We start from the raw sequence: 57,440 nt of genomic DNA, 5'->3' as shown, positions 1-57,440 counted from the left end.
CTGTCCGTTGTCGTATCCATTGCCAGCCACACATCGACGGTACCCGGTGGCACTGACTGGGTGTCGGTTGATCAACAGGTCGGGGAGGGATTGCAGCATCGCTGTGACACGCCGGTGCATGCGGCGGATCCTTACGCCCGATCCGTCCGCTTCTGTACGCCCGGCGCACCCTATGCACCCGGCTCCGCGAACGCCCGGTGCCGCACGCCCGGCGCGTCCGGATCCGCACACCCGCCGCGCGCTCACACGCTCACGCGCCCCGCGCACCCGTTGCGCACGCCCGAGCACCCGGGCGCTCACGCTTCCGCCCGCCCGGAGCGGCTAACGCTGCGCGCCGACCGCCGGTGCGTGCACCACGGCCGCCGAGGTCTCGCCGGCCGGGCAGCCGCCGGGGCCCGCGGTGGTACGGACCGCGCCGACCGGCAGCAGGGTGCCGCAGGCGATCCGGATGCCGTTCGGCAGCTCGTTGTCGGCCTCGACGATCGCGCCGTCGCCGATCACGGCCCCGTCGAGCGAGGTGCGGGCCCCGATCGTGGCGTAGGCGCCGACGATGGAGTCCTTGACGAAGGCGTCCGCGCTGATCACCGCGCCTGGCAGGATCACGCTGCCTTCGACGATCGCGCCGGGCTCGACCACCGCGCCGTCGGAGACCACCGTGCCGCAGCTGAGCACCGCGCCCGGCTGGACGTCGGCGTCGGGCAGCAGCAGGGCCTCACCGGTCGGTCCCGGCACCGCCGGGGAGTCGACCTTGCCGAGCACCAAGTCGGCCGAACCGCGGACGAAGGCGGCCGGGGTGCCCAGGTCGAGCCAGTACGAGGTGTCGACCACGCCGCGAAGCAGGGCGCCGCTGTTCAGCAGCTCGGGGAAGGTCTCGCGCTCGACGGAGACCTCGCGGCCGGTGGGGATCCGGTCGATCACCGATCGGGTGAAGACGTAGCACCCGGCGTTGATCTGGTCGGTGACGATCTGCTCGGGGGTCTCGGGCTTCTCCAGGAACTCCAGCACCCGCCCGTTCCCGTCGGTGGGCACCAGGCCGAAGGCACGCGGGTCCTCGACCCGGGTGAGGTGCAGGGTGACGTCGGCGCCGGTGGCGACGTGGCCGTCGCGCAGCGCGGCGATGTCCACGCCGGAGAGGATGTCGCCGTTGAAGACGAGCACCGGCTCGTCGGGGCCGCAGGTGAGGCCGGAGGCGGCGTTGCGGATCGCACCGCCGGTTCCGAGCGGCTCCTTCTCGGTGAGGTAGACCAGCTCGATGCCGTAGGGGCTGCCGTCCTTGAAGTGGTCGACGAAGACCTCGGCGAGGTACGAGGTGGCCAGCACGACGCGGGTCACCCCGGCCGCGGCGGCGCGGGCCAGCTGGTGCGCGATGAAGGGCACTCCGGCGACGGGGAGCATCGGCTTGGGAGTGTGGGTGGTCAGCGGGCGCAGTCGTGTGCCCTTTCCACCGACCAGCATGATCGCTTCGGTCATGGTCCGCGCTTCTCCCCTTGTTCCGGTGTGATGGCCGTTCCGGTACGGCGGCCCGGCCGGTCTGCTGGCTGGTGCCGTCGTTCGGAAGCCCGATGCGGGCCCGTAGGCGCCTACTGTATTTCCTTCCAAAGCAGGCACGTTCCAACGGCTGCTTGATCTTTATCACTGAATCATTGAAGAACCCCACGGACGATCGACCGGCTGCTTAAACGAACATTAACGGTCGACAAAGATCAAGAAGGCCGGAATGAGTTCGGCCCCCATCCCCGGGCAGGGGACGGGGGCCGAACATCGACGGCCACGCCGCAGGTCAGACCTCGACCGGTGCCGGATCCGGCACCGGCTGGGCCTTCACCGAGTCGAGCAGCAGCTGGGCCACATCGACCACCTTCAGGTGTTCCTTCGCGGCACCCTCGTTCTTCTTGCCGTTGACCGAGTCGGAGAGCATCACCAGGCAGAACGGGCAGGCGGTGGAGACGATGTCCGGGTTGAGCGACAACGCCTCGTCCACGCGCTCGGTGTTGATGCGCTTGCCGATCCGCTCCTCCATCCACATCCGGGCACCACCGGCGCCGCAGCAGAAACCGCGCTCCTTGTGGCGGTGCATCTCCTGCTGGCGCAGACCCGGGACCTTGTCCATGATCTCGCGCGGCGGGCTGTAGACCTTGTTGTGGCGGCCCAGGTAGCAGGGGTCGTGGTAGGTGATCAGGCCCTCGACCGGGTTGACCGGGATGAGCTTGCCCTCGTCGATCAGGTGCTGCAGCAGCTGGGTGTGGTGGATGACCTCGAAGTGGCCGCCCAGCTGCGGGTACTCGTTGGCGATGGTGTTGAAGCAGTGCGGGCAGGTGGCGACGATCCGCTTGACCGGAGCGTCCTCCAGCGCCGCGTTCAGCGTCTCGACGTTCTGCGCACCGAGCATCTGGAACAGGAACTCGTTGCCCAGACGGCGGGCGGAGTCACCGGTGCAGGACTCCTCCTTGCCGAGGATCGCGAACTTGACGCCCGCGGTGTGCAGCAGCTCCGCGAAGGCCTTGGTGGTCCTCTTCGCCCGGTCCTCCAGGGCGCCGGCGCAGCCGACCCAGTACAGGTACTCGACCTCGGCGGGCTCGATGTCCTCGCCGATGATCGGCACCTCGATGCCGGTCTCCTTCTTGAGTTCCTTGACCCAGTCCAGGCGGGCCTTGGTGGCCATGCCCCACGGGTTGCCCTTGTTCTCCAGGTTCTTGAGCATCGTCCCGGCCTCGGTCGGGAACGAGGACTCGATCATCACCTGGTAGCGGCGCATGTCGACGATGTGGTCGATGTGCTCGATGTCGACCGGGCACTGCTCGACGCAGGCACCGCAGGTGGTGCAGGACCACAGCACGTCCGGGTCGATGACGCCGCTCTCCTCGGCGGTGCCGATCAGCGGGCGCTCGGCCTCGGCCAGCGCGGCGGCCGGCACATCGGCCAGCTGCTCGGCGGTCGCCTTCTCCTCGCCCTCCATGTCCTTGCCGCCGCCGGCCAGCAGGTAGGGCGCCTTGGCGAAGGCGTGGTCGCGCAGCGACATGATCAGCAGCTTGGGCGACAGCGGCTTGCCCGTGTTCCAGGCCGGGCACTGCGACTGGCAACGCCCGCACTCGGTGCAGGTCGAGAAGTCGAGGATGCCCTTCCACGAGAAGTGCTCGACCTGGGAGACGCCGAAGACCGCGTCCTCGGCCGGGTCCTCGAAGTCGATCGGCTGGCCGCCGCTGGTCATCGGCTGCAGCGCGCCGAGCGCCACCGCGCCGTCGGCGTTCCGCTTGAACCAGATGTTCGGGAAGCCCAGGAAGCGGTGCCAGGCGACACCCATGTCGGTGTTCAGCGAGACCGTGATCATCCAGATGAAGGAGACCGAGATCTTGATCGTCGCAGTCAGCCAGAGCAGGTTGTGCAGGGTGCCGATGCTCAGCCCGGAGAACGCCTTCACCAGCGGGTACGAGACCACGTACGCGGCCGAGTAGTGGTCGACCCCGGCCTGCGCACCCTCCAGGCCGCGCAGGGTCAGGATCGCCGCACCGATGATCAGGATGACCGCTTCGATGAAGTAGGCGAAGCCCATGTTGGACCCCGCGAAGCGGGACTTGCGGCCCGCCTTGTTCGGCAGGCTCAGCTGGCGGATCACGGTCAGCACCGCGATGCCGAGGAAGGTCACCAGGCCGAGCAGCTCCTGGAACACCAGGTACGGCGTCCAGTCACCGACGACCGGGACCTCGAAGTCCGGGTCGAAGAGCTGACCGAACGCGCCGACCAGGGTGAGGATCAGCGCGTAGAAGCCGACGGCGACGCACCAGTGGGCGACACCGACGATGCCCCACTTGTTCATCCGGCTGTGCCCGAGGAACTCCCGGATCAGGGTCACCGTCCGGGCGGCCGGGTCGTTGATCCTCGATCCGGCCGGGACGGGCTGGCCGAGCCGGACGAACCGGTAGATCTGCGCGATGGCACGAGCGAACAGCGCCACGCCGACCACGGTCGTGCCCAGTGAGATGAGGATCGCTGCTAGCTGCATCCGGCTTCTCCGTACTCCAGTGGCGGTGAAGGTATAGGTCGGTCAAGTGTACTCGTGGGTAACTTAACCACCCACCGGCCGGACCTTATCGCCCATTAGCACTGATCCAGAAGGTGCTCAAGGTATGGCGGCAGTCACGTAAGGCCATACTCACTCATTCGGGCGAAAACGGAAGAGGCGGACGCCCGCCGCAGCAAACTTGAGCCGACTCGACTCATGGCTGTTGACTCGTTCGTGCCCCTCGTGCATGCTTGAGCCCGTAAAGCTCAACTTCTCGTCGGAGGTATCCACGATGGCACGTGCGGTCGGCATCGACCTCGGTACGACTAACTCGGTCGTCAGCGTTCTGGAGGGCGGCGAGCCCACCGTCATCACGAACGCCGAGGGCGCCCGGACCACGCCGTCCGTCGTCGCCTTCGCTAAGAACGGCGAAGTCCTGGTCGGCGAGGTCGCCAAGCGTCAGGCGGTCACCAACGTCGACCGCACCATCCGGTCGGTCAAGCGCCACATGGGCACCGACTGGAAGATCAACCTGGACGGCAAGGACTTCAACCCCCAGCAGATCTCCGCCTTCATCCTGCAGAAGCTGAAGCGCGACGCCGAGGCCTACCTGGGCGAGACCGTCACGGACGCGGTCATCACCGTCCCGGCGTACTTCAACGACTCCGAGCGCCAGGCCACCAAGGAGGCCGGTGAGATCGCGGGTCTGAACGTCCTGCGCATCGTCAACGAGCCGACCGCCGCCGCCCTGGCCTACGGCCTGGACAAGGACGACCAGACCATCCTGGTCTTCGACCTCGGTGGTGGCACCTTCGACGTCTCCCTGCTGGAGATCGGCGACGGCGTCGTCGAGGTGAAGGCCACCAACGGTGACAACCACCTCGGTGGTGACGACTGGGACCAGCGGGTCGTCGACCACCTGGTGAAGGTCTTCCAGGCCGGCCACGGAGTCGACCTGTCGAAGGACAAGATGGCCCTGCAGCGTCTGCGCGAGGCCGCCGAGAAGGCCAAGATCGAGCTGTCCTCGTCCTCCGAGACCTCGATCAACCTGCCCTACATCACCGCCTCGGCCGAGGGCCCGCTGCACCTGGACGAGAAGCTCACCCGGGCCCAGTTCCAGCAGCTGACCGCGGACCTGCTGGAGCGCTGCAAGGTTCCGTTCCACAACGTCATCAAGGACGCCGGCATCCAGCTGTCCGAGATCGACCACGTGGTCCTGGTCGGTGGCTCGACCCGTATGCCCGCCGTCTCCGAGCTGGTCAAGGAGCTGACCGGCGGCAAGGAGGCCAACAAGGGCGTCAACCCGGACGAGGTCGTCGCCATCGGCGCCTCGCTGCAGGCCGGTGTCCTCAAGGGCGAGGTCAAGGACGTCCTGCTGCTGGACGTCACCCCGCTGTCCCTCGGCATCGAGACCAAGGGCGGCATCATGACCAAGCTGATCGAGCGCAACACCACGATCCCGACCAAGCGCTCGGAGATCTTCACCACGGCCGAGGACAACCAGCCGTCCGTGCAGATCCAGGTCTACCAGGGCGAGCGCGAGATCGCGGCCTACAACAAGAAGCTCGGCATGTTCGAGCTGACCGGCCTGCCGCCGGCCCCGCGCGGCCTGCCGCAGATCGAGGTCACCTTCGACATCGACGCCAACGGCATCATGCACGTGGCCGCGAAGGACCTCGGCACCGGCAAGGAGCAGAAGATGACCGTCACCGGCGGCTCCTCGCTGCCGAAGGACGAGGTCGACCGGATGCGCCGCGAGGCCGAGCAGTACGCGGAGGAGGACACCAAGCGCCGCGAGGCCGTCGAGACCCGCAACCAGGGCGAGCAGCTCGTCTACTCGACCGAGAAGTTCATCGCCGACAACGCCGACAAGCTCCCGGCCGAGGTCAAGACCGAGGTCGAGACCGCGATCGCCGAGCTGAAGGAGAAGCTCAAGGGCGAGGACATCGCGGCGATCCGCGAGGCCACCGAGAAGGTCTCCACCACCGCGCAGAAGCTGGGCCAGGCCCTCTACGCGCAGAACGAGGCCGCCGGCGCCCCGGCCGGTGACGCCGCCGCCGGTGCCGCCCACGACGACGTCGTCGACGCCGAGATCGTCGACGAGGACAAGCCCAAGGGTGGTGCGGCATGACGGAGAAGCGCCAGGGCGGCAAGCCCGGCGACGACTCCGCCGCCGAGGAGGCCGTCCTCAAGGCCGCCGAGGAGGCCGTCGCGGACGCCTCCACCGACGAGCTCGCCGCTGCCAAGCGCGAGGCCACCGAGCGGACGGCCGACCTGCAGCGCCTCCAGGCCGAGTACCAGAACTACCGCAAGCGGGTCGAGCGCGACCGGCTGACGGTTCGCGAGATCGCGGTCTCCAACATCCTGGAGACCCTGATCCCGGTGCTGGACGACATCGGCCGGGCCCGCGAGCACGGCGAGGTGACGGGTGGCTTCAAGTCCGTCGCCGAGTCGCTGGAGATGGTCGTCGCCAAGCTGGGCCTGCAGCAGTTCGGCAAGGAGGGCGAGCCCTTCGACCCGACCATGCACGAGGCGCTGATGCACAGCTACTCCTCGGACGTCACCGAGGACACCTGCGTGCAGATCCTCCAGCCCGGCTACCGCATCGGCGAGCGGATCATCCGCCCGGCGATGGTCGCGGTGGCCGAGCCCCAGCCGGGGAGCCAGAGCACGTCCGCCCCGGAGGCCTCCGACAAGCCGGAGTCCGACAAGGGTGACGGTGCGGCCGAAAGCTGACACTCTGTGCGCTGCGGAGTCGTACGTCGTCCATCGTTGCGACGGACGGCTCCGCAGCGCCGTATCCGCGAGCATTGACCGTTATTTCTGGCCTGGGAGGTGGCGGCAGCCATGAGCACCAAGGACTACGTGGAGAAGGACTACTACAAGGTCCTCGGTGTGCCCAAGGACGCCACCGCCGCCGAGATCAAGAAGACGTACCGCAAGCTGGCCCGGGAGTTCCACCCCGACGCCAACAAGGGTGACGCCAAGGCCGAGGAGCGTTTCAAGGACATCTCCGAGGCGTACGACGTCCTCTCGGACGAGAAGCGCCGCAAGGAGTACGACGAGGCCAGGTCGCTGTTCGGCGCGGGCGGCTTCCGCGGTGGTGGGGCCGGCGGCGGCAGCTACAACTTCGACTTCGGCGACCTGTTCAGCGGCTCGCAGGGCGGCGGCGGGGGCATCGGCGACGTCTTCGGCGGGCTGTTCGGGGGCCGCGGCGGCCGGCAGGCCCAGCCGCGCCGGGGCGCCGACGTCGAGACCGAGGTGACGCTGAGCTTCGAGGAGGCCGTGGACGGCGCCACCGTCCCGCTCCGGATGACCAGCCAGGCCCCGTGCCGCAGCTGTTCCGGCACCGGTGCCAAGGCCGGCACCACGCCCAGGGTCTGCCCGACCTGTGTGGGCGCGGGCACCGTCAGCCGGGGCCAGGGCGCCTTCGCGCTCTCCGACCCCTGCCGGGACTGCAAGGGCCGCGGCATGCTGGTCGACGACCCGTGCACCGTCTGCCACGGCAGCGGCCGCGCCAGCTCCGCCCGAACCATGCAGGTCCGCATCCCCGCCGGGGTGCAGGACGCCCAGCGCATCCGGCTCAAGGGCAAGGGTGCCCAGGGCGAGCGCGGTGGCCAGCCCGGCGACCTCTATGTCACGGTCCACGTGGACTCGCACCCGGTCTTCGGCCGCAAGGGCGACAACCTCACCGTGACGGTCCCGGTCAGCTTCCCCGAGGCCGCGCTCGGCGGCACCATCGAGGTGCCGACGCTGAACGGCCCCGCCGTGAAGCTCAAGCTGCCGCCCGGCAGCGCCAACGGCCTCACCATGCGGGCCCGTGGCAAGGGTGCCACCCGCAAGGACGGCACCCGCGGCGACCTGCTGGTCACCGTGGAGGTCGTGGTCCCCAAGAACGTCACCGGCGACGCACTGAGCGCACTGGAGCACTATCGCGAGGCCACCGCCTCGGACGACCCGCGTGCCGCCCTCTTCAAGGCGGCGGAGGGAGCGTGACCAGATGAACCAGGACCAGACCGGCTCCGGCAACCCGATCGGCCCGGGCCTCGGGGAGGGGCTCCCGGGCGGTCCCCGCCCGGGCCGGGCCTCCTCGTCCCGTGCCAACCCCGCGGGTAGGACCAACTACGTGCTGACCGAGGACACCCCGGTCTACGTCATCTCGGTGGCCGCCGAGCTGTCCGGCCTGCACCCGCAGACCCTGCGTCAGTACGACCGCCTCGGCCTGGTCTGCCCCGACCGGACGGCGGGCCGCGGCCGGCGCTACTCCGCCCGCGACATCCAGCAGCTGCGCGAGGTCCAGCGCCTGTCCCAGGACGAGGGCATCAACCTGGCCGGCATCAAGCGCATCATCGAGCTGGAGAACCACGTCACCGCCCTCCAGTCCCGCATCGCCGAACTGGTCGGCTCCCTGGAGGACGCCGCCGCCACCCTCCAGCAGCGCGAGGCCGCCGTCCACGCCTCGTACCGCCGGGACCTCGTTCCGTACCAGCAGGTCCAGCAGTCGAGCGCTCTGGTGGTGTGGCGGCCGAAGCGGTAGAGATCGGCTCCTCCGCGAGCTGTTGGCGCCGCCTGCTGACGGGGTGCCAACAGCTCGCGCTCATGCGTAGAGTGCTCCCTGATAAGTCGGCTGCAACGGTCTGTCACAGGACCTGGTTCCCGGGACCTGGTTCCGGTCTGAGAACCCAACACGCGGTCGGCCTCGCCGGACGGAGCCAGAGGGATGGGAGGCCAGCAATGAGGGACCCAGGCATAGCCCAGTCCCAGGCTGATCCCCATGACGTGATTTCCCGATCCGCGAGATCCCTCTACCTTCGAGTAGTCGCTGAAGGAGGCCGGCTGAATGCGGCTGCAGAAGCCGATCCCGAGGCGAAAGCCGAGCTTCTGGAACTCGGGCTCCTGACTCCGGACAACGAAGATCCGACCGCGCTGATCGCCGCGGATCCCTCCCACATAGCAAGCCGTTTGGGCACGTACTGGCAGGAGCAGGCCCATTCGTTCCTGTCCCGGGCGGTCGCACTCCCCTCGGCCCTGCAAGAACTCACCCAGGCATACGGAGCGAGCAGCCCACCCACTGAGCAGGGCGGGCCGGTCGAATACGTCCACGGACTCGCCGAGATCAACCAGCGTCTGGAGATCCTCGTCGAGGGCGCCGCCAAAGAAGTACTGACGGCGCAGCCCGGCGGAAGTCGCCCTCAGGATCTGATCCGCAGGATCGGTGACCGCGACGTCATGCTGGTGCGCCGAGGAGTTTCCCGTCGGACGATCTATCAGCCCAGCGCACGTTACTCGGCACCGACCCGCCAATATGCCGAGCGCATGACCGATCAGGGTGCCGAGGTCAGGACCCTCGCCGAGCCGTTCACCCGGCTGATCATCGTCGACCGCGAGGTCGCCGTCATCCCGGTCCAGGGGGACTACGAACGCGCCGCGTTCGTCCACGATGCCGCAGTGGTGGCGCACCTGACAGCCACCTTCGAAGGTCTCTGGGACCGCGCAATTCCGTTTCCCGGCGCCACAGAGGTACCCCAGGAAGTGATCTCGAGGCTTCGCGCGGAAATCCTGCGGATGATGATCCAAGGCGTGGGCCACCGAGTCATCGCCAGAAGCCTCGGCATCAGCGAACGCACGCTGGCGCGGCACATAGCGGACATCCGCGAGGAGTACGAAGCGGAGACCTTGTTCCAACTGGGCTGGCGGATGGCCATGAGCTCACCACACCTGTTCAGCGCGAACGACGACCTCCTCCCGGAGGCATGACCGGCCGTTCGCCACCTTCAAGCGACGTCGGTCAGTTCCAGCCCCAGTCCTGGTCGACGGCAACCGCCTGCCCCCCGGCCACCGTTCGCGCGGAAGTCGGGTCAGCGACCACAACCGCGCGGTTCCAGCCCCAGTCGGCGAGGTACGCACTCTGCGGTACCGCGGTGCGGTCCTGAACGGAGGTAGTCGCAGGCGCTGCCTTGTTCCATCCCCAGTCGCTGGGGAGGGCCGACGGCACGGCGAGCAGCAGAGCGGTGATCGCTAGTCCATTGATCACGAACCGGGAAACGCGTCGCACGTCGCCACTCCTTGTCATGTATCCGCTATAACCGGCCGTATGCTAGTCGCCGGTTCGGAACGTCGGCAGCAGTACCCGAATGGCTGTTTGGCCCGAGCCATCAAAGCGCGACCAGCCGAGGTCACGCAAACAGTCGGCCCGCTGCAGAGGGTGTCATTCTTCCGCCTGGCAAAAAGATGACACCCCCGCTAATGGAAGCGCTTGATGTCCGTCCGTGAGTTGCGGCTGCCGACCGCTGTCATCTGACTGCCAGACATCGAGATGACACCCCGGGGCAGTGGACGGCGTCAACCGTCACCGGCGACGATCAGTGCACGCCCCACCCCGCGCACCAGTGCCCCGCCTCCCCCGTCGGAGCAAGGAACGCCGAAGACTGGTCAATAGCCAAGGGGCGTGTCCACACCAGCAGCATCACACTGCCCCTGCCAGACCGAACACCACACACCACACCCGCCCACCAGGACGTTTCTCTCCCCGGTAGGCCGTCCCCCGGAGTCGACATGAGTGAGCCCTACCTGCGCCAGCGCGCCGTCCAGACCCCTGAGGGTCGTCGCGCACGGGTGTTCCTGGCCGCGCCGCTGATGCGGTTGACCGGGCCGGCCGACAGCGTGGTGACCCTGGCCAGCCGGACCAGGCTGACCACCCTCCGCTCGACGCTGCTGCGCAGCGGCGCGGCCGTGTACAGCGCTCACCACAGCGACGCCTGGAGCGTGGAGGGCCGGGCGCCCGAGCCCCGGGTGCCGTCCGACTTCCGCGCGCTGCAGACCGCCGACCTGGTCTTCGCCTACGTCGGAGCCCCGCTCTCGGCCGGCGTGAGCCTGGAGCTCGGCTGGGCCTCCGCACTGCGCAAGCCGGTGGTGCTGCTGGTGGACGAGGCGATCACACACAACCCGCTGATCGCCACCATCGAGCAGGTCGCGCCGGTACTGCCGCTGGTCTTCGACGACACCTGGTCCCAGGAGGCGCTGCGCCACACCGTGGAGACCGCGCTCGACTGGGCGGGCATGGCCCTCTCCCTCCGCGAGGGCTTCTGGACCGCCCCCGGCGACACCTTCCCGACGCCCCGCCAGGAGCGTCCGGCCTCGGGCCCGTTCGACTACTGGGGCTCCGAGGTCGCGACCGGCTGACCGCCGCGCGTCACCCACCCGACGTCACCTCGCTTCCCCGCATCTGCCAGCCGAGTTGGAACAGCGTCTCGGCGTCGTACAGCTCACGCAGCCGGGAGATGTGCCCGGCCACCGTGCGCTCGCTCAGCCCCAGCCGGCTGGCGATCGCCCGCTGGGTCAGCCCCTGGGCGAGGAGGCGGCCGACCTGCTCATGGGCCGGGACCGCGCCGGCGTCCGGCTTGGCGCTGCGCCACTGGACCCGCTCGGCCCGCTCCCAGTCCCGCTCGAACACGCCCACCAGGAGGGCCACCACCGCCGGGTCCTCGATGAACGCCGCACTGCTGTTGTCCGCGGCGGCCGGGATCACCGCGATCCGCCGGTCGAAGACGAGCATGCGGGTGAACGGTTCGGCCAGGATCCTGATCTGCTCGCCCCATTCGCTGGTTACCGCCGCGTACTGGAGAGTTGACGGATCATCCCTGACCTCGGGCTGGTAGATCGTCCGGCTACTGCCGCCCCCGTCGAGGAAACGACGCAGACGCTCCATCGACTGGGCCAGATGTCCCGCCGGCCGTGGTCCGGGCTGCGCCGCCGATATCTCCTCCCGGCTGTCGGCCTCGATCTGGAGGATCCGATGCCGGATCTCCTCCATGTCGTCGACGTGCTGCACCTCGCTGGAGCGGTCCACCTTGCGCGGAGAGGCGTCGTAGGCCTCGGTCAACTCGCCGAGCAGCGAAGGCATCTGCTCCGCCTGCACCAGCATCCGGGTGCCGGCCGCCCGCAGCCCGGAACTGATCCGCTCGCCGACCGATCGCGGGTTCACCGCCGTCAGCGAAGCGTCCTCGGTGTGGTGGATCAGCAGCCCGAGTTCGAGCAGCCGCAGCACCGCTGGCGCATCGGCCTCCGCGACGTCGCGGAACAGCACCCGTCCGCCCTGCTCCAGCACCGCGAAGTACAGCGTCCGCTCGGCCTCGTCCGGCAGCGCGACCAGCCCGGCCTCACTCACCGCCACGCTCCTCACCCCGCATCAACCATCCGAGCTGGAAGAGCGTTTGGGCGCCGTAGCGGGCCCGCAGCCGGGCGATGTGTCCGGCGACCGTGCGCTCGCCGAGTCCCAGCCGGGTGGCGACGGCCCGCTGGGTGAGGCCGGCGGCGAGCAGGCGGCCGACCCGGTCGGGGGCGGAGCGGGTGGTGGGCCGCGCCTCGGGGGCGGACCAGCGGACGGCATCGGCGCGAGCCCAGTCCCGCTCGTAGACGGCGAGCAGGAAGGACAGGACGGCCGGGTCGGTGAGGAAGGCGGCCCGGCTGTGGTCGTCGGCCGCCGGGACGACGGCAACGGCGCGGTCGATGATGATCATCCGCTGGAACGGCTCGTCCAGCGCCCGGGCCTCGCCGCCGTGTTCGGCGATCGCGACCGCGTAGTCCACGGTGGCCGGTTCGCCCAGCACCACCGGCTGGTAGAGCGCGCGCAGCGACGCACCCCGGCGCACCAGCTCCAGATCCTGGCGCCGGGCCAGGGTCATGGTCTCGGGCCGCCTCGGTCCCGGCTGGGCGGTGAGCAGTTCGTGCCGGCACTCCGAGACCAGTTCGGCGATCCGGTGGCGGATCCGTTCGCCGCCTTCCAGGACCGCCGGTGCCGGCGGGTCCACGGGGGGCTTTCGGACCGAGTCGTACGCGCGGGCCAGTCCGTCGAGGACGGTCGGGAGTTCCTCCGCCTCCAGCAGCAGTCGGGTGGCCGACGAGCGCAGCCGGGCGCCGATCCGTTCGGCCACCGCGCGCGGGCTGACCGCGAAGTACGCGTCGTCGAGCGGGTTCTCCATCAGCAGGCCGATCCGGACCAGTTCGTCCCGGGCCGCCGAGTCGGCGGCGGAGATGCCCGCGGCCGGTATCCGGCCGCCTTCGGCGAGCACCGCCAGATATAGCCGGCGGGCGGCCCCACCCGGTACCCCGGTTCCCTGGTCGGCCACCGGATCCGCACCCAATTCGAGCACCCCTGCCGACTTCCCTCTGCCGTCCTCTGCCGTTCTGGATCATGATCTCAGCAGGCTCGGCCGTCGGAGTCGCTGGAGCCCCTGTAGCTGCGGGCCCCCCGCGGGCAGGCGCGGCTGCGCTCTGAAACCCGGGGGAAGCCCGCTGCGGCACGCCATTGCCGAGGCGCTTTCGGCGAGGCGGAGCAGCAACGCCTCGCCGACTCCGGTGCCGGGGGCCATCACCACACATGGCGTCCCGTCCGGCGCTCTTCCCCCCGATGCGCGTCGGCATGGTCGGAAGACCCTGCGCACCCACGTTGAAGAGCAAGTCGCCGTCCTCAGGCTGCGGTTGCCTGGACGACCTGGCGTGGCTCCACCCTCACAGCGGGAGGCCGACGGAACAAGTGGCGTCCGGCTGCAGGTTTCCGCAAGTGCAGGAACATGCAGGACGCCGGGCCGGGCGGCCATGGGGTTTCCCCGCCTTTACCAGCATTTGTTCTGACTGACGCGTACTTGACTACTACTGGGAGGGGGCGGCCGGCCGGGGTCGGCGGCAGCACGGCCCGACCGGTGAAGACATAGGCTGACCCTATGACCCTCTCAACCCGCGTTCCCGAGCTCGGCGCGCTGGAACTGCTGCTGGCGGTGGCCCGGCTGGGCAGCGTGGGCCGGGCGGCGGCGGAGCTGGGCGTGAGCCAGCCGGCCGCGAGTGCCCGGATCAAGGGGATGGAACGGCAGATCGGGGTGGCACTGCTGGAGCGGTCGCCCCGCGGTTCACGACCGACCGAGGCCGGGCAGCTGGTGGTGGAATGGGCGCGCGGCGTGGTGGAGGCGGCCCAGGCGCTGGACGCGGGCATCGACGCACTGCGCGGGAGGCGGGACGCCCGGCTGCGGGTGGTGGCCAGCCTGACGGTGGCCGAGTACCTGATGCCGGGGTGGCTGCTGGCCCTGCACGAGGCCAGCCCCGGCACGGCGGTGACGCTGCGGACGGCCAACTCCGCCGATGTCGCCGCCCAGGTGCTGGCCGGGCAGGCGGACCTCGGCTTCGTGGAGGGCCCGCGGTCGCCCGCCGGGCTGTCCGGTGCGGTGGTGGCCGCCGACCGGCTGGTGGTCGTGGTCGCACCGGACCACCCCTGGGCGCGCCGCTCGGTGATCACCGGGCCCGAACTGGCGACGACCCCACTGGTGCTGCGCGAGCCGGGGTCCGGCACCCGCGAGGTGCTCGACCAGGCGCTGGCACCCTTCGGCGGCACCGCCCCGCCCCGACTGGAACTGGCCTCCTCCACCGCGCTCAAGGCGGCCGCGATGACCGGCGCCGGGCCGGTCTGCCTGAGCGAGCTGGTGGTGGTCGAGGAACTGGCCACCGGGCGGCTGGTGTCCGTACCGGTGGAGGGGGTCGACCTCCACCGCCCGCTGCACGCGGTCTGGCCCGCCGGCCAGCGCCCCAGCGGACCCGCCCGCACCCTGCTGGGCCTCACCCGCAAGACCGGACGGGCGGGGGATGCGGGAGCCCCGAGAAGGTAGCCCCCGGCTGCGTGCGGCCCGCCGGAACGCTCCGGGCGCAGCGGCCCACCGCCGGGTGCAGCCCCCGCACCACCCGGGCCGCACCCGGCCTCCCGGAGCAAACCTGAGTGGAATAGACTCAACTTAGTGCATGCTGTAAAAGTCACCGCTTTGAGAGGAGCACGCCAGCAGTGGATGCCAGCAAGTTCACCAGCAAGACCCAGGACGCCCTGTCCGCCGCGATCCGCCAGGCCAGCGCCGCAGGTAACCCGGACGTCAAGCCGGTGCACATCCTGCTGGCCCTGCTGGAGCAGCCGGAGGGCATCGCCCGCCCCCTGCTCGAGGCCGTCGGCGCGGACGTCGCCGCCGTCACCGCCGCCGCCCGCCGGCAGCTGACCGCGCTGCCCAGTGCCATGGGCTCGACCGTGTCCGCACCGCAGCTCGCCCGGGACACCATGGCCGTGCTCAACCAGGCCGGCAAGCGCGCCGAGGACCTGGACGACCAGTACCTGTCCACCGAGCACCTGCTGGTCGGCCTGGCCGCCGAGGGCGGCCCGGTCGCCGACCTGCTGAAGCAGCACGGCGCGACCCCCAAGGCACTGCTCGCCGCGTTCAAGGACGTCCGGGGCAGCGCCCGGGTCACCTCCCCCGACCCGGAGGGCACGTACAAGGCGCTGGAGAAGTACGGCACCGACCTCACCCAGGCCGCCCGGGACGGCAAGCTGGACCCGGTGATCGGCCGGGACCAGGAGATCCGCCGGGTGGTCCAGGTGCTCTCCCGCCGCACCAAGAACAACCCGGTGCTGATCGGCGACCCGGGTGTCGGCAAGACCGCCGTGGTCGAGGGGCTGGCCCAGCGGATCGTCGCCGGTGACGTGCCCGAGTCGCTGCGCGGCAAGCGGCTGGTCGCCCTGGACCTCGGCGCGATGGTCGCCGGTGCCAAGTACCGCGGCGAGTTCGAGGAGCGCCTGAAGGCCGTCCTGAACGACATCAAGGACAGCGACGGCCAGGTCATCACCTTCATCGACGAGCTGCACACCATGGTCGGCGCGGGTGCGGGCGGCGACTCCGCGATGGACGCGGGCAACATGCTCAAGCCGATGCTGGCCCGCGGTGAGCTGCGCATGGTCGGCGCCACCACGCTGGACGAGTACCGCGAGCGGATCGAGAAGGACCCGGCGCTGGAGCGCCGCTTCCAGCAGGTGCTGGTCGGCGAGCCCAGCGTCGAGGACACCATCGCGATCCTGCGCGGGCTCAAGGGCCGCTACGAGGCGCACCACAAGGTGCAGATCTCGGACGCCGCCCTGGTCGCCGCCGCCACCCTGTCCGACCGCTACATCACCGCCCGCTTCCTGCCCGACAAGGCCATCGACCTGGTGGACGAGTCCGCCTCCCGGCTGCGGATGGAGATCGACTCCTCCCCGGTCGAGATCGACCAGCTCCAGCGCGCCGTGGACCGCCTGCGGATGGAGGAGCTGGCGCTGGAGAAGGAGTCCGACCCGGCCTCGGTCGAACGGCTGGGCAAGCTGCGCCGCGATCTGGCCGACAAGCAGGAGGAGTTGAGCACCCTCAACGCCCGGTGGGAGCAGGAGAAGAAGAGCCTCAACCGGGTCGGCGAGCTCAAGGAGCGCCTGGACGACCTGCACGGTCTGCTCGAACGGGCCCAGCGCGACGGCGACTTCGAGCGCGCCTCCAAGCTGATGTACGCCGAGATCCCGGCCGCCGAACGGGAGTTGGCGGACGCCCAGGCCAGGGCCGCGGACGAGGACGCGAGTGCCGCGATGGTCAAGGAGGAGGTCGGCCCGGACGACGTGGCCGATGTGGTGGCCTCCTGGACGGGCATCCCGGCGGGCCGGCTGCTGGAGGGCGAGAGTGCCAAACTCCTGCGCATGGAGGAGGAGCTGGGCCGCCGCCTGATCGGCCAGAAGGAGGCCGTCCAGGCCGTCTCGGACGCCGTGCGCCGCACCCGGGCCGGCCTCTCCGACCCGGACCGCCCGACCGGCTCGTTCCTCTTCCTCGGCCCGACCGGTGTCGGCAAGACCGAACTCGCCAAGGCCCTCGCCGACTTCCTCTTCGACGACGAGCGCGCGATGGTCCGGATCGACATGAGCGAGTACGGCGAGAAGCACTCGGTCTCCCGCCTGGTCGGTGCCCCGCCCGGGTACGTCGGCTACGAGGAGGGCGGCCAGCTCACCGAGGCGGTCCGGCGCCGCCCGTACAGCGTGGTGCTGCTGGACGAGGTGGAGAAGGCCCACCCGGAGGTCTTCGACGTGCTGCTCCAGGTGCTGGACGACGGCCGTCTCACCGACGGCCAGGGCCGGACGGTCGACTTCCGCAACGCCATCCTGATCCTCACCTCCAACCTCGGCAGCCAGTACCTGGTCGACCCGGGCATCCCGGAGGAGCGGAAGAAGCAGCTGGTGCTGGACACCGTGCGCGGTGCCTTCAAGCCGGAGTTCCTGAACCGGCTGGACGACATCGTGGTGTTCGACGCCCTCGGCACCGCCGAGCTGAGCCGGATCGTCGACCTCCAGGTCGCCAGGCTCGGCGCACGGCTGCACGAGCGCCGGCTCACCCTGGACGTCACCGAGGCGGCCCGCGACTGGCTGGCACTGACCGGTTACGACCCGGCGTACGGGGCGCGGCCGCTGCGGCGGCTGGTGCAGTCCGCGATCGGCGACCAGCTGGCCCGGGCGATCCTGGCCGGCCAGGTCCGCGACGGGGACACCGTGGTGGTCGAGCGCGACGAGGCCGGCGACCAGCTCACCGTACGGGCCCAGCACCCGGTGACCTCGCTGGAGAAGTGACCCCGGGGGCCGGGACGCACCATCCCGGCCCCGGCTCCACGAACTGCGCGATGACCTGTGCGTTGACCTGCACGATGACCTGCGCAACAGCCTCCTCCGGGGCGTCGCCGAGGCGGTTCCCGGGGTGGTCACGAGGACGGTCCAGGACGGGCAAACCTGCCCGTTCTGGATCTTCCGGACGGGCGCGCAGGCGTCCCCTGTGTCGTGAGCGCGGAATGAGGCAGGATGGGGACATGGAAGGGCGGCCCCTCAGTTCCAGCCACCCTTGTGCACTGAGAATACGAAGGACCTCCCATCATGAGCATCGACCCGTCGTCCATCCCCTCCTTCGGCGCGCCGCAGCCCCCGCAGGGTGGCCGCCCCGCCGGTCCGCCGCCCGTGGTCGTCCCCGACCAGGCCCTGGTGGCGCAGTTGCTCGACCAGATGCAGCTCAAGCACCTGGTGGACGACGAAGGCGACCTCACCGCGCCGTGGGACGGCTTCCGCGTCTACTACATGTTCCGCGGTGAGCAGAAGGAACTCTTCGCGGTGCGCGCCTTCTACGACCGCGCGTACCCGCTCGAGGACAAGCACGAGATCCTCGACCTGATCGACGAGTGGAACCGCGAGACCCTCTGGCCCAAGGTCTACACCCACACCCACGAGGACGGCGTGGTCCGCCTGATCGGCGAGGCCCAGATGATCGTCGGCACCGGCGTCAACCTGGACTACTTCGTCACCACCACCGCCAACTGGACCCAGGCCGCCGTCGGCTTCGAGCAGTGGATCATCGAGCGCCTCGGGCTGCAGAAGGACATCGAGGGCGAGGGCGACGCCTCCGACGAGGGCTGACCCCGCGCGCACGGATCCGGGCCCGCCACCCCCGCCCGGGGGCGGCGGGCCCGGATGCGTCACGACCCGGACTCCTCGTCAACTGTCCGCTCCAACTCGGCCGGTACCCCGTTGGGATGTCACCCGCGGGACCCGCCGACCGGCACGCGGCAGCGGACGCGATGCGCTTCTCCCGCAGTGGACTTGTCGTCCTCCGCCCGCACCCGGAGGATGGTCGCACCACGAACCGCGAGGAGCCGAGATGGGTGCGCGACCGCTGTTGAACCGCAGGCTGGCGGGGTTGGGGACGACGATCTTCGCGGAGATGTCCGCGCTGGCCGCGGCCACCGGCTCGATCAACCTCGGCCAGGGCTTCCCGGACACCGACGGGCCCCGGGAGATCGCCGAGGCCGCCGCCGGGGCGGTACTGACCGGACGCGGCAACCAGTACCCGCCCGGCCCGGGCATCCCCGAGCTGCGCACCGCCATCGCCGAGCACCAGCAACGGTTCTACGGGCTGGCGTACGACCCCGACAGCGAGGTACTGGTCACCGCCGGCGCCACCGAGGCCATCGCCGCCGCGCTGCTGGCACTGCTCGAACCCGGCGACGAGGTGATCGCGTTCGAGCCCTTCTACGACTCCTACGCCGCCTGCATCGCGATGGCCGGCGCCGTACGCGTGCCGCTGACGCTCCGCCAGCCGTCCTTCCGCCCCGACCTGGACGAACTGCGCTCGCTGATCACCCCGCGCACCCGCCTGCTGCTGATCAACACCCCGCACAACCCCACCGGCACCGTCCTCACCCCCGAGGAGCTCGCCGCCATCGCCGAACTCGCCGTCGAGCACGACCTGCTGGTCATCACCGACGAGGTCTACGAGCACCTGGTGTTCGCCGCGGGACACCACCCGATCGCGGCCCTCCCCGGTATGCGCGAGCGCACCGTCGCCATCTCCTCGGCCGGCAAGACCTTCTCCTTCACCGGCTGGAAGGTCGGCTGGGTGACCGCGAGCGCTCCCCTGGTCTCGGCGGTCCGCACGGCCAAGCAGTACCTCACCTACGTCAGCGCCGGCCCCTTCCAGTACGCGGTCGCCGAGGCCCTGCACCTGCCCGACGGCTACTTCGACGCCCTCCGCGCCGACCTGCTACGAAAGCGCGACCTGCTGGTTGACGGCCTCTCATCCGCCGGCTTCCGCGTCTTCAACCCGGAGGGGACGTACTTCATCACCACCGACATCACCCCGCTCGGCGAGAAGGACGGCCTGGAGTTCTGCCGCTCGCTGCCCGAACGCTGCGGTGTGGTCGCCATCCCCAACGTCGTCTTCTACGACAACACCGAGGTCGGGCGCAGCCTGGTGCGGTTCGCCTTCTGCAAGCGGGACGAGGTCCTGCGGGAGGCCGTCGACCGGCTCGGGCGGCTCTGAGCCCGGTCGGCGACCGGCGCCTCGGCGCTCGATCCCCGGAAACGGGCGGCGAGTTCACAGCGGTACGGCAGAGCTCGTGCACCGGGGCGAACGGGTCGGGTGGGGCCTCACCACCGACCGGCCGGCGGCGGGCACCGAGCGATGTCCGCGGCCGCCGTGCCGTCCCGGGATGCCCCGCTCGGGCCGGGCCGTCGGCGGCCGCCGCTTCCCCTGTCCCGGCCACCGCTGCCCGGTGCCGGACCGCTCGGCGGGGCGCCCGCCGTTCCCCGGTGGACCATCGGGTGCGAGCGGGATGATCAGGGTCGGTTCCCGGTGCGCCAGCTCGATCGAGAGGGCGCATAACTCACAACTGCCCGCCAGTTCACACCAGTCACGCCGGGCGCGCGAGGCGCACGCCGGGCGCCTGGGACATGCACCCGGCATGAATAGGCGCGCATCGGACAGACTTGTTCATGGCTCCGATCAGACCGCGAACGCGGCTGCGCCTAGAACGGTGAATGGCTGACAAAGATGGGTAAATCCCTGACGGTCCCGGAGAATTCGTGCTTCTCTGCTGCTGAATCTCTAGCCGGAATCCTTCCTTCCATGGTCGGCCGCGCCAGTGACCGCAGCACAGCCTTCTACAGCCCGCCATCAGCGGGGTCTGCTGCTGCTCGGCCGGCGGCGCGCACGGAGTTGAAAAGCGGAGTCGAGCATGCTCACCACACTGCAGACCTCCTACACCGACACCCGCGCCGGTGACCTGGCTTGGCGCCTGGGCGGCGACCCGCTGCCCGCGCTCGCCGTACACAACCTGATCCTGGACAGCCCGGACGGCATGGACACCCGGAGCGGTCCGGGCGGCCGGAGCGGTCCGGGCGGCCGGGGGGAGGACGACGCACCGACCGCGCGGGCCGGCGGGACGCTGCAGCTGCGCCTGCTCGGCGCCTCCCACCAGGTGATCCTGGCCGCGAGACCGGGCGAGTGCCTGGAGACCGTCGCCTGCATGCCGGGACAGCGGACACCGCTCCCGGCCCGGGTGGCCAAGCAGGTGGCGGGCTGGGAGTACGAGTTCGCCGCCCGGATCGAGGAACTGCCACGGCACGTCTTCGCCGCCAGGGCCCAGGAACTGCTGTCCCTGGTCGAGGGCCACCCCCGGGCGCTGGCCGGGGTCTTCCCCAGCGACCCGAGCGCCTTCACCGCCCTGGTGGCCCATGGCGACCAGCACCGCGTGCTGTGGCGGACCTGGCACGCGTACCCGCAGGAGGGCCGGCTGGTCTGTACCCGCTCCTCCCTGGTGGTGCGCAGCGGTCCGCCGGATACCGTCGGCCCGGTGGTTCACCCCGACGGGTCAAGCAGGTAATCCGTGCTGGTGAGGCGTCAACTCCACGCGCCGCTCTGTCCCCCGAATGGGCGCAGCCCCGGGCGCCGTACGTCGCCTAGCGTTTGTTCATGATCAACCAATCCGCGGGCCCGCCGGCGCAGCCGGGCCTCGACTCCGCAGACCCTGCCCTGATCGGCCGGATCGGTGCAGGGGCGGTCCGCGCCCGGGACGCCATACCGGGCGGGCGGCTGCGCCGGCCGGCCCGGCCGCTGGTGCTGCTCGCCGCGTTCGTCTGCGCGGCCTGCGGGCTGGTCTACGAGCTGGAACTGGTCGCCCTCGGCGGCTACCTGCTCGGCGACTCGATGACCCAGACCTCCGTGGTGCTGTCCGTCATGGTCTTCGCGATGGGCGTCGGCTCGCTGCTCGCCAAGCGGCTGGCCCGCCGCCCGGCCACCGCCTTCGCCGCGATCGAGTGCGCGCTGGCGCTGGTCGGCGGGCTCTCGGTGCTGATGCTGTACTCCTGCTGGGCCTGGCTCGACCAGTACCGGGCGACCATGGCCGGACTGGTCGGGATGACCTTTGTGATCGGGGCACTGATCGGCGCCGAGATCCCGCTGCTGATGACGCTGATCCAGCGGATCCGCTGCGAGGACGCCGGCCGCGCCGCCGCCGACCTGTTCGCCGCCGACTACGTCGGCGCGCTGATCGGCGGGCTGGCCTTCCCGTTCCTGCTGCTGCCCACCTTCGGCCAGGCCACCGGGGCGCTGCTGACCGGCGCGGTGAACGCCGTCGCGGGCGCGGCCGTGGTGCTCTGGCTGTTCCGGGAGGAGCCGCCGCCCCGGGCCCGGACGCTGCTGTGGACCGGCTGCGGCCTGGTGCTGGCCGCACTGGCCGCAGCCGCCGCCTTCACCGGTGCGATCGAGCGGGCCGCCCGGCACGCCCTGTACGGGGCCCAGGTCCGCTTCGCCGCCCAGAGCCGGTTCCAGGAGATCGTGCTGAGCGGACCCGCCCGGCCCGCCGCGCCCCGGGCGGCTCCCTGGGCCCCGGCCGTCGTCGAAGCCGCCGACCGGCTCCCGCAGCAGCGCGCCGGGGGCCCGTCGCGGGTGAACGGTCCTGCCGACCCGCCGCTGGAGCTGTTCCTGGACGGCCGGTTGGCCGTCTGCGGCCCCGACGAGTACCGGGACCACGAGGCGCTGGTCCATCCCGCGCTGGCCGCCGGCGCGGGCGCCCGGGTCCTGGTGCTCGGCGGCGACGGGCTGGCGCTGCGCGAGGTGCTGCGGCACTCCCGGGTGCGGTCGGTGGTGGTGGTCGAACGGGACCCGGCGCTGCCCGCCCTGGTGCGCGCGGACCCGGCGCTCAGCGCGCTCAGCGAGTACGCCTTCGACGACCCACGGGTCCGGCTGGTCGTCGCCGATCCGCTCCGCTGGCTGCGTTCCGACCGCAGGGCGGCGCGCGAGCCGTTCGACGTGATCGTCTCCGACCTGCCCGAGACCGACGGGCGGCGCGGCGAGAAGTACGCGTCGCTGGAGTTCTACGGCCTGGCGGCACGCCGGCTGGCGCCGTACGGGCGCCTGGCGGTCCGGACCGGACCGGTCGGTCCCGCGCTCTGGTCGGCCGAGGCCGGGCTGCGGACGGTCGGGCTGCGCACCGTCCCGTACCAGGGGGCGGGCGGCGGGCACCGGTGCTCGGGCATGACGCTACCTGGTCCGGCCTTCGTACTGGCCGGGCGGGAGCAGCCCTTGCTGGCGCTCGGTGCGGATGCCCCGGCGCCGCGCTCGCTGACCGCCGCCGGGCTGCGCGAGGCCGCCCGGCGGCTGGCCGAGCGCCGCCCGGCCGGGGCGGCGGCGCCGATCACGCTGCTCGGGTGAGCGCGGCCGTCCCGGGCCCGGGCACGCCCGGCCCACTCTGTCCGACGCGGCTTCCGAGGCGGCTTCCGAGGCGTACGGCACCTATCGGGGCGTCCCGTTCCATCGCGTCCACCGCGGGGTGTCCGCCGCGGAGTGCTCGCCGCGCACGCACCCGGCGAGGTCGGATGACTGCGCTGCGTGAGCCGGTCGGGGCGACCGGGACGGCGCCGGTGCGAAGAACCTGCCCGCTAGCTCTCGCCCCGGGGGACGGGTCGGTAGGCTCGCGGGCATGGAGCATGAGGTTGTCGTCCCGCTGCCGGCCGCCGTCGTCCAGCAGGCCATGCAGGATCCGGAACTACTGGTCCGCTGTGTCCCCGGGCTGAGCACCGACGCCGATGAGGACGCCGAGGCCGGCGCCGCCCAGGACGCCGCGAAGAAGTCCGGCAAGGGCGGCCGGGGCCGGAAGAACGCTGCCAAGAACCCCCCGCGGTACGCGTTCGGCGACGAGATCGGCGGCCGGCTCCGGCTGCGGATCGGCGGCTCCACCATCACCTACCGGGGCGTGCTCTCGCTGATCGAGGGACGGGAGGGTGTCCTCACCGCCTTCGGCGAGGGCCAGGAGTCGCGGGGCAGCGGCGAGGCGAGCGCGACCGTCCGGATCGCCGTCGCCCCGGCCGGCGACGAGGAGACGCCGAGCACCGCCCTGCGGTTCACCGGCGACCTGAGCGCGAGCGGCCGACTGGCCGAGCTGGACTCCGCCACCCTGGCCGCGGCCGGTCGTCGGCTGCTGGAGCGGTTCGCCGCCGCGCTGGCCGCCGAGGCCGCCGGCGAGGAGCCGCCCGGCGCCACCGTCGTCTACCTGGAGGCCCACGCCCCGGGCTTCGGCAGTGACCTGGACGAGGACCTCTCCGACCTGATCCCCTTCTCGGACGAGGCCGTCTTCACGAAGAGCCAGGAGGAGCCCGCCGAGACCGCCGAGACCGCTGAAGCCACCGAGGCCACTGAGACCGCTGAAGCCGCCGAGACCGCCGAGCCTGCCGCTACCGAGACCGCCACTCCGGAGGCCGGGGCCGCCGAGCCGGAGGAAGCGGCCGCGGAGGTGGGTGAGGCTGTGGAGGCCGAGGCATCTGAGGAGGCCGAGGAGGCTGCCGAGGCGGGCGTGACGGAAGGGGCCGGTGCGACCGAGGCGGGGGAAGCCCCACAGGAGACGGGCGAGGCCGAGGAGGCGGTCGAGGAGGCGGTCGAGATCCCCGACTCCCCGGCGGGCCTCACCTACGAGTTCGAGCAGGAGTACGAGCACGGTCTCGGCTCTGCGGACGAACCGCTCACCGGCCCGGTACGCCGGAGCATCGTCGGCCGCTCGGCCGAGGAGGTGGACCACGCCCCGCCGCGCGGCCGGTACGCGCCCGCGCCGCCCGCCCGCAGCGCCCGTGACCGGGCCGCCACCCGCTGGGCCGGTACGGACGTGACCCCGGTCAGCGGCGGCCCGGTCGGTGACCGCGGCGCGATGCCGTGGGTGATCGGCGGTGGAGTGGCGCTGATCGGTGGCGCGGTGATCCTGGTGCGCGCCCTCCGCCGACGCTGACGTCCCCGGGGGAGACTGGACCGGGTCCACCGGCGGCCCGCTGTTGCGCACGCGCGCGGGCCCGGGTGCGACCTGCCGCGTGCGCGGCCGGTTCCGGCTCCCCGGGTTCCGCCGTGCCGGTGCGGGCCCTTCGCGGTCGCGCAGGGGTCCGGGGCCTAGACTGGCTGCTCATGAACAATGACCGCGACGCCCTGCTGGCGCAGATCAAGGACAAGGCCGTCGTACACGGCAAGGTCACCCTCTCCTCCGGCCTGGAGGCCGACTACTACGTGGACCTGCGCCGCGTCACGCTGGACGCCGAGGCGGCGCCGCTGGTGGGCAAGGTCATGCTGGACGCCACCGCGGACCTGGAGTACGACGCCGTGGGCGGGCTGACCCTGGGCGCCGACCCGGTGGCCACCGCGATGATGCACGCCGCCGCCGCCCGCGGCCGCAAGCTCGACGCCTTCGTGGTCCGCAAGACGGGCAAGGCGCACGGTCTGCAGCGCCGGATCGAGGGCCCGGACGTCAAGGGCCGCCGGGTGCTGGCGGTCGAGGACACCTCCACCACCGGCGGATCGGTGCTCACCGCCGTCGAGGCGCTGCGTGAGGCCGGCGCCGAGGTGGTCGGCGTCGCGGTGATCGTGGAGCGCGGCGCGGCCCCGGCGATCGAAAAGGCGGGCCTGCGCTACTACACCGCCTACACCCTGGACGACCTGGGCCTGTAAGCCCGCGGGTCGAGCAGATACGGCGACGGCCGGTGTTTCACGTGGTTTCACGTGAAACACCGGCCGTCGCCGTCGTCCGGGCCGCCCCGTTCAGACCTTGCGGTGGCGGCCGCCCCCGGTGCCGACCGGCTCGCCGCCCTCGGTGGCCGGGCCGGCCTTCTTCTTCTTGCGCTCCCGCAGCACCTCGACGATGATCGGCGAGACCGAGATCAGGACGATCAGCGCCATCGCCGGGATCAGGTACTTGTCGATCACCGGCGCCATCGCGTCACCGAAGAAGTAGCCGATCGCCAGCATGGACTCGGTCCACAGCACACCGCCGACCACGTTCCAGGTGAAGAAGGTCCTGGCCGGCATCTCCAGCGTGCCCGCGACCGGGTTGAGGAAGGTCCGCACGATCGGGATGAAGCGGGCCATCACCACGGCCTTCGCCGGGCCGAACTTGTCGAAGTACTCCTCCGCCTTGACCACGTACTCCCGGCGGAAGATCTTCGACTCGGGCTTGTCGAACAGCCGTGGTCCGACCTTGGCGCCGATCAGATGGCCGAGCTGCGCTCCGGCGACGGCGCAGATCGGCGCGCCGAGGAAGAGCACCGCGGCCGGGAGCCTGGCGCCCTCGCCGAGCACCGTGGAGGCGGCGCTGGAGGCGGCCACTCCGGCCAGGATCAGTAGGGAGTCGCCGGGAAAGAAGAACCCGATCAGCAGGCCCGTCTCGGCGAAGATGATCGCGAGCAGCCCGATGGCACCCAGCGACGAGATCAGCGACTTTGCGTCGAGCACGTTGACGGCTAGCTGGTTCATGGTGTCCACGCGCGCAGGATAGCGTTCCGGGCTGGCGAAGAGCTGAAGACACCGGTGCTGCCGGGGCCCCGGCAGCACCTTCGCGGCCCGCTTCGAAGGGCTCCGTCCCAGGTGGTGGGCCGCTGGGTGACCCCGGGGGACGAGTCTGGGAAGATGGCACAGGTGTCCGCCTCGCGGTCATGGAACCACCCTCGTCCCTCGTACCGCGGTCGGCACCGTCGAACCGGGTGCCGGAGCCGCAGCGCAGCGTCGCGCCGGCCAGCAAGTGCCTCATTTCGACCCAGGCGTACCGCGTCTTGGACAGAGTCGTCCGAGCGCCCCACACCGACAGGAGCGGATTCGCATGCCCATCGCAACTCCCGAGGTCTACAACGAGATGCTCGACCGGGCCAAGGCAGGCAAGTTCGCCTACCCGGCCATCAACGTCACCTCGTCACAGACGCTGCACGCCGCCCTGCGCGGTTTCGCCGAGGCCGAGAGCGACGGCATCATCCAGATCTCCACCGGTGGCGCGGAGTTCCTCGGCGGCCAGCACAAGAAGGACATGGTGACCGGCGCCGTCGCGCTCGCCGAGTTCGCCCACATCGTGGCCGCCAAGTACGACATCACCGTCGCGCTGCACACCGACCACTGCCCGAAGGACAAGCTGGACGGCTACGTCCGCCCGCTGCTGGCGATCTCCGCCGAGCGCGTGGCCAAGGGCCAGAACCCGCTCTTCCAGTCGCACATGTGGGACGGCTCCGCCGAGACCCTGAGCGACAACCTGACCATCGCCCAGGAGCTGCTCGCCCAGGCCGCCGCCGCCAAGATCATCCTTGAGGTCGAGATCACCCCGACCGGTGGCGAGGAGGACGGCGTCTCGCACGAGATCAACGACGAGCTGTACACCACCGTCAACGACGCCGTCCGCACCGCCGAGGCCCTGGGCCTGGGCGAGAAGGGCCGCTACCTGCTGGCCGCCTCCTTCGGCAACGTCCACGGTGTCTACAAGCCGGGCAACGTGGTGCTGAAGCCGGAGCTGCTGCGCGAGCTGCAGGACGCGATCGGCAAGCAGTACGGCAAGACCGACCCGTTCGACTTCGTCTTCCACGGCGGCTCCGGCTCCACCCCGCAGGAGATCGCCACCGCGCTGGAGAACGGCGTCGTGAAGATGAACCTCGACACCGACACCCAGTACGCGTTCACCCGGCCGGTCGCGGACCACATGTTCAAGAACTACGACGGTGTGCTGAAGGTCGACGGCGAGGTCGGCAAGAAGAGCACCTACGACCCGCGCACCTGGGGCAAGCTGGCCGAGGCGGGCATGGCCGCCCGCGTGCTCGAGGCCGCCCAGCAGCTGCGCTCGGCCGGCAACCGCATCAAGTAGGGCCCGGCGGCATCGAGTAGGTCCCGGCCCACCGGGCGAGGTCCCGGCCCACCGGGCTACCGGGCCCCGAAAGCGCCAGGGGTGCCCTCCGCGACGGCGGAGGGCACCCCTTCGGCATGAGTGGCGGTCAGCTACTGCTTGAGCTCGGCGTACGCCTCCGCGCTGCTGTCGCGCAGGAACTGCCAGCAGCGCTCGGCCTCCTCGGTCTCCTTGATCGCCTCCGCCGCGCGGGCCAGGCCCGCGAGGCAGCGCAGGAACCCCCGGTTGCCCCGGTGCTCCCACGGCACCGGGCCGTGGCCCTTCCAGCCGTTGCGGCGCAGCGCGTCCAGGCCCCGGTGGTAACCGGTGCGCGCGTAGGCGTACGACTCCACCACTCGACCGGCGTCGAAGGCGTCGTCGGCGAGCATCGCCCAGGCCAGCGAGAAGGTCGGGAACGCCGCCGCGACCTGGGTCGGGGACGCCGACTCCTCGCCGAGCATCCGGTACGGCTGCTCGTCCTCGGGCAGCAGGGTCGGCTCCGGTCCGCCGAGCAGGTTCTTGTAGTTGGTCATGCAGTGAAGTCTGCCATCCGCGCCCCGCACACGGTCCGGAGGCGTTCGGGCACCATCCGTGGCATCGGGGGTCTTGCGCTCCAGCCGAATTGGGAGTATGTGGACAGCCCGCCGCGCGGCATGCAAGGGTGGTCGACACCGTCAACGAGTTGACAGTGCATCACCCTGTCGGGCGACCAGAGAGCGTACGCGTGCGAGCAACTACGAAGAGCCGGTCCCAGGCCGCCCCGAACCGCCGGCAGGCCAGACGACGCCGGCAGGCCAAGCGACGCAGACTGGCCATTCAGCTCGCACTGCTGGGCGGAGGCCTCGCCGCGGCCGCCGCGCTGGTGGTGCCCGGCGGCGGCAGCGACAGGCCGACCGCCGGTCCGACCACCCAGGCCCGGGCGGTCCCGTCGATGAGCGAGTCGCCCGCCGCCGGCGGTTCGGACAGCCCCAGCGGCCGGGTGGAGACGCCGAGTTCACCTGGCGCCACGTCCTCGCCCTCGTCGTCGCCGTCCTCGTCCTCGTCCTCGGCGAGCGGTTCGGCCGACCCCGGACCGGCCAAGGGCAAGGGCTCCTTCACCACGGCCGTCGCCGACGGCGCCGCCGCCGGGCAGGGCAACATCCGCCGCTACAAGGTCGAGGTCGAGGACGGCATCGGGATCGACGCCCAGGCCGCCGCCAAGCAGATCCACAACATCCTTTCCGACAAGCGGAGTTGGACCACCAACGGCAAGGACGGCTTCCAGCTGGTGTCCGACGGCAAGTACGACTTCACCATCAAGATCGCCTCACCGGCCACCGTCGACGCGATCTGCGCGACCGGTGGACTGAACACCGGCGGCGAGGTGAACTGCGACGTCGGCCCGCAGGTCGTGGTCAACCTCAAGCGCTGGAACACCGGTTCGCCGCAGTTCACCGGATCGATCGACGACTACCGCGCCCTGATCATCAATCACGAGGTCGGCCACCGGATCGGCCACGGCCACGAAGGCTGCCCCGGCAAGGGCAAGCTCGCCCCGGCGATGATGCAGCAGATCTACGGCCTCAACGGCTGCCTTCCCAACGCCTGGCCGTACACCGCCGACGGCACCTACATCAGCGGTCCGAGCGTGCCGTAACCGCGGGGCCCCGCCCCACCGGGCCGCGCGAGCGGCCCCGGCAGCCCACGCGGTCCCCCGCGTTTCGGGTCAGTACTCGATCGCGGCGATGCCGTCCGAGGTGCCGAGGACCAGCCGGCCGTCGGCCAGGGTGAGGGCCCAGACCTGGGAGCCGAGGCGCAGGTCCAGCGGCTCGAGGCGGTGCGGCGCGCTGATCCGGACCAGGCCGTCGGCCCAGGCGGCGGCGAGCACCAGGCCGGCCGGGGTCCCGGCCGCGGCGACCGCGTTGACCGGCCCCTGACGACGGGCCGACGGCTCGGCGTGTGGCGCCGTACCGGGCCACCAGGCCCGGACGGTCCCGTCGAAGCCGCCGCAGACCAGCACCGGACGGCCGTCCACGACGGCACCCGCGAGCGCCGTCACCGGGCCGGCGTGCAGCCGCTCGGTGAGTACCGCGCCGTCCTGGTACCAGTGCACCGAACCGGACTCGTCGGCCACCGCGGGCGCCGAGCCGGGCAGGCCGGGGACGGTGGCCAGCGCGCTCAGGCCGCCCTCGGCCGCACCGCGCAGCGCGTCCAGCGGGCCCGCCGTCGCCGAGGGCTGTTCGGCGGCGCCCCCTGGAGCCGGTACCGCCTCCAGGCCGCCCGAGGCGTCCAGCAGCAGCACCTCGCCGACGGCGGTGACGGCGAGCGCCCGCAACGGCTCGGGACCCGGCGTGGCCACCCGGGCCAGCGGGACACCGGTCTCCGCCTGGACGGTGCGGACGGTGCCCCCCGGGTCGGCGAGCAGCAGTTGGCCCGCGTAGGCGCCCGCGCCGAGAGCCAGCGAGGCCACCGGACCGGGCCAGCCGATCGAGGAGTTGGGCCAGAGCGCCCAGGCCCCGCGCCAGGGCGCGGGCACGGTGGCGAGCCGCTCGGCGGCCCGGTCGTCCAGGCCGATCAGCCGGGTGCGCAGCAGGGCGGCCCGTACGCCGGGGTCGGGTTCGGCGATCAGCGCCGGCCCGGCCGCGTCCCAGGCGGCCGGGATCGGGCCGCCGATGTCCTCCAGGGCGGCGGTCACCGCGACCGGCCCCGCACAGGTGAGCATGGCCGGGTCGGCCAGCAACCCGACGGTGCCGCCCTCGCGGGTGGTCGCCGTCCAGAGTTCGGAGAGCACCCGCTCGTCGGCGGCGGTCGGGTCGAGGCCGCCGTCACCGCGGCGCGGCACCCGGGCGGCCAGTTGGGCCACGGTGGCGGGAGCGTCGGGCCGGGTGCGGCCGAGCGCGGCGCCCGGGCTCGGGTAGCCGGCGGGGTCGGCGTTCAGGCCCGCGCACCAGCGCTGGTAGCGGGCCTGGTCGGTCCACTGCGGCAGGTCGAGGTCGAGGACGGCGGGCTGCTCGACGGCGGTGAGGCCGAGCGCCTCGGGACTGCCCTCCGGGGCCTCCACGATCAGCCGGACCCGGGGCAGGCGTAGCAGCGGGTCGAGGAGTTCGGCGACCAACCGGGCGGGGTCGGCGGCCCGGTTGAGGCCGGGCAGGCAGACGACCGTCCGGCCGTCGCCCTCGGCCAGCGCGCTGAGCAGGTCACCGGGAGTGCGGGCGACCACGCCGAGTCGGCGGCCGAGCGCCCAGACCACGCCCCGGACGCTCGTGCCGTCGGCCGGGACCGCGGCGTGCAGCCGCCGCTCCGGGGCAACTTCACCGCCGCAGGCCTGGACCAGCCACTCCAGCAGGTGGGTCTTGCCCGAGCCGGGTGCTCCGGCGATCCGGCAGAGCCGGGGGGCTCGGTCGTCGTCCAGCCAGCCCAGCAGCGCGGCCCCGGCCGGGCGCCGTCCGGCCCGCAGCGGCGGTATCGCGTGGCCCTGCCCGGTCATGCCCACTCCCCCATCGTCCTTGCCTCTCCGGCCGGTTGGTGAGCTTACTTGGCCCTCCGCTACGGCTTCGGCACAGGCGTCCGTCAGCCCATGACGGGCAGGTACCCGGAGAGGTCGCTGCGCTCCCCGCTGGCCGAGACCGCGGTGGACTCGACCGCGGCGGCCCAGTCGGTGCGTCCGGTGGCGAGGCGGATCCAGCTGAGCGGGTCGGTCTCGACGACGTTCGGCGGGGTGCCCCGGGTGTGCCTCGGCCCGGGTACGGCCTGCACCACGGCGTACGGGGGGATCCTCAACTCCACTGAGCCTCCGGGGACCTGCGCGGCGAACGCGTCGGCCAGCAGCCGGGTGACGGCGGCCACCGCCTGCTTGACGTGCGGGAAGCCGGCCAGGCCGAGCGCGTCCGCGAGGTCGTCCGCGTGCACCACGGCCTCGACCAGACGGGTGACCAGTACGTCGGTCATCAGTATCGGGCCGAAGCGGCTCGCGAACTTCCGTCCGAAGTCGGTGACTTCGGGGCGGTCCAGGGCGCTCAGCAGTGCGTCGGCGACCCGGTCGAACTCCCGGGCCACCTCCTCGGGGGTGCCCCCGAAGGCCTTCCGCGCGTGCTCCTCGACCATCTCCTCGACCGCCGCGGCCGCGGTCCGCGTCAGACCGACCCACTCGACCAGGGGCAGCGGATCGCCCTCCGGCGGCCGGGCGTCGAGCCGCACGGGCAGCATCTCCAGCGCCTGGCCGAGGTGCGCGACCAGCTGCCGGACCTTCCAGTCCCCCAGCCTGGTCGGCCGGTCGAGCATCTCCTCGGCCTCGGGACGGGCGCACAGCTCGCGGACCGCGCCGCGCAGCACCTCGGTCTGCCCGGCGAGGGCGGCGCGGACCTTGACGGGGTCGTACACACGGGGCTTGGTCATACCCGGCAGGCTAACGAATCATCAGAGCGCCGGTGAGCGGAACCGCGGACCGGCCGACCGGGCGCACGGCCGGGTCGAGTACCGGCCGCGACAGCGGTCAGGGGCGCGGTTCCCCGCGCCCCTGACCACTCTTCCGCCGCCCCGGACGGGGCCGCGCGCGAACGGACTAGGCGAGCAGCGCCTCGATGACGCCGGTGTGCGCGTCCTTGAGCTCGGTCAGCGAGACGCTGAACTGGCCCTGGACGTCGAGGGTTTCGCCGTCCACGACACCGATGCGGGTGGCCGGGAGGCCGCGCGCACCGCACATGTCGTTGAACCGGACCTCCTCGCTGCGCGGCACCGCGACCACCGCGCGCCCAGCCGACTCGGAGAACAGGAACACGAACGGGTCCATGCCCTCCGGCGCCACGACCCGGGCACCGTTGCCGCCCTTGAGGCAGCTCTCCACCAGCGCCATGCCCAGACCGCCGTCCGAGAGGTCGTGCGCGGCGTCGATCATGCCGTCGCGCGAGGCGGCGATCAGGATCTCGCCGAGCAGCCGCTCGCGCTCCAGGTCCACCTTGGGCGGCAGGCCGCCGAGGTGGTCGTGGATGACCTGCGACCAGGCGGAGCCGCCCAGTTCGTCGGCGGTGTCACCGAGCAGGTAGAGCAGCTGGCCGGCCTCGCCGAAGCCGATCGGGGTGCGCCGGTTGACGTCGTCGATGACGCCGAGCACCGCGACCACGGGGGTCGGGTGGATGGCGACCTCGCCGGTCTGGTTGTAGAGCGAGACGTTGCCGCCGGTGACCGGGGTGCCGAGCACCTGGCAGGCGTCGGCCAGGCCGCGGGTGGCCTCGGCGAACTGCCACATCACGTCCGGGTCCTCGGGGGAGCCGAAGTTGAGGCAGTCGGAGACGGCGAGCGGTTTGGCGCCGCCGGCCGCGACGTTGCGGTACGCCTCGGCCAGGGCCAGCTGGGCGCCGGTGTACGGGTCCAGCTTGGTGTAGCGGCCGTTGCCGTCGGTGGCGAGGGAGACACCGAGGTCGGTCCCCTCGTCGATCCGGATCATGCCGGAGTCCTCGGGCGAGGCGAGCACCGTGTTGCCGAGCACGAAGCGGTCGTACTGGTCGGTGATCCACGCCTTGGAGGCCTGGTTGGGCGAGGCGACGACCTTCAGCAGGTCCGCCTTCAGCGCCTCGCCGTCGGCGGGCCGGGCGAGCCGGGCCCCCGTCGGCGCGTCGGCCTGCAGCGCGTCCTGCCAGCTCGGGCGGGCGTACGGGCGGTGGTAGGTCGGGCCCTCGTGGGCGACGGTGCGCGGCGGTACGTCCACCACCAGCTCACCGTGCCAGAAGATCTCCAGGCGCTCGCCGTCGGTCACCTCACCGATCACGGTGGCGATGACGTCCCACTTCTCGCAGATCTCCAGGAAGCGGTCGACCTTGTCGGGCTCGACGATCGCGCACATGCGCTCCTGCGACTCGCTCATGAGGATCTCCTCCGGCGAGAGCGTGTGGTCGCGCAGCGGCACGGTGTCCAGCTCGATCCGCATGCCGCCCGAGCCGGCCGAGGCCAGCTCGCTGGTGGCGCAGGACAGCCCGGCGCCGCCGAGGTCCTGGATGCCCTTGACCAGCTTCTCGGCGAAGATCTCCAGGGTGCACTCGATGAGCAGCTTCTCCTGGAACGGGTCGCCGACCTGGACGGCGGGGCGCTTGGCCGGGCCGGTAGCGTCGAAGGTCTCCGAGGCCAGCACCGAAACACCGCCGATGCCGTCGCCGCCCGTCCGGGCGCCGTACAGGATGACCTTGTTGCCGGCGCCCGAGGCCTGCGCGAGGTGGATGTCCTCGTGCTTCATCACGCCCACGCAGAGCGCGTTGACCAGCGGGTTGCCCTGGTAGCAGGAGTCGAAGACGACCTCGCCGCCGATGTTGGGCAGGCCCAGGCAGTTGCCGTATCCGCCGATGCCCGAGACGATCCCGGGCAGCACGCGCCGGGTGTCCGGGTGGTCGGCCGCACCGAAGCGCAGCGGGTCCATCACGGCGACCGGCCGGGCGCCCATCGCCAGGATGTCGCGGACGATGCCGCCGATGCCCGTGGCCGCGCCCTGGTAGGGCTCGATGTACGACGGGTGGTTGTGCGACTCGACCTTGAAGGTGACCGCGTAACCCTGGCCGACGTCCACGACGCCGGCGTTCTCGCCGATACCGACCAGCATCGCGTTGCTGTCCGGCTTCTTCTCACCGAACTGCTTCAGGTGCACCTTGGAGCTCTTGTACGAGCAGTGCTCCGACCACATGACGGAGTACATCGCCAGCTCGGCGCCGGTGGGGCGGCGGCCGAGGATCTCCCGGATCCGGGCGTACTCGTCTTCCTTCAGACCGAGCTCGGCCCAGGGCTGGGCGGCGTCCGGGGTCTGCTCGGCGTTCTTGACGGTGTCGAGGGACATCAGGTGTTCACCAGCTGCTTCAGAACGGAAGTGAAGAAGCCCAGACCATCGGTCCCGCCGGTGCCGACCAGCGGTTCGACGGCGTGCTCCGGGTGCGGCATCAGACCGACGACGTTGCCGGCGGCGTTGCAGATGCCGGCAATGTCATTGAGCGAACCGTTCGGGTTGCCCACCTCGCCCGGACCACTGGCCAGGTAGCGGAAAACGACCCGGCCCTCGGCCTCGAGCTCGTCGATGGTGCGGGCGTCGGCGGTGTAGCGGCCGTCCATGTTCTTCAGCGGGATGTAAATCTCTTGTCCCGCCTGGTAATCAGACGTCCACGCGGTACCCGCATTCTCCACGCGCAGCTTCTGCTCACGGCAGATGAAGTGCAGGTGGTTGTTGCGGAGCATCGCACCGGGCAGCAAGTGCGACTCAGTGAGCACCTGGAAGCCGTTGCAGATGCCGAGGACCGGCATTCCCAGCTTCGCCTGCTCGATGACGGCCTCCATCACAGGCGAGAAGCGGGAGATGGCACCGGCCCGGAGATAGTCGCCGTAACTGAATCCGCCCGGCAGGACGACCGCGTCGACCTGGTGGAGATCCTTGTCACGGTGCCAGAGGGCAACCGGCTCGGCGCCGGCCAGGCGGACCGCGCGCTGAGCGTCACGGTCGTCGAGAGAGCCGGGGAAAGTGACTACGCCTACGCGGGTCGTCACTTCGCCTCCTCCTCGATGCGGACGGTGAAGTCCTCGATCACGGTGTTGGCGAGGAAGGTCTCGGCGGCTTCGCGGATGCGGGCGAGCGCGGCGTCGTCCACCGGCCCTTCCAGCTCCAGTTCGAAACGCTTGCCCTGACGGACATCGGCGATCCCGTCGAATCCCAGACGGGGCAGTGCACGCTGCACCGCCTGTCCCTGGGGGTCGAGGATCTCCGGCTTGAGCATGACGTCGACTACGACGCGTGCCACTTGCACTCCCGGTGGTGTGGTGCGTGAAGGCGGGGGACCTTCAGACTACCGGGGCTTTCGGCCGAGTTTGCCTGCCGGTCAGGGCAACGCGCGTAGACCAACGCCCCTTACGCACCAAGGGTTCCAGGGCACTCAGCCACCTCCTGGACTGCCCACTTTCGGCGGCTTAAATCCCCCTTGTGGAGCATCCACGGGAACGCCCGAATACCGGCACTCCGGACAGATCGACCACCCGTATCGAGACTATCCGCCAGGCGTGAAGACCGATGAAAATTCGGAAAAAGAATGCATGGAGGCCTTCGATTTCCGCCCGCTTCGGGTGCAGAATAGGGCGACCGGCAACGGAGAGTCGGGCGTATCGGCATGAGCCGATGCCGTCCGCCTGCTCATCATTCCCAGCCGGTGCACGGGGTCGGCGAGCGCAGCCCGCGCCCGACGGCCGAATTGCCCGAGAGGATTGACACCCATGGCTCAGCGTGTAGTTGTCACGCTCTCCGACGACCTGGACGGCGGCGCCGCGGCGGAAACCGTCCACTTCGGCGTAGACGGGAAGTCGTACGAGATCGACCTGTCCGTGGACAACGCGGAGAAGCTGCGGGAGGCCCTCGCTCCGTTCGTCGCCGCCGGGCGCCGTCAGAGCCGCACCGGCAAGTCCTTCCGTCGCACCGCGCTCACCCCCGACCCGGCCGCGGTCCGCGCCTGGGCCCAGTCGCGCGGCATGGAACTGCCCGCCCGCGGCCGGATCCCCAAGCACGTCTACGAGGCTTTCGCCGAGGCGAACTGACCCGCCCCGGCAGACCCGTCGCCCCCGCCCCGACCGCGTCGGCGGGAAGGGTGGGGCGACCACCCCGAAAGATGGGGTAGAGTATTCCTCGTCGCCGCAACGGGGAACCGGAGAGGCGGCTGGTGCACCAGGCGGAAACGCCGAAACGCACCGTGCGGACGTGGCTCAGTTGGTAGAGCATCACCTTGCCAAGGTGAGGGTCGCGAGTTCGAATCTCGTCGTCCGCTCGTAGTACTCTCGCAGTACTCATAATTGAAGATCGTGCGGACGTGGCTCAGTTGGTAGAGCATCACCTTGCCAAGGTGAGGGTCGCGAGTTCGAATCTCGTCGTCCGCTCCAGTTGCGAAGGCCCCCTCGACCGAGGGGGCCTTCGCCGTATCCGGCCGCCGCCTCCACCCCGGCCGGCTTTCCCCGGGCGTTCTCCGCCGGCCGCGCATCTCCACCACTCCTCCACTCATGACATTTGTCATCGCCGGTCCGTGGATCCGCACCGGCCTTCGATGACGGCACGCACTGCCCCCGCCGCCCGGCCGACGGGAGGCTGAGGGCATGAAGAACAGCAGCTCCTCCGAGCAGCAGCCCGCCATCGAGGTCCGCGGCCTGCAGCGCCGCTACGGTCCCGCCGGACCGGCCGGTTTCGACGCCGTCCGCGGCATCGACCTCACCGTCCGCCGGGGTGAGCTCTTCGCCCTGCTCGGTACCAACGGCGCGGGAAAGACCTCCACCATGGAGCTGATCGAGGGCCTGGCCGCCCCGACCGGGGGAACGGTCCAGGTGCTCGGCCACGACCCGTACCGGGCGCGGGCGCTGGTCCGGCCCCGGATCGGGATCATGCTGCAGGAAGGCGGCTTCCCCTCCGAGCTCACCGTCGCCGAGACCGGCCGCACCTGGTCCGGGCTCACCAGCGGCGCCCGCCCGGTGGACGAGGCGCTCGACCTGGTCGGCCTGCTGGACCGGCGCCGGGTACGGGTCAAGCAGCTCTCCGGCGGCGAGCGGCGCCGGCTCGACCTGGCCATGGCGCTGCTCGGCCGTCCCGAGGTGCTCTTCCTGGACGAACCCTCCACCGGCCTGGACCCGGAGGCCCGGGCCGCCGTCTGGCGGCTGGTCCGCGAGCTGCGGGCCCAGGGCACCACGGTGCTGCTGACCACGCACTACCTGGAGGAGGCGCAGGAGCTCGCCGACCGCCTCGCCATCATGCACCGGGGCCGGGTGGTCACCGGCGGCAGCGTCGCCCAGGTGATCGCCGACCGCCCGTCCAGGATCACCTTCGAGCTGCCCGAGCGGCACGGCCGCCACCAGGACCTCAGCCTGCCGCCGCTGGACGCCGAGGTCAGCGCCGAGGGCCGCCGGATCACCCTGCGCACCCCGCGGCTCCAGGCCACCCTCACCGAGCTGCTCGGCTGGGCGGCGCACCACGAGATCGAGCTCGGCGCCCTGGACGCCCGCAGTGCCTCGCTCGAAGAGGCCTTCCTGGCGATCGCCGCGGAGGCCGACAACGACACCGACAACAACGACGACACCGACACCCCCGCTCTGATCGGATCCGCCCGATGACCAGCCTGACCGCCACCGCCGCTCCGGACCGGACCTCGTCCTTCGGCCGGCTGATCGCCCTCGGCCGCGCCGAGACCACCCTGCTGCTGCGCAACCGCACCGCGCTGTACATGGCCCTGGCGATGCCGGCGGCGATGGTCCTCGTGGTGCACTCCATGCTCAAGCAGATGGCCACCCACAAGCCGGATCTCGACCAGCACGCCACCTTGATCAGCGCGGTGGCGGGGATGATCCTGATGTTCGTCGTCTACTACAACCTGACCGCCGCGTACGTCGGCCGCCGCATCGCCCTGGTGCTCAAGCGGATGCGCACCGGCGAGGCGACCGATCTGGAGATACTCGGCGGGACGGCCGTCCCCTCGGTGATCCTCGCGCTCGTGGAGTGCGTCGTCCTGGGCGTCGGCGGGGCCGTGGTGCTGAAGCTGCCGGCGCCGGTGAACCCGGTCCTGCTGGTGCTCGGGCTGGTGCTCGGCATCGCCCTGATGGTCGTTCTGGCGGCCGCCACCAGCGCCTTCACCAAGACCGTCGAGAGCGCCGGGATCAGCACCCTGCCGATCATGCTGCTCGCACAGCTCGGCTCCGGAATGATGATCCCCCTGGAGATCCTGCCGCACCAGCTCGCCACCTTCTGCCGCGCGCTGCCCACCACCCCGGCCTTCCAGCTGGTGCGGATCGGCTGGTTCGGCACCGACGGCAGCTCCGCCGCCACCGACTTCCTCGGCACCTGGGCCAAGGCCCTCCCGCACCTCGGGCTGGCCGTGCTCTGGATCGCCGTCGCCGTCTGGGCCGCCCGCCGCTGGTTCCGCTGGGAGCCGCGCGGCTGAGGCCGGTTCATTTCGCCCGCCCCCCGGTTCAGTTCGCCCACGCCCTTGACTGATAGGAAGACAGCGCAATCATGGATTCGGGGGAACGGGGCGATCAAACGTGGATCTGAGCAGACCGGTGCGACGCTGGCGGGCCACCGGGAAGCCGCAGCGCACGGAGATCTACTTCCGCTGGTCGATGTATCTGACCGAGCTGATCCAGCCGCTGATCGCACTGAACTCCGTCGCCAGCCTGCACCCCCGCCCCCCGGTCCTGCTTCCGGCCGCGATGACGGCCTCCGTAGCCGGCGCCGTGCTGGCCATCTGCACCCTGCGCGCCACCCTGGACCACTACGTCGGCCGCCGCGGCAGGCCCACCGGGTGGCTGGTCGCCAACGGACTGCTGCTGACCGCCGCCGTCCCGGTGCTCCTACTGGCCGCCCCGGCCCACGGGGACGAGCAGCTTCCGGCCACCGCCACCGCGATCGCCTACCTGGTGACCTACAGCCTCGCTCCGGTGTTCGTCGCACTGCCGCTCCGCTCCGGCATCCTGACCTGCGCGGCGGCCGTGGCACTGATCGGCCTGGTAGGGCACTTCACCGGGTGTTCCCTCCCCGCCACGGTCGGGGTGGTGATCATCACCGCCTTGTGGACCGCCTTCATGGCCGCCGCCTGGCGCATCTCGGCCTGGGTCATCAAGGTGGTCTGGGAGCTGGACGCCGCACGGGAGAGCCAGGCGCAGCTGGCGGTGGCCGAGGAGCGGTTGCGGTTCTCGCGCGACCTGCACGACGTGATGGGCCGCAACCTGACCACCATCGCACTGAAGAGCGAGCTCGCCGTCCAGCTGGCCCGCCGGGGCCGCCCGGAGGCCGCCGACCAGATGGCCGAGGTGCAGCGGATCGCCCAGGAGTCGCACCGCGAGGTCCGCGACGTGGTGCGCGGCTACCGGGCCGCCGACCTCCGGGTCGAACTGGCTGGCGCGCGCTCGGTGTTGCGCTCCGCCCAGGTCGAGTGCACCGCCGAGCTGGCCCCGGACACCGGCACCCTGCCGCCCACCGTCCAGTCGGTGCTCGGCTGGGTGATCCGCGAGGCGACCACCAACGTGCTGCGGCACAGCGACGCCAGGTACTGCTCGATCCGGCTGGAACTGACCGGCGGACGGGCCGTGCTGGAGATCGAGAACGACGGGGTGCCCACGATCCCCAAGCCCAGTACGGGCAGCGGCACCGGGCTGGCCGGACTCCGCGAACGGCTGACCGCACTCGGCGGCGAACTCACCTGCCGCAAGCCCGGCGCCGGGCGGCACCGGCTCACCGCGATCCTGCCCCTGGCCGACGGCCGCACCGACACCGCCCTGGAGGAGACCACCGGATGACCAGGCCCACCACCGGAGCCCCCGCCTGCGCAGCGCCGCCGCCGGGCATCTGCGTCCTGCTCGCCGACGACGAGCACCTGATCCGGGGCGCGATGGCCGCCCTGCTGGCGCTGGAGGAGGACATCACCGTGGTCGCCCAGGCCGCCTCCGGGCCCGAGGCGCTGGCGATGGCCGAGGCGCACCGGCCTGACGTCGCCGTGCTCGACCTCCAGATGCCCGGTCTGGACGGCATCGAGGTGGCGGCCGAGCTGCGCAAGCGGCTGCCGGGCTGCCGGGCCATGATCGTCACCGGCCACGGCCGCCCCGGCTACCTGAAGCGCGCGCTGGAGGTCGGGGTGCGCGCCTTCCTGCCAAAGACCGTCTCGGCCGAGGAGCTGGCCGGGATCATCCGCACCGTCCGGGCCGGCGGTCGGTACGTGGATCCCGAGCTGGCCGCCGACGCGATCAGCGCCGGGGAGAGCCCGCTGACGCCCCGGGAGACCGATGTGCTGGAGCTGGCCGCCGACGGCACCTCGATCGCCGAGATCGCCGAAAGGGCCTCGCTCTCCCCCGGGACGGTACGCAACTACCTCTCCTCCGCCGCCACCAAGCTGGGGGCGGAGAACCGCCACGCGGCGGTCCGGGTGGCGCGCGAGCACGGCTGGATCTGACCGCCGGTCAGGGCGGCGGCGCGACGGGGGCGTGCCGTCCGGCCGCCCCGGCGCACGCCGTCGGGCCGCTCGCGCCCCTGGGGCAGCGGGGACTCCAGGGGTGCGGGCGGCCCGGAGGGCGCGGGGCTCCGGCGGCCTTCGGCCCTCAGACCCAGCTGAGGCCGGTCAGGCGCTCGTAGGCCTCGACGTACTTGGCGCGGCTGCGCTCGACGACGTCGGCGGGCAGCGCGGGCGGCGGGAGTTCGCTACCGCGGTCCCAACCGGACTCGGGCGAGGTCAGCCAGTCGCGGATGAACTGCTTGTCGAAGGACGGCTGGGCGTGGCCCGGCTCCCACTGGTGGACGGGCCAGAAGCGGGAGGAGTCCGGGGTGAGCACCTCGTCGCCGATCACCAGTTCGCCGTTGCGCAGGCCGAACTCGAACTTGGTGTCGGCGAGGATGATCCCCCGCTCGCGGGCGATGTCCCGGGCCCGGGAGTACACGGCCAGCGTGGTCTGCCGCAGGGTGGCGGCCAGCTCGGCGCCGATCCGGCGGGCGGTCTCCTCGTAGGAGACGTTCTCGTCGTGCTCGCCGACCTCGGCCTTCAGCGCCGGGGTGTAGATCGGCGCGGGCAGTTCGGAGCCGTTCTCCAGCCCCTCGGGCAGCGCGATGCCGCAGACCGTACGGTCCGCCTGGTACTCCACCAGACCGGAACCGGCCAGGTAGCCGCGGGCCACGCACTCCACCGGGACCATGTCCAGGGCGCGGCAGACCAGGGTGCGGCCCTTCCAGTCGGCGGGCGCGCCGGCCGGGACCTCGGTGGAGATCACGTGGTTGGGCACGATGTCGGCGATCCGCTCGAACCACCACAGCGAGAGCTGAGTAAGGATCCGGCCCTTGTCGGGGATGTCGGTCGGCAGCACCCAGTCGAAGGCGGAGGTCCGGTCGCTGGCCACCATCACCAGGTCGCCGTTCTCCGCACGGTAGAGATCGCGCACCTTGCCGGTGTGCAGGTGGACCAGGCCGGGTACCTGGACCGGCTCGGGCTTGGTGACAAATCCGCTCAAGGTGTCTCAGTCCTCAGGGTGGTTCTCGCCCCGGTTCGGCGAGAAAGGGGAGGTCACTGGCCCCGAGTCTGTCACGAAGCCCCCTCCCGGCCCGTTCCACGCGCGTAGTTGCCACCCCTTACCAGCATGGGCCCCGCCGGCGTGGAAAACCCCCGTGGCACCCACCCCGAGCCGAGGGGGCCCCCGGTCGAAGGCTGGGGATGTACCCCCTGGCTGGGGGAGACTGTCGGTGCCGACCCCACCGATCGGCGGCTCCGCCGCGGGGAGCGCCCGGAGGCAAGCGGGCGACCAACGCGCACCGCGGACGCCCTCCCGCCCGCCTCACCGGACAGGCCCTGATACGTAGACCCGGGGCGGACCCGAACCCCGCAAGCAGTGCACTTATACGGTCTAGCCCTCCTTGCAGACGTGGTCGAGCAGGTTGGCCGTCGCCCGCTGGATGCGCTCGTCGGTGTGGCCGGGGCGGTCGAGGGCCGGGGACCAGGCGAAGGTGCCGGCCGCGAAGACGTACGCGCCGCTGGGGGCCCGGTAGAGCGAGGTCTCCTGGTGGCGGGGTTTGCCGAGGGCGTCGCGGTACGGGGAGTGGGCGAGCAGGATCCGCTCGGTGTTCTCCGGCAGGGCGACCCTAGGGAAGTAGCAGTCCGCCTCGCCCGCGACCAGCCCGGGCAACTGCTCGCCCTCCCGCAGACCGGTTCCCTCCCAGAGCCAGTGCGAGGTGTTCCGGGCCACCAGCGGAACGGGCGTGGGCACGCTCCCCGCGTACTGGACGCCGAGCAGGTGCTGCTCCGGCTCGCCCGCGTCCCGCCAGAGCGCGCTCTGGCTGCCGGGCACCCCGCCCCCCGGATGCCCGGCCGGAACCCGTTGGCGCTTGCGGCAGTTGAGCAGCCGGTTCGGCTCACCGGACGGACCGGCCGTCAGCTCGACCCGCCAGTACATGGTGTTGGCGGAGAGGAAGACCAGCGAAATCCCGTTGTCCCTGGCCCGCTCGACGGTACGCCGCATCGGCTCGGACCAGTACTCGTCGTGCCCGGGGAAGATCAGCGCCTTGTGCCGGGCCGGTTCGACCAGGCCGGCGTGCAGGTCCGAGGCGGTGGCGTAAGAGAGGTCGTAGCCGTAGCGCTCGGCCCAGCGGATGAAGTCGTAGGCGTGGCCGACGTGCAGCGGCAGCCCGGCACCCGCGTGCGGCCGGTCGAAGGAGACCGTGACGGCGGCCTCCCGCTCGCCCAGCAGCCGGCCCCCGTCGTCCCAGGCGTGGTAGAGGCTGGCGCCGCGGTGGCCGTCCTCCGGGAAGAGGTTGTACGCCTGCCAGGTCACGTCGGGCAGCACCAGCAGCAGCTCGCACGGGTGCCCGGACTCGGCGAAGTCCCTTACGGTGAAAGGGATGTGGCTGCGGTGCAGGTTGTCCGCGGTGGTGAGCACCGCGACGTACGCGCCCGGCCTCCAGGTCTGCGGGATCTGCAGCCGCCAGGACTGCCACCAGTGGTGGCAGGAGACGGTGCGGCTGACCACCAGCGGCGCGGCCTGGGCCACGCCCGCGATCAGCGGGCTCGATGTCACGTGGTGGGCGCCGTCGCCGTTGTAGTGGCCGATCCGGTAGACGTCCACGGTGAACTCGCGCGGCGGGTTCACCGTGACCCGGAAGTCCACCGAGCCGCCGGGGCGGACCACACCGGCCGAGGCGAAGCCCTTGATCTGCTGGTTCACGTCCTCCGAGGTGGTCGGGGTGCCGACCGGCGGCTTGGGCGGCGGGGTGGCCAACGGCTGCTGGCCGGGTGCGTCCACGCTGACGTACCAGGGGATGGTGCCCCCGGCCCCGGCCACGTACTGGTCCGGACTCCGCAGCCAGGGCAGCGGCCCTTGCCCGAAGGGGTCGGACACACCGTGTGCCAACGTGCCCGACTCCCAGCGGCGGTTGAGTTCCGTCCCCACGCGCCCCTCCCACAGTTGCCGGGCCCGGCCCGGCGCCCCCGCCTGGTGGCATGTGCCACAAGTATGTGCGTGCTGCGGACTAGCACACCACAAATTGCTGGCGCTGCGTCACCCCACGGTAGCAACAAGTGCTGTTGGAGCCCGGTGCTCCGCCGTGACCTCCGGAAACCCGGCCTGGCTCACAGACGTACGGGGCGCTCGAGCCGGACGCCCGCGCCCTCCAGCCAGCCGCGCAACGGGGCGTCCTTGCCCTGCTCCACCGCCTGCGCCACCGAGCCGGCCGGGTCGGGCCCGCGCTTGCCGTCCAGCAGCAGCACCGGGCCGTCCAGCCAGTCCAGGCCCGGGGTGCCGGTGCCCGAGTCCATCGCCTCGCAGCAGACCAGCGCGGTCGCGTGCTCGACCAGCAGATCGCGACCGGTACGCACGGGCTGCAACGGGGGCGCGCCCCGGCCGCTGCGCGCCAACTGGGTGGCCAGCGCGGCGGACAGCGCCTCGCCCCCGCCCTCCGCGAGCCGGGCCAGCAGGCCGGTCAGCGGCGGCCCGGTGGTGCGGCTCCGCCCGGTGCCGCCGCGCCGTACCGCGCCGCGCCCGGCGCCGCCCGCGCCCGGCGCCGCCGTACCGTCCAGCGCGGCCTGCAGGGCGGCGGCCTGGGTACGCCACCCGAGGTCCACCACCTGCGCCGGGTAGTCCGCCCAGTCGAGGTCCTGCCAGCCGGTGGCCGGGGTGCCGAAGAACAGCTCGGCCGCGAGCAGCGAGACGGCCGCGTCCACCTGGCCGGGCTCCTCCAGCAGGTCGCAGGCGGGGCGGTCGCCGAGCCGGGACTCGTAGCCGCCCGCGAGGCGGTCGCGGCGGGAGAGCTCGGTCAGCGCGGAGACCACGCCGGCGTTCAGGTGGGTGGGCATCCGGCCGAGCCGCCAGGCGGGCAGCGCGACCCGGTTGAGCAGCCGGTCCCAGCCCGCGTAGGCGAGGCCGACCTGCTCCTGGGCGGCGATCCGCAGCCCGTAGTCGACCGCCTTGGCGTGGTCGGAGGCCCAGGCGGCCACCGAGCGCTCCAGCTCCGACGAGTGGTCGCGGCAGGCGGCGAGCAGCCACCGGGTGATCCCGTCCAGCAGTGCGGCCGGGCCGGTGCGCCGGCCGGTGCCGGAGGTGTCCAGTGCGGCGTCCAGGCCGCGGACGAAGCGGCGGGCGGCGGCGATCTCGGGATCAGCGGCGGCGGCCGTACCGGCCACCACGGGGGCGAGCAGGGCGCGCAGCTCGCCCGCCCGCATCCACCACAGGAAGGGCGAGCCGATCACCAGTACCGGCGCGGACGGCTCGGCGCGACGGCGGGTGAACGGCCAGCCGCCCGGGTGGGCCTCCTCCAGCCAGCTGTCGCAGTCGGGGGTGAGCGCGATTCCGGAAGGGGCCGGCACCTCCAGGCGCTCGGCCAGCTCGCCGATCAGCCGGTACAGCTCCGGAGCGGAGGCCGGCGCCACCGGCACGGCCGGGGTACGCGGCGGGGCGGCCCTGGCGTGGGACCTGCCGACCAGCGCGGCCAGTGTCAGGACCACCACGGCGACCACCCCGGTGACCCAGCGGGCGGTGTCCCACGCCGCCGTGTCGGCGGCGCCCGGTGCGCCGATCCGCCCGGTGAACCGACCGGCCAGCAGCACCACGGCGAGGGCGGCGGGCAGCGCGGCGAGGGCCACCCCGAGCCCCCGCACCCGCAGCAGCGCCTGGGCATGTGCGCGGGCGGCTTCCACAGCGGCCATGCGACGCGGCACCCCCTTCGGAGCCCGAGGTCGGTGATCGCGACGCCCCACGGAGGAGGTCCGCAGCGGTCCGGACACCCGAGCCGACTCGAAATGATCAGTTCAGACCGGGCGTCGGCCTGCGCCAACGCCGGTTGTGCATCCTGCCTGGCACTTCTGACAGTCTTGACGCCAGCGCGCGGGCGAGTGTTCCGGGTCGGTCCGCTTTCCACCCGTCCTGGTGACGGTGCACGCCTTCAGCATCCCCCTGACCGCGCCGGACGCCACCCGGCACCGCGCACGGCGGCCCGGGCCGGGCCACCACGATCCGGCACGATCCAGCGCACCATAAGGCCCGGGCGCCGACCGCGTCAGCCGGATGGCCACTTGGTCACCCGAAGGGCTGGAATCCCGGCTTCTTCCCGTGTGGCGCGCAGCCTGCCCTCATCGCGGACGCACTGCCCGAGGGGGATACCTCCGGCCGAGCGCAAAACGCGCCGCACGCGCCGGGCCGGGCAGTGAACAGGGACCGGGCGGAACAGCAGAGGCCGGACAGCGAACAGGCGCCGGGCAGACGACAGGGGCGCGGTGCTCTGCCCCGCGCCCCTGTCGACCGTCTCCGTCCGGCTACCGCCCGGCGGCCTTGAGAGCGATGTCGCTGCGGTGGTGGGAGCCCTTGAGGGTGATCCGCCCGACAGCCCGGTAGGCGCGGTCGCGGGCCTCGGCGAGGTCGGTGCCGGTCGCGGTGACCGACAGCACCCGGCCGCCGGCGCTGAACACCTGCCCGTCCTCGTCGGCCCGGGTGCCGGCGTGCAGCACGTAGACCGAACCGTCGGCGGACTCGGCCTCGGCCAGGCCGTCGATCGGGTCGCCGGTGCGCGGCGCGGCCGGGTAGCCCTCGGAGGCGATCACCACGGTGACCGCCGCGCCCTCGTCCCAGCGCAGCGGCTCCAGCTGGTCCAGGGTCCCCTCGGCGGCGGCCAGCAGGACACCGGCCAGCGGGGTCCGCAGCCGGGCGAGCACCACCTGGGTCTCCGGGTCGCCGAAGCGGGCGTTGAACTCGATCACCCGGGTGCCGCGCGAGGTCAGCGCGAGGCCGGCGTAGAGCAGGCCGGAGAACGGGGTGCCCCGGCGGCGCAGCTCGTCCACGGTGGGCTGCAGGACGGTCCGCAGCACCTCCTCGACCAGGTCCTCGGGGGCCCAGGGCAGCGGCGAGTAGGCGCCCATGCCGCCGGTGTTCGGGCCCTCGTCGCCGTCCAGGGCGCGCTTGAAGTCCTGGGCGGGCACCAGCGGGAGGACGGTGGTGCCGTCGGTGATCGCGAACAGCGAGACCTCGGGGCCGTCCAGGTACTCCTCGACGACCACGCTCTCGCAGGCGGCCGCGTGGGCCAGCGCGGCCTCGCGGTCGGCGGTGACCACGACGCCCTTGCCCGCCGCCAGGCCGTCGTCCTTGACCACGTACGGGGCGCCGAAGGCGTCCAGCGCCTCGGCGGCCTCCTCGGCGGTGGTGCAGACGTAGGAGCGGGCGGTGGGGACGCCGGCTTCGGCCATCACGTCCTTGGCGAAGGCCTTGGAGCCCTCCAGCCGGGCCGCCTCGCCCGAGGGGCCGAAGACCGCGAAGTCGGCCGCGCGCAGCGAGTCGGCGACGCCGGCCACCAGCGGGGCCTCCGGGCCGATCACCACCAGATCGGCGGCCAGTTGCCGGGCCAGCTCGGTGACCTGGTCGCCGTCCAGCTGGTCGACCGGGTGGACCGTCGCCACCCGCGCGATCCCGGCGTTGCCCGGGGCGCAGTGCAGCTCGGTGACGGCAGGATCTTGGGACAGGGAGCGGCACAGGGCGTGTTCGCGGGCGCCGCCGCCGATGACGAGGACCTTCACGCCGCACAGGGTAGTCGGTGGCCTCCCGGCGACCGGCGCCCGACCCCGTCGAAAGCTCCAGATCGGGACGGAGATCGGCGCCACCTCATTGTAGGAACATCCAAGAATCGACCCGTCTCGGGGGTCTTCCACTGCCGGGTCAGGTCGGAGCGCCGCGGACCGCTCCCTCGGAAGGGTGAAATCTCACCGCCCGCCGAAACCCTCCCACCTCGGCATACCGAGGCGAAATCCGATAACGATCACTCCGGAACCGGCCCCACGCTCAGCCATTTGGCGGTAAGAGTTTGTCTTGGAGAACCACCGGCAAAGCCCGGTGCACGGCACCATTGGGCGGCCCAGACCCGCACACGGCGCCGGGCCGGTCCGATGAAACGTCACAGGACCTGGCGTCAGACCGACGCCCGGCCAGTCCCGGCACCCCGCCGGGGCGTCAGCAGTCCGCCCGCCACAGGGAGCCCCACAGGTGAGCCAGCCGGAAATGCAGCCCGAGGAGAGCCCCTGGGGCAAGGAAGTCGGCGAGGAGGACCAGCCCGTCACGCCCTCCCCGGAGCGCACGCCCTCGCGGCGCCGTACCGACCTGAGCGCCCGCCAGTTCCCGCTCGGGGACTGGGGCGAGCCCGCCGAGCGGCTGGAGGAGCTCTACCGGTGGTCCGAGGAGCGGGCCGTCGAGGCGATCGAGTGGTACCGCCAGGACCGGGTCTGGAAGCGCCGCTGGGCCCGGCTGCTGCGGTTCGGCGCGGCCGGTTTCGCGGTCGCCGGGGTGACCGCCCCCCTGGTCTCGCTCACCGGCCTCGCCGGGCAGGCGGCGGGCTGGGGGTACATCGGGCTGGTGTTCTCCGCCGCCTGCCTGGGCACGGACCGGGCGTTCGGGCTGACGTCCGGCTGGATGCGCGACATCAGCACCGCGCAGGCGCTGCAGCGGCGGTTGGAGGCGTTCCAGTTCGACTGGGCCTCGGAGTGCGTGCGCGAGGTGCTCGGGCCCACCGAGGGCACGGCGGGGGAGGCCGCCGAGCGCTGCCTCGGAGTACTGCGGCGGTTCTGCGAGGACGTCTCGGACATGGTCCGCAGCGAGACCTCCGAGTGGATGCTGGAGTTCCGGGCCGGCATGACCCAGCTGCCCACCCAGGCCCCAGGCCCCTGGGGCGGGCGCAGCGAGGGCGGCGCGGGCGCCCAGGTCCGCGTGCTGCCCTCCCCGGGTGCCCGGCCCACCATGCCGCGCCAGCGGCCCCCGGAGGGGCCCCTGCGGTGACCGCCGCGCCCGGCGGGCCGGGAGACGGCCGGACGGAATGCCCGGGGCACACCCGTCCGTTCCCGAGCGGTGCCGCCGCTCCCCGCGACTGCCGTCAGGCGAAGACGATCATGGCGCCCTGGGTGACGCTGCGGGTCGCCGCCGCGTAGAGGCCGGCCCAGGCGTGGCGTTCGCGGGCGTAGGGGTGGACGTCGTCCAGCGGCGGACCGAAGGGCTGCTCCAGGCCGGTCGGGCCGAGCGGGCGGGTGGGGGCCGGCGGGTTGTAGACGTCGATGCCCAACACCGGGGCGACGGACTGGAGTTCGCGCAGCAGCCCCTGCGAGGACCCGAGCGGCCCGCCCGCCTCCAGCAGGTTCTCGGCCACCACCGGAAGCAGGAAGTCGATCGGCACGTACGCCCCGGCATGGTCGAAGTGCCACACCAGGTGTGACTGTTCGGCCGTGCTCTCGAACATCTCCAGCAGCTGCTCGTAGTCCCCGCCGAGCTCGTCCACCGGCGTGACCTCGAACCCGGTCAGCCCCAACAGGTAGGCGCGGCGCAGGAAGTGGAGCGAGTTGTAGTCGAACGCCGCCACCGGTTCGACCTCCCCGGTTATGCCCGGCGCGTACGCGTACACGGGGACCTCGGGCAGGCCCTGGGCGGTGAGCGCGAGGTTGTAGCGCTGGAGGTCGTCCCGGAACGGGTTCTCGGGGCTGTGGGTCAGCTTGTCCACGAGCGGGACCAGCCACAGGTCGCAGGCCATCGGCCGGCTCTTCCTCTCCGGAGGACGGGCAACGACGGCCCACCCTATCGGCCCGGTGCGGGCTCCTCGCTCCCCGGCCGGAACACCCGCACCGACCCGCCGAACCTTCCGGGTGTCCCCTTCGGCGGGACGAAGCGCGGCAGCGGCACCAGTCCGAGGCCGACCTCCGCCACCTCGCACGCCTGGGCCTGGGGATCCGGACCCGCCGGGGCCGGCGGCGGTGCGGACGAGGAGTCCTCGGCCAGGTGTTCGTGGAGCAGCGACAGCACGGCGACCGACTCCAGCGGCTGCCCGGTGAGCGAGGCCAGCAGTTCGACGGTGAACAGGTTGTACTCGTTGACCAGCCGGTGCGTCCCGGCCAGGTCGCGGGCCTCGATCCGGTCCACCAGTTCGTTGTGCCCGGACCAGCAGACCCCGGCGAGGTTGTCCGCCGAGCGCAGGTAGGGCGCCGCGAACATCCAGGACTGCACCCGCAGCCAGTCCAGGTAGTCGCCGATCCGGCGGTTGCCCACCAGCAGGCCGACCTCCTGCCAGAACCGCCGGTCGCAGCCGACCAGGACGTCCAGCTGACCGGCCCGCGAGGCGCGGACGGCGGCCTCGGCTCGGCGGCGCAGCGAGGGCAGCCGGGCCCAGTCGTACCCGGGCGCGGCCGCGCCGCCCCGCCGGGTGGCGAGTCGGCGCAGCGAGCTGTCGGTGAGCAGTGTCCTGGCCTCGAAGATCTCCAGGAAGTCGGCCCAGGTGAACTCCGGCACCGTGAACCCCCTGTGGTGCTCGGCGCGGAGCAGCCCCTGGGCGGCCAGGTCGACCAGCGCCTCCCTGGCCGGGGTCGCCGAGACGCCGTACTGCTCGGCGATCTCCTTGACGGTGAAGTTCTGGCCCGCCGCGAGGCGTCCGGCCATCATCTCCTCGCGCAGTGCGCCCGCGATCTGCTCCCGCAGGCTGTTGCGCTGGATGGCGGGGTGGCCGCTCCCGGTCCCGAGGGAGCTGGACGTTCCGGCCACGACTCCCCCTTTCGGACTAGGCTGCCGCGACGGCGGCCCATCTTCTCAAAAACGGCCGCCGGGTGCGCAAGAACTTGTTCCCGGCCGTACCGGGGCAGCGGAGGGGTCCGCCCACCGCCGGGGGGCCGGTGAGGGGTCCGCCCGCCGCCGGGTGGCCGGTGAGCGGTCCGCCCGCCGCCGGGTGGCCGGTGAGCGGTCCGCCCGCCGCCGGGTGGCCGGTGAGCGGTCCTCGACGGCGTACGGTCAGCGGCCCCGCCGTCCGGTCAGCGGCCCCGCCATCCGGTCAGCGCTGCACCGGCGCCGGGATGCCGAGCAGGCGGTCGCGGTGCACCGGGAACTCGGCACGGGCCCTGGCGACCTCGCCGGGATCGAACTCCACCGTGATCACCTCCTCGTCCGTGCCCGCCTCGGCCAGCACCTTGCCCCACGGGTCGACCACGATGCTGTGGCCCGCCTGCTCCACCCCGCCGTGCGTCCCGGCGTTGTTGCAGGCCAGTACGTAGGCCTGCTCCTCGACCGCGCGGGCGCGGGTGAGCAGCGTCCAGTGCTCACGGCGGCGGGCCGGCCAGGCGGCCGGGACGACCAGCAGCTCGGCCCCGGCGTCCAGCAACGCCCGGAACAGCTCGGGGAAGCGCAGGTCGTAGCAGGTGGCCAGGCCCAGGGTGCCGAAGTCGGTGGCGGCGGTGACGATCTCCTGGCCGGCGCCCATCGCGACCGCCTCACCGCTGTCGAAGCCGAAGCGGTGGATCTTGCGGTAGGTGCGCTGCAGCTCGCCGTCGGGGGCGAAGAAGAGCGAAGTGTTGTAGATGGGCCCGTCCGGGTCGCGCTCGACGATCGAACCCGCGTGCAGCCACACCCCGGCCGCCTTGGCGGCGGCCGACATCACCTCGGCGGTCGGGCCGTCCAGCGGCTCGGCACCGCCGGACCAGGCGTCGTACGAGAATCCCCCGAGCGGCCACAGTTCGGGAAGGACGACCAGGTCGGCTCCCTCCTGCGCCCGTACCAGCGCGGCGGCCCTGGCCCGCCGCTCCTCCGGCGGCTCGGCGTCGGAGACCGCGAGTTGGATCAATGAAGCGCGCACACTACCACCGTCCATGGCACCCGTCCTACGATCGTCACCCAAAAGCGCTGCCCAGCTGTCATCCGGCAGCGTAACGTGCGGGTAGCGCGTCCGCCCGGAAGCCTGGACACCTCGTCCACCGGACTCCGGTCCGCCCGGAGGCGGACGAGCGCGGCAAGGAACCTGACGGAGAGCCGGAGACACCCGTGACGGACAATCAGACCGTGCAGGCCTGCATCGACGCCTGGACGCAGTCCATCGAGTCGATATCCGAACTGCTGGCCGCACTGCCGACGGACTCCTGGAACCGGGCCACCGAGTGTCCCGGCTGGTCCGTCCGCGACGTCGTCTCGCACGTCATCGCGGTCGAGTCCGAGCTGCTCGGCGATCCCCGGCCGATCCACTCGCTGCCGCGCGATCTGCGGCACGTCACCACCGAGTTCGCCCGCTACGTGGAGCTGCCCGTCGACAAGCGCCGCTGCCACACCCCGATCGAGCTGACCAGCGAGCTGGACTACATCGTCATCCGCCGCTCGCGCGCGCTACGCGACTCCAGGTACGAGCCGGGCGACCTCGTCCGCACGCCCGCCGGGCCGCTCGCCCGCGACCTGCCGTACTGGGCGCTGCTGCGCGAGCGGGTGTTCGACGTCTGGGTGCACGAGCAGGATCTGCGGCGCGCCCTCGGCATCCCCGGCAACCTCGCCTCCCCCGCCGCCCTGATCACCCGCGACCTCCTGCTGGAGGGACTCCCCAAGGCCGTCGCCCGGCTGGCCGGCGCCCCCGCCGGGACGGCGGTCTCCTTCGACGTGACCGGTGAGGTGGAGTTCCTGCGCACCGTCCGGGTGGACGCCGAGGGCCGCGGCGCCCTGGACGAGCGGGTCAGCCTCGCCCCTGACGTCCAGTTCACGATGGACTGGGAGACGTACGCCAGGCTCGCCTGCGGCCGCGGCCGCCCGGGCCCGGTCAAGGCCGAGGGCGACCAGGAGCTGGCCGCCCGGGTGCTGGCCAACTTCGCACTGACGCCGTGACGGTCCGTGGGATTCCCGACGGCCTTCTTGACCACTGATGTACGCGGCTATGCGTTACAGCTGAGCAGAAGCGCGTCTCCGTGGCGTACACGGGTGGCGTGCGTCGCGCTTCCGTACGCCCGGCTGGTACCGGCACATCACCCGTTCGGCCTCGTTGTCCAGGGCAGCCCATCACCGAGAGTGAAGGAGGGGCGGTCATGGGTGACGAAACCTGCATGGTGCTGGTGCGGTCCAGCTTCCCGGTCACCGGCCAGCCGATCAGGGTGGTCATGATCAACGGCGAACCGTGGTTCGTCACAGCGGACGTGTGCAAGATCCTGGGGCGGGAGAACCCGAGCCGTGCGAGCAAGATTGTCGGCTCGGGGAACGCACGAGTCGTCAACAGCCAGAAGATTTCACGTACGTTCAGTACGTGAAATGACGTTTCCGCAGGTCAGAAACCCTACGAAAGCCCTACGCCCGCCCCAGCTCCCTCCTCAGCCGGACGATCATCCCCGTCCCCACCGCCAGCGGCACGTACTGCCAGCAGAAGGCCCACCGGTACGTCTCGGCGGTGTGCCCGGCGGGCCCGGAGAGGGAGTCGAGCAGCAGCCCGATGCCGAAGAGGGTGATCACCGTGCCGATGAAGCCGCCCATGTTGGCGATGCCGGAGGCGGTGCCGAGGCGCTCGGGCGGGTTGTGGGCGCGGGCGTAGTCGAGGCCGACCAGGGATGCGGGGCCGTTGCTGCCCATGACGACGAGCAGCACCACCAGCAGCCAGAGCGGCGGCCGCCCGCCGGGCCAGGCGAGCACCACGGCCCAACAGGCGGCCGTGGCGCCGATGACCGTGAAGGTCACCGGGATCCGGGCGGCCGGGTACCGGGAGACCAGCCGCCCGAAGACCAGGCCGAAGGCCATGTTGCTGAGGACGAGCAGGGTCAGCAGCCCGCCCGCCTCGTCCCGGCTCATGCCCTGGCCCTCGACCAGGAAGGGCATGCCCCAGAGCAGGCCGAAGGCCGCGCCCGGGAGGGCGGTGGTGAAGTGCACCCACAGGCCGAGCCGGGTGCCGGGCTGCCGCCAGGCCTGCCGGACCTGCTCGCGCACGGGCGGCCGTCCCCCGGTCGCCGGCACGACGGTGACGCCCGCCGGGGCTTCCTTGAGCAGCAGGGCGACCATCGCGAAGGCGCCCACGCCGAGCAGGGCGATCAGGGCGAAGGTGAAGGTCCAGCCCTCGCGGTGCAGCGCCTGGGCGAGAACGGCGGTGGTCACCAGGTTGCCGCCGGTGCCGACCAGTCCGGTGAGCTGGGCGACCAGCGGGTTCCTGGCCGCCGGGAACCAGCGGGCGGCGACCCGCAGCACGCTGATGAAGGTCATCGCGTCGCCGCAACCGAGCACCGCCCGGGCGGCCAGCGCGGGTCCGAACGAGGAGCTGAAGGCGAAGGCGAGCTGACCGGTACTCAGCAGCAGGATGCCGAGCAGCAGTACCCGGCGCGGCCCGAACCGGTCGATCAGCAGGCCGACCGGCACCTGCATGGCCGCGTAGACCAGCACCTGCAGGACGGCGAAGGCGGAGAGCGCCGAGGCGCCGATGCCGAACCTGGCCACCGCGTCCAGGCCGGCCACACCGAGGCTGGTGCGGTGGATCACCGCGAGGACGTAGACGCCGACACCGATCGACCACGCGGCCCAGGCGGCCCGGCCGCCGGGTGGTGCGGGGTCGCGCTTGGAGCGCTCGGAGGGTTCGGATCCGGGTTGTGGCGGGAGTCGAGGACCGGGAACTGGACGGAATGCGGCTGGGCTGTCTGGGTCCACGGGCACGGCGACCAGACTAGTCATCCCATCAAATGACCAATCTGCCGGGTGTCCTGCCGCGAGCGGGGGTGGGGACGCGAAGGAACCCCGTGCTCCAAGGGCTCAGCCCCTGAGCGTCCAGGTCACCGTCCTGGTCATGCGCTGCTCGCGGAACGCCTCGTCGCGCACCCAGTCGGTGGTGTCCCGCACGGTCGCGGTGACCTTCACGTCCTTGCCGGAGGGGATCTGCAGCAAGGAGGTGTCCAGCCAGGTCGGATCCGCTCCCTGGGGAGTGGTCGGCACGCCGTCGACCTTCCACACCACCTCCAGCTGCCGGTCGCCGGACAGCGGCAGCGGGCGGACGTGCAGCCGGGGCCGCCCGGCCACCGTGCCCGCGGCGGGCTCCGGCGGGTCCATCGGGCCGACCCGGCGGTAGATCTGTTCGATGATCGCCTCCCGGGAGGGGAGGTTGTAGCTGCCGCCGAGGGTCCGCATGACCGAGTCGACGGTCGGCCGGTAGATGCCGTTGGCGCTGCGGTACGCCCCGACGGTGCCACCGCCGTCCGGGGACTCGGCGCCGAGCCAGCGCCACCACTTCACATGGGTGCGGGCCATCTCGTCGGCGTTCACCGTGGAGAGGTTGGGGTAGTCGGCGTCGTCGGGGGCGCTGTCGTACTCGTCGCCGAGGTCGCCGACGGTGTGGCCGATCTCGTGCTGGATGATCCGCCCGGCGTCCGGGCTGCCGCCCGCGAGGGTGGTCACCGCGGTACCGCCGGCGCCGCCGTACTCGCTGGAGTTGGCGAGGGCGATCACGTACTGCGGTCCGTCGCCGTTGCCCGCGTACCGGGCGGTGGTGGGCTCGTCCGCACAGAGCAGCCGGGCGGTGCCCTCGCACCAGAAGTGCATCCCCAGCGGGGTGGCCGTCCGGTGGCTCTGGCCCTCCGACTCGGCTATCCCGGCGACCGGGGAGACCACGTCCACCCGCCTTATGTTGAAGTAGCCCTGGTAGCTGCGGAACGGCTCTATCTCCATCAGCGCGTGCCAGGCCCGGTCCGCCTGTTCCTGGAACAGCTCCTGCTGGTCGGCGGTGTAGCCGTCGCCTATCAGCACCAGCGTGATCCGGTCGGTGGGGTCTCCGGTGCGGCGTATGTCCACCGTGGGCGCGGGCGCGGGCGACCGCGGCTCGGCGCCGCCGGTGCCGTGCGGCGGTAGGGCGCGGTCCGGGGAGGGCGCCGGAGCGCCGATCGTTCCGAAGGGTGGCGGGGATGCCACCTCGAGAACGGTCGGCAGAGCCGCGACCGAGAGCAGGCTGAGCGCCGCCGCGCTCCGGACGATTCGGCCAGACCTACCGTTCGGCATACGGTGCGTCCTCCGGACTCCGGTCACCCGGCCTGGAGCTCGGGTGGGGGTCGCCAAGACGTACCCGGCCCGCCGGACGCACCCGACCTCGTGGGGAGTGACTTCGCCGGACCGGGCCACCGCGGCGGGGCATCCGGCGCAATCCGCAGGCGCATCACCCGCAGCGGCCGTACACGACCTCCGCGGCGCCAAGGGGCCGGGCGCGTGCGCGCCCCGCTCACCCGGCCGGGGCGGCTCAGCGGCGGCGCAGCAGCAGGTGCGCACCGATTCCCAGGAGCAGGCCCCAGAAGGCCGAGCCGATGCCGAACAGGCTCATCCCGGAGGCGGTGGCGAGGAAGGTCACCGCGGCGCCGTCACGGCCGCCTTCGTCGGCGAGCGCGCCGGCCAGGCTGCCCTGGAAGGACCCCAGCAGCGCGACCCCTGCGATCACCGCGATGAGCGCCGCCGGCAGGCCGGTGAACAGGCTCACCAGTACTCCGCCGAAGCTGCCGACCAGCAGGTAGAGGAATCCGGCCGACATCCCGGCGACGTAGCGGCGGTCGGGGTCGGGGTGGCTCTCCGGGCTGGTGCAGATCGCGGCGGTGATGGCGGCCAGGTTGATTCCGGGCGAGCCGAACGGCGCCAGCAGGACGGAGAGCGCGCCGGTGGCTCCGATCAGCAGCCGGTCGTCCGTCCGGTAGCCGGAGGCGTGCATGATGGCGAGGCCGGGCGCGTTCTGCGAAGCCAGCACCACGATGGTGAGCGGCAGCGCCAGTCCGACCATCGCGTGCCAGCCGAAGGCGGGTGCGGTCAGCACCGGGCGGACCAGCCCGCCGTCCCCGAGGTGCAGCGGCAGTCCGACGGTGCCGGCCGCCAGCACCCCGCCGGCCAGCAGGGCCACGGGTACCGCGTACCGGGGCAGGTAGCGCTTGGCGAGCAGGAAGGCGGCGAAGCTGCCGAGCACCAGCACGGGCGCCTCGTGCAGCGAGCCGAAGACCCCGGTGCCGAAGGAGAACAGGATTCCGGCCAGCATCGCGTTGACGATCCCGGTCGGCACCGTGCTGATCAGCCGTCCGAACAGACCGGTCGCGCCGAACAGCGCGACCGCCACGCCGCTCACCAGAAACGCCCCCACCGCCTCCCGGTACGGGTACGCGCCCAGGCTCGTCACCAGCAGCGCCGTACCGGGAGTGGACCAGGCGGTGATCACCGGCGTCCTGGTCCACCAGCTCAGCAGGAGGCAGGTGAGTCCGCTGCCGATGGACACCGCCCAGATCCAGGAGGCGGTGTGCGCGGCGTCCAGGTGTCCGGCGGACGCCGCCGCGAGGACGATCACCAGTGGCCCGGAGAAGGAGACGACTATACAGACCAGCCCGGCCAGCAGGGCGGGTAGCGAGACGTCCCGGCGCAGCGAGCGCCGGGTGGAGGACGCCGGTGCGGCCCCGGTGTCCGGCCCTGTCTGCTGCGGTAGTTCAACGCGATGTTCGGCCATCCGAGCAGTATTCTGGAATACCCTTTGCGACACTCCGGAAATATCTTCAGAACGGCTGCCACCCGGCTGACGGCAGACGTGTGCGCAGGTGCGAAGGCACGGAGAACCGGTCCGGCGGGCCGCCGGGGGTGCAGCTACCGGCCCATCTCTTCCACCACGCAGTCCGCGACAGGCCCCTGGGGGAACCCATCATGCGAGCATCCGCTGTGCCCGGCTTCGCGAAGAACGTCCTGTCCGCTTTCGCCACCCGCAGGGCTCTCGCCCTGGGCGCCCTCGCCGTCACCGTCAGCGCCGCCGCCCCGCTGCTGCCGAGTGCCCCCGCCGCCTGGGCGTGCGGTGACGACACCGGCTCGGCCGCCGGCGTCACGGCCGCGTCCGCCCCCGGCGCGACCCACCACGGCGACCCGGCGTCGGCCTTCGTCCCGGTGGTGCCCACCTCACTGACCGCCGGCGGCCCTCCGGTCGAACTCGGCGTCGAGATGGCCAACTTCACCGGCGCGGACTACACGAGGATCGCGCCGTCGTTCGCGCTCTACAACCCGAGCTCCGACTCCGACTACGCCACTCCCGGGACCAATCTGCGACTCCAGGACCTGAAGGTGGAGGCGATGGAGAGCGGCCGGTGGCAGGTCCTGCCGCTGCACCACGGCTGCGACCCGACGCTGGTCGCCGACACCTCCGCCCTGGCCGGCTCGCTGACGGACCAGCACGCCCACCGCTACCTGTTCCGCCTCTCGCTGTCGGCCGACGCCCCCGGGCAGCAGAGGGAGATCCAGGTCTTCAGCGGTTTCGGCCTGGACGGCAGGAGCAACTCGACCGTCCTCAAGGTGCTCCACTGAGTCCCTGATGAGCGCGTTGGGGTCTTCCCCGGCCGAGGGAAAGACCCACAAAGACCCACACGCTCCCATGGGGGGTCACCTTCTCAAGGCCGCCCCACGGGGTTAGGGGTTTCTGGGCTTCCCCGAT

Annotated in this window: 47 protein-coding genes, 2 tRNA genes and 1 pseudogene (1 of these 50 only partly in view); 27 read left to right on the top strand and 23 right to left on the bottom strand. The window is 71.9% G+C overall.

Features of this window, described 5'->3' with window-relative positions; genetic code table 11:
• The 3 genes and pseudogenes from ACZ5ON_RS23760 to ACZ5ON_RS23750 all read right to left on the bottom strand — a co-directional run.
• Positions 1–30, bottom strand: the 5' portion of a protein-coding gene (locus ACZ5ON_RS23760; RefSeq protein ID WP_465596113.1) for a Yip1 family protein. 1,005 nt of this gene lie to the left of the window's left edge; only the first 30 of its 1,035 coding nucleotides appear in the window; it begins with the start codon at positions 28–30; the stop codon falls past the left edge of the window.
• A gap of 375 nt (positions 31–405) precedes the next feature.
• Positions 406–1,470: pseudogene (manB, locus tag ACZ5ON_RS23755) on the bottom strand (mannose-1-phosphate guanylyltransferase); the annotation flags it as partial.
• Between the two features lie 310 nt (positions 1,471–1,780).
• Positions 1,781–4,000 carry a heterodisulfide reductase-related iron-sulfur binding cluster gene (locus tag ACZ5ON_RS23750; protein WP_465596110.1) on the bottom strand — a complete coding sequence of 740 codons (2,220 nt, stop codon included), beginning with the start codon at positions 3,998–4,000 and terminating at the stop codon, positions 1,781–1,783.
• Between the two features lie 292 nt (positions 4,001–4,292).
• On the opposite strand from ACZ5ON_RS23750, the gene dnaK reads away from it, so the two are divergent.
• The 5 genes from dnaK to ACZ5ON_RS23725 all read left to right on the top strand — a co-directional run bounded on the left by dnaK (position 4,293) and on the right by ACZ5ON_RS23725 (position 9,757).
• On the top strand, positions 4,293–6,131 hold the full coding sequence (gene dnaK / locus ACZ5ON_RS23745) for a molecular chaperone DnaK (protein WP_465596108.1): 1,839 nt from the start codon (positions 4,293–4,295) through the stop codon (positions 6,129–6,131).
• On the top strand, positions 6,128–6,736 hold the full coding sequence (gene grpE / locus ACZ5ON_RS23740) for a nucleotide exchange factor GrpE (protein WP_465596105.1): 609 nt from the start codon (positions 6,128–6,130) through the stop codon (positions 6,734–6,736). The genes dnaK and grpE overlap by 4 nt, the downstream gene beginning before the upstream one ends.
• Positions 6,737–6,847: 111 nt before the next feature.
• Positions 6,848–7,996 carry a molecular chaperone DnaJ gene (dnaJ, locus tag ACZ5ON_RS23735; protein ID WP_465596102.1) on the top strand — a complete coding sequence of 383 codons (1,149 nt, stop codon included), beginning with the start codon at positions 6,848–6,850 and terminating at the stop codon, positions 7,994–7,996.
• Positions 7,997–8,000: 4 nt separating this feature from the next.
• Positions 8,001–8,537 carry a heat shock protein transcriptional repressor HspR gene (locus ACZ5ON_RS23730; protein ID WP_465596099.1) on the top strand — a complete coding sequence of 179 codons (537 nt, stop codon included), beginning with the start codon at positions 8,001–8,003 and terminating at the stop codon, positions 8,535–8,537.
• A gap of 242 nt (positions 8,538–8,779) precedes the next feature.
• Positions 8,780–9,757, top strand: a complete 978-nt coding sequence (locus ACZ5ON_RS23725; protein ID WP_465596096.1) for a helix-turn-helix domain-containing protein — start codon at positions 8,780–8,782, stop codon at positions 9,755–9,757.
• Positions 9,758–9,788: 31 nt separating this feature from the next.
• Here the strand turns inward: ACZ5ON_RS23725 and ACZ5ON_RS23720 are convergent, their stop codons facing one another.
• The gene (locus tag ACZ5ON_RS23720; RefSeq protein WP_465596093.1) at positions 9,789–10,055 is read right to left on the bottom strand and encodes a hypothetical protein; all 267 of its coding nucleotides are present in this window, start codon (positions 10,053–10,055) and stop codon (positions 9,789–9,791) included.
• 500 nt (positions 10,056–10,555) lie between these two features.
• On the opposite strand from ACZ5ON_RS23720, the gene ACZ5ON_RS23715 reads away from it, so the two are divergent.
• The gene (locus tag ACZ5ON_RS23715) at positions 10,556–11,182 is read left to right on the top strand and encodes a hypothetical protein (RefSeq protein ID WP_465596090.1); all 627 of its coding nucleotides are present in this window, start codon (positions 10,556–10,558) and stop codon (positions 11,180–11,182) included.
• 10 nt (positions 11,183–11,192) lie between these two features.
• Here the strand turns inward: ACZ5ON_RS23715 and ACZ5ON_RS23710 are convergent, their stop codons facing one another.
• Positions 11,193–12,167, bottom strand: a complete 975-nt coding sequence (locus ACZ5ON_RS23710; RefSeq protein WP_465596087.1) for a LuxR C-terminal-related transcriptional regulator — start codon at positions 12,165–12,167, stop codon at positions 11,193–11,195.
• Positions 12,160–13,128: a LuxR C-terminal-related transcriptional regulator gene (locus ACZ5ON_RS23705; protein WP_465596084.1), complete on the bottom strand. Its 969-nt coding sequence runs from the start codon at positions 13,126–13,128 to the stop codon at positions 12,160–12,162. Before ACZ5ON_RS23705 ends, ACZ5ON_RS23710 begins: the two co-directional genes overlap by 8 nt.
• 594 nt (positions 13,129–13,722) lie before the next feature.
• On the opposite strand from ACZ5ON_RS23705, the gene ACZ5ON_RS23700 reads away from it, so the two are divergent.
• The 8 genes from ACZ5ON_RS23700 to pyrE all read left to right on the top strand — a co-directional run bounded on the left by ACZ5ON_RS23700 (position 13,723) and on the right by pyrE (position 25,116).
• Entirely contained in the window at positions 13,723–14,655 is a 933-nt protein-coding gene (locus ACZ5ON_RS23700; protein ID WP_465596081.1) for a LysR family transcriptional regulator, read from the top strand.
• 170 nt (positions 14,656–14,825) lie between these two features.
• Positions 14,826–17,441: an ATP-dependent chaperone ClpB gene (gene clpB / locus ACZ5ON_RS23695; protein WP_465596078.1), complete on the top strand. Its 2,616-nt coding sequence runs from the start codon at positions 14,826–14,828 to the stop codon at positions 17,439–17,441.
• A gap of 297 nt (positions 17,442–17,738) precedes the next feature.
• A complete protein-coding gene (locus ACZ5ON_RS23690) occupies positions 17,739–18,272 on the top strand; it encodes a type III secretion system chaperone family protein (RefSeq protein WP_465596075.1) in 534 nt (177 codons plus the stop codon).
• Between the two features lie 241 nt (positions 18,273–18,513).
• Positions 18,514–19,674 (top strand): pyridoxal phosphate-dependent aminotransferase, encoded by a 1,161-nt coding sequence (locus ACZ5ON_RS23685; RefSeq protein WP_465596072.1) that lies wholly within the window; start codon positions 18,514–18,516, stop codon positions 19,672–19,674.
• A 694-nt stretch (positions 19,675–20,368) separates the two neighbouring features.
• Complete coding sequence (locus tag ACZ5ON_RS23680) at positions 20,369–21,016, top strand: DUF2617 family protein (RefSeq protein WP_465596069.1); 648 nt, start codon at positions 20,369–20,371, stop codon at positions 21,014–21,016.
• A gap of 89 nt (positions 21,017–21,105) precedes the next feature.
• Positions 21,106–22,845, top strand: coding sequence for a spermine/spermidine synthase domain-containing protein (locus ACZ5ON_RS23675; RefSeq protein WP_465596066.1), 1,740 nt, complete (start codon positions 21,106–21,108; stop codon positions 22,843–22,845).
• A 268-nt stretch (positions 22,846–23,113) separates the two neighbouring features.
• A complete protein-coding gene (locus tag ACZ5ON_RS23670; RefSeq protein ID WP_465596063.1) occupies positions 23,114–24,409 on the top strand; it encodes an SRPBCC family protein in 1,296 nt (431 codons plus the stop codon).
• 170 nt (positions 24,410–24,579) lie between these two features.
• Positions 24,580–25,116, top strand: a complete 537-nt coding sequence (pyrE, locus tag ACZ5ON_RS23665) for an orotate phosphoribosyltransferase (RefSeq protein ID WP_465596060.1) — start codon at positions 24,580–24,582, stop codon at positions 25,114–25,116.
• Positions 25,117–25,206: 90 nt separating this feature from the next.
• Here pyrE and ACZ5ON_RS23660 read toward each other — a convergent pair whose 3' ends face one another.
• Entirely contained in the window at positions 25,207–25,917 is a 711-nt protein-coding gene (locus ACZ5ON_RS23660) for a DedA family protein (RefSeq protein WP_465596289.1), read from the bottom strand.
• Positions 25,918–26,260: 343 nt separating this feature from the next.
• Between ACZ5ON_RS23660 and fbaA the strand changes: the two genes are divergently transcribed.
• Complete coding sequence (fbaA, locus tag ACZ5ON_RS23655; protein ID WP_465596057.1) at positions 26,261–27,283, top strand: class II fructose-bisphosphate aldolase; 1,023 nt, start codon at positions 26,261–26,263, stop codon at positions 27,281–27,283.
• 131 nt (positions 27,284–27,414) lie between these two features.
• Here the strand turns inward: fbaA and ACZ5ON_RS23650 are convergent, their stop codons facing one another.
• Positions 27,415–27,834: a DUF3151 domain-containing protein gene (locus ACZ5ON_RS23650; RefSeq protein ID WP_465596054.1), complete on the bottom strand. Its 420-nt coding sequence runs from the start codon at positions 27,832–27,834 to the stop codon at positions 27,415–27,417.
• A gap of 191 nt (positions 27,835–28,025) precedes the next feature.
• Here ACZ5ON_RS23650 and ACZ5ON_RS23645 point away from each other — a divergent pair, with 191 nt between their 5' ends.
• Positions 28,026–28,937 (top strand): DUF3152 domain-containing protein, encoded by a 912-nt coding sequence (locus ACZ5ON_RS23645; protein ID WP_465596051.1) that lies wholly within the window; start codon positions 28,026–28,028, stop codon positions 28,935–28,937.
• A gap of 69 nt (positions 28,938–29,006) precedes the next feature.
• Here ACZ5ON_RS23645 and ACZ5ON_RS23640 read toward each other — a convergent pair whose 3' ends face one another.
• The 5 genes from ACZ5ON_RS23640 to purS all read right to left on the bottom strand — a co-directional run bounded on the left by ACZ5ON_RS23640 (position 29,007) and on the right by purS (position 35,046).
• Entirely contained in the window at positions 29,007–30,767 is a 1,761-nt protein-coding gene (locus tag ACZ5ON_RS23640; protein ID WP_465596048.1) for a P-loop NTPase family protein, read from the bottom strand.
• A gap of 83 nt (positions 30,768–30,850) precedes the next feature.
• Positions 30,851–31,675: a maleylpyruvate isomerase family mycothiol-dependent enzyme gene (locus ACZ5ON_RS23635; protein WP_465596045.1), complete on the bottom strand. Its 825-nt coding sequence runs from the start codon at positions 31,673–31,675 to the stop codon at positions 30,851–30,853.
• A 166-nt stretch (positions 31,676–31,841) separates the two neighbouring features.
• The gene (gene purL / locus ACZ5ON_RS23630; RefSeq protein WP_465596042.1) at positions 31,842–34,097 is read right to left on the bottom strand and encodes a phosphoribosylformylglycinamidine synthase subunit PurL; all 2,256 of its coding nucleotides are present in this window, start codon (positions 34,095–34,097) and stop codon (positions 31,842–31,844) included.
• Complete coding sequence (gene purQ / locus ACZ5ON_RS23625; protein ID WP_465596039.1) at positions 34,097–34,795, bottom strand: phosphoribosylformylglycinamidine synthase subunit PurQ; 699 nt, start codon at positions 34,793–34,795, stop codon at positions 34,097–34,099. Before purQ ends, purL begins: the two co-directional genes overlap by 1 nt.
• Positions 34,792–35,046 carry a phosphoribosylformylglycinamidine synthase subunit PurS gene (gene purS / locus ACZ5ON_RS23620; RefSeq protein ID WP_344639188.1) on the bottom strand — a complete coding sequence of 85 codons (255 nt, stop codon included), beginning with the start codon at positions 35,044–35,046 and terminating at the stop codon, positions 34,792–34,794. The genes purQ and purS overlap by 4 nt, the downstream gene beginning before the upstream one ends.
• A 466-nt stretch (positions 35,047–35,512) precedes the next feature.
• Here purS and ACZ5ON_RS23615 point away from each other — a divergent pair, with 466 nt between their 5' ends.
• From ACZ5ON_RS23615 to ACZ5ON_RS23585, 7 genes are all read left to right on the top strand, one after another.
• Positions 35,513–35,830 (top strand): histone-like nucleoid-structuring protein Lsr2, encoded by a 318-nt coding sequence (locus tag ACZ5ON_RS23615; protein WP_030304494.1) that lies wholly within the window; start codon positions 35,513–35,515, stop codon positions 35,828–35,830.
• A gap of 154 nt (positions 35,831–35,984) precedes the next feature.
• Positions 35,985–36,057 (top strand) — tRNA-Gly (locus ACZ5ON_RS23610).
• A gap of 36 nt (positions 36,058–36,093) precedes the next feature.
• Positions 36,094–36,169: transfer RNA gene (locus ACZ5ON_RS23605), tRNA-Gly, on the top strand.
• A gap of 210 nt (positions 36,170–36,379) precedes the next feature.
• On the top strand, positions 36,380–37,384 hold the full coding sequence (locus ACZ5ON_RS23600; RefSeq protein WP_465596034.1) for an ABC transporter ATP-binding protein: 1,005 nt from the start codon (positions 36,380–36,382) through the stop codon (positions 37,382–37,384).
• Entirely contained in the window at positions 37,381–38,208 is an 828-nt protein-coding gene (locus ACZ5ON_RS23595; RefSeq protein WP_465596031.1) for an ABC transporter permease, read from the top strand. Before ACZ5ON_RS23600 ends, ACZ5ON_RS23595 begins: the two co-directional genes overlap by 4 nt.
• Positions 38,209–38,308: 100 nt before the next feature.
• Positions 38,309–39,562: a sensor histidine kinase gene (locus ACZ5ON_RS23590; RefSeq protein ID WP_465596028.1), complete on the top strand. Its 1,254-nt coding sequence runs from the start codon at positions 38,309–38,311 to the stop codon at positions 39,560–39,562.
• Complete coding sequence (locus ACZ5ON_RS23585; RefSeq protein ID WP_465596025.1) at positions 39,559–40,212, top strand: response regulator; 654 nt, start codon at positions 39,559–39,561, stop codon at positions 40,210–40,212. Before ACZ5ON_RS23590 ends, ACZ5ON_RS23585 begins: the two co-directional genes overlap by 4 nt.
• Before the next feature lie 145 nt (positions 40,213–40,357).
• Here the strand turns inward: ACZ5ON_RS23585 and ACZ5ON_RS23580 are convergent, their stop codons facing one another.
• The 4 genes from ACZ5ON_RS23580 to purD all read right to left on the bottom strand — a co-directional run bounded on the left by ACZ5ON_RS23580 (position 40,358) and on the right by purD (position 46,794).
• A complete protein-coding gene (locus tag ACZ5ON_RS23580; protein WP_465596022.1) occupies positions 40,358–41,257 on the bottom strand; it encodes a phosphoribosylaminoimidazolesuccinocarboxamide synthase in 900 nt (299 codons plus the stop codon).
• Between the two features lie 390 nt (positions 41,258–41,647).
• Positions 41,648–43,186, bottom strand: coding sequence for a N,N-dimethylformamidase beta subunit family domain-containing protein (locus ACZ5ON_RS23575; protein ID WP_465596019.1), 1,539 nt, complete (start codon positions 43,184–43,186; stop codon positions 41,648–41,650).
• Positions 43,187–43,365: 179 nt separating this feature from the next.
• Entirely contained in the window at positions 43,366–44,937 is a 1,572-nt protein-coding gene (locus ACZ5ON_RS23570) for a hypothetical protein (protein ID WP_465596016.1), read from the bottom strand.
• 606 nt (positions 44,938–45,543) lie between these two features.
• Entirely contained in the window at positions 45,544–46,794 is a 1,251-nt protein-coding gene (gene purD, locus ACZ5ON_RS23565; protein WP_465596013.1) for a phosphoribosylamine--glycine ligase, read from the bottom strand.
• A 463-nt stretch (positions 46,795–47,257) separates the two neighbouring features.
• Here purD and ACZ5ON_RS23560 point away from each other — a divergent pair, with 463 nt between their 5' ends.
• On the top strand, positions 47,258–48,043 hold the full coding sequence (locus tag ACZ5ON_RS23560; protein ID WP_465596010.1) for an SLATT domain-containing protein: 786 nt from the start codon (positions 47,258–47,260) through the stop codon (positions 48,041–48,043).
• A gap of 94 nt (positions 48,044–48,137) precedes the next feature.
• Here ACZ5ON_RS23560 and ACZ5ON_RS23555 read toward each other — a convergent pair whose 3' ends face one another.
• The 3 genes from ACZ5ON_RS23555 to ACZ5ON_RS23545 form a co-directional block, all read right to left on the bottom strand.
• Positions 48,138–48,785: a hypothetical protein gene (locus ACZ5ON_RS23555; RefSeq protein ID WP_465596007.1), complete on the bottom strand. Its 648-nt coding sequence runs from the start codon at positions 48,783–48,785 to the stop codon at positions 48,138–48,140.
• A gap of 44 nt (positions 48,786–48,829) precedes the next feature.
• Complete coding sequence (locus ACZ5ON_RS23550) at positions 48,830–49,786, bottom strand: GntR family transcriptional regulator (RefSeq protein WP_465596004.1); 957 nt, start codon at positions 49,784–49,786, stop codon at positions 48,830–48,832.
• Between the two features lie 283 nt (positions 49,787–50,069).
• Entirely contained in the window at positions 50,070–50,867 is a 798-nt protein-coding gene (locus ACZ5ON_RS23545; RefSeq protein ID WP_465596001.1) for a carbon-nitrogen family hydrolase, read from the bottom strand.
• Between the two features lie 185 nt (positions 50,868–51,052).
• On the opposite strand from ACZ5ON_RS23545, the gene ACZ5ON_RS23540 reads away from it, so the two are divergent.
• Both ACZ5ON_RS23540 and ACZ5ON_RS23535 read left to right on the top strand, forming a co-directional pair.
• Positions 51,053–51,874 (top strand): maleylpyruvate isomerase family mycothiol-dependent enzyme, encoded by an 822-nt coding sequence (locus tag ACZ5ON_RS23540; RefSeq protein ID WP_465595998.1) that lies wholly within the window; start codon positions 51,053–51,055, stop codon positions 51,872–51,874.
• Positions 51,875–52,071: 197 nt separating this feature from the next.
• Positions 52,072–52,290, top strand: a complete 219-nt coding sequence (locus ACZ5ON_RS23535; protein ID WP_465595995.1) for a BRO family protein — start codon at positions 52,072–52,074, stop codon at positions 52,288–52,290.
• A gap of 37 nt (positions 52,291–52,327) precedes the next feature.
• On the opposite strand, the gene ACZ5ON_RS23530 is transcribed toward ACZ5ON_RS23535, so the two are convergent.
• From ACZ5ON_RS23530 to ACZ5ON_RS23520, 3 genes are all read right to left on the bottom strand, one after another.
• Positions 52,328–53,671, bottom strand: a complete 1,344-nt coding sequence (locus tag ACZ5ON_RS23530; RefSeq protein WP_465595992.1) for an MFS transporter — start codon at positions 53,669–53,671, stop codon at positions 52,328–52,330.
• Between the two features lie 96 nt (positions 53,672–53,767).
• Entirely contained in the window at positions 53,768–55,003 is a 1,236-nt protein-coding gene (locus ACZ5ON_RS23525; RefSeq protein WP_465595989.1) for a M64 family metallopeptidase, read from the bottom strand.
• A gap of 235 nt (positions 55,004–55,238) precedes the next feature.
• Positions 55,239–56,474 (bottom strand): benzoate/H(+) symporter BenE family transporter, encoded by a 1,236-nt coding sequence (locus ACZ5ON_RS23520; protein WP_465595986.1) that lies wholly within the window; start codon positions 56,472–56,474, stop codon positions 55,239–55,241.
• Between the two features lie 191 nt (positions 56,475–56,665).
• Between ACZ5ON_RS23520 and ACZ5ON_RS23515 the strand changes: the two genes are divergently transcribed.
• On the top strand, positions 56,666–57,313 hold the full coding sequence (locus ACZ5ON_RS23515) for a hypothetical protein (RefSeq protein WP_465595983.1): 648 nt from the start codon (positions 56,666–56,668) through the stop codon (positions 57,311–57,313).
• Positions 57,314–57,440 lie beyond the last annotated feature (127 nt).

The organism is Kitasatospora sp. NPDC032150 (assembly GCF_055579945.1).
This window is presented reverse-complemented; position numbering and strand designations above follow the sequence as displayed.

Excerpts from the sequence above, each read along its gene's own strand:
- ACZ5ON_RS23750 (WP_465596110.1), bottom strand. The coding sequence starts at position 4,000 with ATGCAGCTAGCAGCGATCCTCATCTCACTGGGCACGACCGTGGTCGGC.
- dnaK (WP_465596108.1), top strand. The coding sequence starts at position 4,293 with ATGGCACGTGCGGTCGGCATCGACCTCGGTACGACTAACTCGGTCGTC.
- grpE (WP_465596105.1), top strand. The coding sequence starts at position 6,128 with ATGACGGAGAAGCGCCAGGGCGGCAAGCCCGGCGACGACTCCGCCGCC.
- dnaJ (WP_465596102.1), top strand. The coding sequence starts at position 6,848 with ATGAGCACCAAGGACTACGTGGAGAAGGACTACTACAAGGTCCTCGGT.
- ACZ5ON_RS23730 (WP_465596099.1), top strand. The coding sequence starts at position 8,001 with ATGAACCAGGACCAGACCGGCTCCGGCAACCCGATCGGCCCGGGCCTC.
- ACZ5ON_RS23715 (WP_465596090.1), top strand. The coding sequence starts at position 10,556 with ATGAGTGAGCCCTACCTGCGCCAGCGCGCCGTCCAGACCCCTGAGGGT.
- ACZ5ON_RS23700 (WP_465596081.1), top strand. The coding sequence starts at position 13,723 with ATGACCCTCTCAACCCGCGTTCCCGAGCTCGGCGCGCTGGAACTGCTG.
- ACZ5ON_RS23690 (WP_465596075.1), top strand. The coding sequence starts at position 17,739 with ATGAGCATCGACCCGTCGTCCATCCCCTCCTTCGGCGCGCCGCAGCCC.
- ACZ5ON_RS23685 (WP_465596072.1), top strand. The coding sequence starts at position 18,514 with ATGGGTGCGCGACCGCTGTTGAACCGCAGGCTGGCGGGGTTGGGGACG.
- ACZ5ON_RS23680 (WP_465596069.1), top strand. The coding sequence starts at position 20,369 with ATGCTCACCACACTGCAGACCTCCTACACCGACACCCGCGCCGGTGAC.
- ACZ5ON_RS23675 (WP_465596066.1), top strand. The coding sequence starts at position 21,106 with ATGATCAACCAATCCGCGGGCCCGCCGGCGCAGCCGGGCCTCGACTCC.
- ACZ5ON_RS23670 (WP_465596063.1), top strand. The coding sequence starts at position 23,114 with ATGGAGCATGAGGTTGTCGTCCCGCTGCCGGCCGCCGTCGTCCAGCAG.
- pyrE (WP_465596060.1), top strand. The coding sequence starts at position 24,580 with ATGAACAATGACCGCGACGCCCTGCTGGCGCAGATCAAGGACAAGGCC.
- ACZ5ON_RS23660 (WP_465596289.1), bottom strand. The coding sequence starts at position 25,917 with ATGAACCAGCTAGCCGTCAACGTGCTCGACGCAAAGTCGCTGATCTCG.
- fbaA (WP_465596057.1), top strand. The coding sequence starts at position 26,261 with ATGCCCATCGCAACTCCCGAGGTCTACAACGAGATGCTCGACCGGGCC.
- ACZ5ON_RS23650 (WP_465596054.1), bottom strand. The coding sequence starts at position 27,834 with ATGACCAACTACAAGAACCTGCTCGGCGGACCGGAGCCGACCCTGCTG.
- ACZ5ON_RS23640 (WP_465596048.1), bottom strand. The coding sequence starts at position 30,767 with ATGACCGGGCAGGGCCACGCGATACCGCCGCTGCGGGCCGGACGGCGC.
- ACZ5ON_RS23635 (WP_465596045.1), bottom strand. The coding sequence starts at position 31,675 with ATGACCAAGCCCCGTGTGTACGACCCCGTCAAGGTCCGCGCCGCCCTC.
- purL (WP_465596042.1), bottom strand. The coding sequence starts at position 34,097 with ATGTCCCTCGACACCGTCAAGAACGCCGAGCAGACCCCGGACGCCGCC.
- ACZ5ON_RS23615 (WP_030304494.1), top strand. The coding sequence starts at position 35,513 with ATGGCTCAGCGTGTAGTTGTCACGCTCTCCGACGACCTGGACGGCGGC.
- ACZ5ON_RS23600 (WP_465596034.1), top strand. The coding sequence starts at position 36,380 with ATGAAGAACAGCAGCTCCTCCGAGCAGCAGCCCGCCATCGAGGTCCGC.
- ACZ5ON_RS23595 (WP_465596031.1), top strand. The coding sequence starts at position 37,381 with ATGACCAGCCTGACCGCCACCGCCGCTCCGGACCGGACCTCGTCCTTC.
- ACZ5ON_RS23585 (WP_465596025.1), top strand. The coding sequence starts at position 39,559 with ATGACCAGGCCCACCACCGGAGCCCCCGCCTGCGCAGCGCCGCCGCCG.
- ACZ5ON_RS23570 (WP_465596016.1), bottom strand. The coding sequence starts at position 44,937 with ATGGCCGCTGTGGAAGCCGCCCGCGCACATGCCCAGGCGCTGCTGCGG.
- ACZ5ON_RS23555 (WP_465596007.1), bottom strand. The coding sequence starts at position 48,785 with ATGGCCTGCGACCTGTGGCTGGTCCCGCTCGTGGACAAGCTGACCCAC.
- ACZ5ON_RS23535 (WP_465595995.1), top strand. The coding sequence starts at position 52,072 with ATGGGTGACGAAACCTGCATGGTGCTGGTGCGGTCCAGCTTCCCGGTC.
- ACZ5ON_RS23525 (WP_465595989.1), bottom strand. The coding sequence starts at position 55,003 with ATGCCGAACGGTAGGTCTGGCCGAATCGTCCGGAGCGCGGCGGCGCTC.
- ACZ5ON_RS23520 (WP_465595986.1), bottom strand. The coding sequence starts at position 56,474 with ATGGCCGAACATCGCGTTGAACTACCGCAGCAGACAGGGCCGGACACC.
- ACZ5ON_RS23515 (WP_465595983.1), top strand. The coding sequence starts at position 56,666 with ATGCGAGCATCCGCTGTGCCCGGCTTCGCGAAGAACGTCCTGTCCGCT.